Below are 54,736 nucleotides of genomic sequence, written 5' to 3'. Positions count from 1 at the left end.
AGCCTGGGCAGGCGCCAGACCAGATCGCCGTGGCGCTGGCGCAGCGTGTCGCTGATATAGTCGGTGGGCAGGGGTTCGAGCTTGCTCCAATCGAGCAGATCAAGCCACGGGGCATTGACGATGCCGTGAAACAGCCCGCGCACGATGGCCGGGTTGCTGAACAGCAGGCGGTAGCTGGCGTCGTGTTTGTTCACGTATGTGCCCAATAGGCAGTGACGAAGCATGAACTATAAGCACGCGCCATGCTGCCTGAGCTGGCGAGTGAACGAGTTGGTCCAGCCGGGGAAGTACTTGGCTTGAGCAGCCCGCGCCGTAGAGCGGCTGGGCGCGAATTATTCGCTCATGGCCAAGAATAGGTTGTAGTTGATAGCAAAAACTTTAGTACACTCAGCCACTTCGAGCCACTGAGCGACACCACTTGTCGTCGATTACTTCATGAGCCCTGGACTGAGCCTGTTGTTGCTGGCTGCGCTGGTTGTCGTGGCGGCATTCTTTTCTATTGCTGAAATCTCCCTCGCAGCTTCGCGTCGTCTGCGCCTTAAGCAGATGGTTGACGACGGCGACCCGCGCGCCGAGGCAGTCTTGCTTGTGCAGGAGCGGCCGGGCCATTATTTCACCGTGGTCCAGATCGCAGTCAATGCCCTGGCCATACTTGGCGGGATCGTGGGTGAGGGCATGCTGAGTGGCTATGCTGCCGAGGTCCTTGCCAGATGGATGCCTGCCGGCACTGCATCCACGCTGGGTTTCCTGGCGTCCTTCCTGCTGATTACTTCCATGTTCATCGTCTTGACCGACCTGGTGCCCAAACAGGTAGGCATGGCCGAACCCGAGCGGTTTGCGGTCCGCGTGATCGAGGTCATGCGCTTTTTGATGAAATTATTCAAGCCTCTGGTCTGGTTCTACTCGCGTCTGGCGGAGATTCTGATTCGCTTGCTGGGTTTGCCTTCTCAACGTGACGACCGGGTAACTTCGGACGATATCCTGGCGCTCGCCGAAGCGGGTGCCCGTTCGGGCGCCCTTGCGTGGGGTGAGCAGCAAGTGATTGAAAATGTATTCGAGCTGGACAGCCGCACCGTTCCGAGCGCCATGACCCAGCGCGACCGCATTGCCTGGTTCCATGTGGATGAGCAGGAAGATATCATACGCGCCAGAATTGCAGCTGAGCCCTATGCCACCTATCCGGTCTGTAAGGGCGATCTGGATCACGTGGTTGGCTATGTCGATGCCCGGATTCTGTTCCAGCGCCTGCTGAACGGGCAGTCCATTTCGCTGCAGAATGAATCGTTGATCCAGAAAGTGCTGGTCATTCCCGATCGCCTGACGCTGTCTGAAGTGCTGGCGCAGTTCCGGCAGGCGGGTGAGGACTTTGCGATTATCGTCAATGAATACAGCCTGGTCGTTGGTGTCGTGACGCTCAATGACGTGATGAGCACCGTCATGGGCGACCTGGTGTCGCCATGGGACGAGGAGCAGATTATTCGCCGGGATGAGAACTCCTGGCTGATCGATGGAGCGGCGCCCATCCAGGACGTCTGCCGTATGCTCGATATCGACGATATGCTGCTGGAAGATGACTATGACACACTGGCGGGCTTTCTGATGGTCAGCCTGCGGCGCATACCCCGGCGCACTGACACCGTTCTTTGGGGCGGCTATAAGTTTGAAGTGGTGGATGTGGATACTTACCGGGTCGACCAGGTACTGGCAAGCCGTATAGAGCCCGAGTCGACGGCGCCACCGCGAGCATAAGACAGGCGTGTGCCGGGATACGCGATTTCTTCGAGACGGTCTTTTTATCTGGGGTGGGTCAGGGTCAACTGAGCGATGTAGCCCGATCGAGTCTCTCCGGCTGACTTGGCCCTTTGGTCGAGTAGAGCCAATATACGACGGGGCAGGGTGATGTTCACGCGCTCGGTTGTGTCGTCTATTAGTGCTGGGTCAATTTCGGCGATCGCCCATATCCAGCCGTCGTAGTTACCGGTATTTTGTAGATCGGTGATGCTTGAAGGCTTAGGGATGGATTCGCCGTTGCTGATGGAGTCTTCAATCCACAGCGTGATGGCTTCCTTGGCGTTTTCAATAGCCTGGTCAATCCCTTCGTCGGCCGCCGAGAAACAGCCGGGCAGATCAGGGACAACAACGCCCCACGCGGTGGTGGGCTGAGTCAATAATCAGTCTTGCGCGCGATGCTGGACAAGCAAGTACTTACAGATTTCCGAAAAGCAAAACGCCAACCCTTGCGGATTGGCGTAAGTGCTTGATTTCATTGGTGCCGATGAGAGGAGTCGAACCCCCGACCTTCTCATTACGAATGAGCTGCTCTACCAACTGAGCTACATCGGCACGTTTTTCGCTAAGCCCGCTATTATACATATTTTGTTGTGCAGAGCTCTCTGGTATTACTACATTTGGCCATACGGCAAATTGCCCGATAATAACCTTGCTGCATTGTTGTTCCGGCTGGAGCATAACCAGGGCATTTCCGACGTGCAGGATATTAGCTTTTAGAGGTCAAAGACATGTTGGCTGAAAACACACGCTCCTGGATACATCAATGGCGAACCGAAGGCCGGCAGGAAGGTGAGGCCATGCTGTTGCAACGTCAGCTAATCAGAAAGTTTGGCCCGCTCTCGGAATCCGTTCAGCAGCGCCTGAAAGCGGCTACGCCCGCCGAGCTTGAGGCTTGGTCATTCAAGCAGGACGTGATGTTCACTATCATGGCCTGTCCGTAACCGAGGTTCGAGATCTCTGCGTTCTCCTCCTGCGAAACAATTTTCCAGAGCTGCGTGAAGAAGCGCCCCGGCAAGCCGAGTCGCGCCTCTTATGTCAAACGTTGAACGTTCGCTTTTACTCGCAGCCACCAGCAGCTCTTGGCCGAATACCGCCACGCTAATTGTCAACCATGCGTGGTCAGAGATTCTACCGTCAGCTTAAAACCCATGGCATGGATAACCTTGAACAGCGTATCGGAACTGGGCGCACGCTCTCCCGAGAGACTCTTGTAAAGACTTTCCCGAGACAGCCCCGTGTCCCGTGCCAACTGAGTCATACCCCGGGCTCGGGCAATGTCACCTAACGCTGCCGCCAATACTGCTGGATCGCCATCTTCCATTGCAACCTGGAGGTAGACGGCGATATCAGCTTCATCATTGAGGTAGTTGGATACATCAAACGGACGGGTCTTGATCTTGCTCATTTCGTAACTCCTGAGCCAAAGCCTTGGCTCGTTCAATATCTTTCTTCTGGCTGGATTTGTTGCCTCAGCCAAGCATCATAATTACTGTACTTCCGTGCAAGATGTAATACATTCGCCAACCTGGACCGAAGACTTCGCGCATTTCCCAAACGTTATCCACGACAGACTTATGGTCTCCAAGGTTGCCAAGCGACGCCTTTCTTAGACGAAGCTGTAGCCGCGCACGTGTTGTACGATCCTTTAAACCACCGAGCCACTGTATAAATTGCTCTGTTTCAATGATGCTGTACATAAACATATTGTAGCCTTGTGGCTACGATACGCAATAGCTATTTTGCACACAGACTAGGGGATGAGGCGATCTAGACCTATATTTTATTGACACAGACACTCTGGCCCGAACAGCAGCCAGAGACGGCTCCTGTCCGGCAACTGGCGAAAAATCACACCTCTGTCTGCTCCGCCATCTCCAGCGCATCATCAACTTCGTTCCCAAAGTATCGAACTGTATGAATACGGACTCATTAGTGATGACTAGTCTGATCGACGCCACTGTAAGCAAAGCCGGACAGGCCGAAATCGACCCATAGCGGAAATTCAGAGCTGATGAATGTGTTCTGCGGATACATTGCACTTGCCGTTCTTCCCGTCTACAATACAGGCATATGTCTAACATATGAAAGGAGTTCTCATGCGCACCGTATCCCTTTTCATGAATGGCAAGAACCAGGCCATACGCCTGCCGGTGGACATGGCTTACGAGGACGTATGCGAATTGGAAATATCCCGCGAGGGCGATGTAATCACTTTGCGTCCAGTCCGGCCAAGCTGGAAATCCCTGGCTTCCGGTAAGAAAGCCGATGCCGACTTCTTGCAGGAGCGTCAATCGGTAGTCGATGATGAAGGCAGGTGTGTATTTTGAGCACCTACATGCTCGACACAAACATTTGTTCGTTCATCATGCGTGAGATGCCCGCATCGGTCTTGCATCGACTGACACTTGTCAGCGGTCAGAAGCATCGCATCGTTATCTCTGCGATCACGTATGCGGAAATGCGCTACGGCCAAATCGGCAAAAAAGCCTCTGCCCACCATAAGACGTTGGTTGATGAGTTTGTGCTGCGGCTTGATGCAGTTTTACCGTGGGACAGACATGCCGTGGATGCGGCCACGGAAGTTAAGAAAGCACTCTCCGAAGCAGGCACACCGATTGGGCCGAACGATACTGCTATTGCAGGCCATGCAATTGCTGCATGCTGCATACTTGTGACGAACAACACACGCGAATTCTGCAGGGTTGCGAATCTCGTTTATGAAGATTGGGTCTGATACTGTTTTGCCGTGAGCGCCACGCAACCATTCGCTGACCTGGTTAACTCCATTCTGGCCGATTACAGCACACGGCACAACCGTTTATTCAAGCAAAGAACGCAGTTGATTGCCGAAGGCTATTTCGACTCCCACCGCCAGGCATCATCACACATATCCTGTATGGTTTTCCGCGCCCGCCATCCCAGTTTTTCGTAAGCCAGCTCAGTATCAGCCCAGCAGGCTGCTATATCGCCAGTGCGCCGGCCCACTATATCGTAGGCGATGGTTTTGCCGCTGGCCTGCTCAAAAGCCCTGATCATATCCAGTACCGAATAGCCCACGCCGGTGCCCAGGTTTACGGTCAGCAGGTCTTGCCGGGCCTGCAGGCAGTACTGCAAGGCGTGAACGTGGCCGTCGGCCAGGTCGGTGACGTGTATGTAGTCGCGCACGCCTGTGCCGTCGGGGGTGTTGTAATCGTTGCCGAAGACTTGTACGCGTTCGCGCTGGCCAGTGGCTACCTGGGCCACGTAGGGCATCAGGTTATTGGGTACGCCTTGCGGTGCTTCGCCGATCAGGCCGCTGGGGTGTGCGCCCACGGGATTGAAGTAGCGCAGGCGTGCGATGCGCCAGCCGGCTTCACTGGCATGCAGGTTTTCCAGTATGTCTTCCACCACCAGCTTGGTGTGACCGTAGGGGTTGGTGGCCGAGCGTGGGTGGTCTTCTGTCAGCGGCAGGGCTTGCGGGTCGCCATATACGGTGGCCGATGAGGAAAACACCAGGGTTCTGACCTGCGCGCGCTGCATGGCCTGCAAGAGCTGAACGCTGCCGTGCACGTTGTTGTCGTAGTAGGCCAGCGGCATGGCCACCGATTCGCCCACGGCCTTCAGGCCCGCAAAATGCAATACGGCGCTGACAGGCTGGGCGGCAAACAGGGAATCCAGCAGGGCGGCGTCGCGAATGTCGCCCTGAATGAATTCGGGCCGGGTGCCCGTAATGGTTGCAATGGCGTCCAGCACCTGTACGCTGCTGTTGCTCAGATTGTCCAGTATCAGAACGTGGTAGCCGGCCTGTTGAAGCGCAACGGTGGTATGGCTGCCTATAAAACCGGTGCCTCCGGTAACGAGTATGGTGGTCATTCCTCTTGATTCATTTTGATGGCCGATGGGAAGAGATCCCAGCAGGCGATGAACAGGGCGGCGAACAAGGGGCCGATTACAAAGCCATTCAGCCCGAACACGGCCAGGCCGCCCAGCGTTGAAACCAGGATCACGTAGTCAGGGATTTTGGTGTCTTTGCCCACCAGCAGGGGGCGCAGAACATTGTCGACCAGGCCTATGACCATTACGCCGAACAGCGTTAGCACCACGCCTTGCCAGATAGCGCCGGTGACCAGGAAATACACGGCCACAGGCATCCAGATAATGGCTGCGCCCACGGCGGGCAGCAAAGACAGGAAGGCCATCAGTACGCCCCAGAACAACGCGCCCTGTATGCCCAGAAACCAGAAGATCATGCCGCCCAGTGCGCCCTGGGTTGCAGCCACCACGATATTGCCCTTGACGGTGGCGCGCACCACGGTGGCGAATTTGCGAAACAGGTGCAGCTTGTGTTCTTCGCTTAGCGGAATAAGCGATCTGCTGTGGCGCGCCAGGTGGCCGCCGTCGCGCAGCAGGAAGAACAGCAAATACAGCATGACGCCCATGCCGATCAGGAACTGGAAGGTGTTCTGACCCACGTTCACGGCTTGCGAGGCCAGAAACTTGCTGCCTTCCAGCGCCATGCTTGAAAGCTTTTCACGCAGGCTCAGTACGTCGCCCACCCCGAAGCGCGTCAGTAGATCGTGCACGGAGCTGGGCATGGCGTTCATGATTTGCGCGAAATAGGCGCCTATGTTCAGCTCGCCCGAGCTGATGCGCTGGTAGACGGTAGCCCCTTCCTGCACCAGCGAGGCCGAAATCAGTATCAAGGGCAGAATCACGATCACCACAATGATCAGCAAGGTGATCAGCGCGGCCAGATTGCGCCGGCCCCCCAGTTTGCCCTGCAGACGGCGGTTTAGCGGCATGAAAATAATGGCCAGGATCGCGCCCCAGAAAATGGAGCCGAAATAGGGCAACAGTATCCAGATGAAGGCAATGCTGACCGCCGCCAGCAACAGCAGGAAGGAACGAAAATAAAGGTTGGAATTGTCCATCCGGTGCTCAATAGAGTGGCGCCAGGCGCAGATCGCCCATTCTATGCGAAAAAGATGCTTAGTCGCCAAGCAGTTCGGCCACGGGTTCCAGGTCTTCTATGTGCTGGGCAACAACTTTTACAACCATGACAATGGGTACGCACAACAACATGCCCCATACGCCCCACAGCCAGGCGCCAAACAGCAGCGCCACGAACACGGCGGTGGGGTTCATTTTGGCGATACGCCCGGTCATCCAGGTAGCCACCAGCATGCCCACAAAGCTGGCCATGCCCAGCGTAATGGCCGCCACCAGCAGCATCATGGAAAAAGAGTCGTACTGCATGAAGGCGGCAAAGCCCGTAACCGCAGCTGCCATCAGCGAGCCAAAATAGGGAATAACATGCAGCAAAGCGCCGGCCACCGCCCAGGCGCCGGCGTTTTCCAGCCCGATCAAATGCCAGACGGCCCAGCCGATCAGGCCCAGTAACACATTGGTGACCAGCAGCATCAACATATACTTTTGCACCGAACTGTTGATGTCGTCCAGAATCTGCACCGTAATCTTTTTGCGCGACAGCGACGGCCCGGTCAGCTTGACCAGCTTGCGCTTGAAGGTATTGCCCGACAGCAGCGCAAAAAATACCAGGAACAGCACCATGCTCATCTGGCCCAGGAAGGCGGCGGCGTTAAGCGAGCCCGTCCAAAGCCAGTCATTCAGATTGAACTCCGGCACGGCAGGGGCGGCAGGCGCGGGCAAATTCTGGCCGGCAATGGTGGCGTCGGGCGCGGCCGGGATGGCCGCTTCCTTCAGGGTATTAGCGGCGCTTCTTAGCTTATCCAGCGTGCTGAGCTCGCCATTATTCATGCGCTTGAACGCATTGGCCAGCTTGTACGTGGCAATGGGCAGCTCATCCACAATGTCGTCGGCCTGGTTATAGACCGAAATGACCACCATGGCGCTGGATCCCAGCAGCGCCAGCATGACCAGGCTGGTGGCCACAACGCGCGGCAGGCGCAGGCGCTCCAGCCAGCTGACCAAAGGGTTCAGCGTAAAGGCAATCAGCACACCCAGCACCAGCGGAATAAAGAAAGCCTTGGCCCATTGGAGCGCGAAGACCAGGGCAATGGTGGCCAGGATCGTCAAAGGCAAACCGCCCACTGGCGTACGATAGGCCAGTTCGGGCGCTATGGCGCTGAGCGGTACCGCATCGACCTGCTCAGCGCTTTGTTCTGCAGCACTGGTGGATGTTGTGGCCGGTGCCACTTTTGTAGGTTCCATCTGCGCCTTTACGAATGGCGGCTAGCGCCGCCAAAATTGTAAGAACAAGTTAGGAGTGTTCGCTATAGGGGTGAAATTGCTTCGTGTGCGGGTCGCGAGTGAACAGCACGCCTGTGCCCACCCCGAAATAGGCGCCGTGCAGTTCAAGCTTGCCCGCTTCCACCTCTTCGCGCACGGCCGGGAAAGTCATCAGGTTCTCCAGACTGTACTCCACCACAGCCCATTCCAGCTGCCGGATCCAGCCCTGACGGTCTTCACTGGGCGGGCCCACGCGCTCGGCAACCGGTGCGATCTGCGACATCCACTTGCCAATGAAATCCCGCTTGGACAAGGGCGCGGCATTGTTGGCGAAGGCGGCTACACCACCACAGCTGGCGTGGCCCAGCACCACGATATGCTTGACCTGCAAGGCATTTACGGCGAACTCGATGGCGGCACTGGTGCCGTGAAACGAGGTTTCGGTGTCGGGTTCGCAGGGCGGGACCAGGTTGGCGATGTTGCGAATCACAAAGATCTCGCCAGGGCCCGCATCAAAAATCGTTTCGGGGGCAACCCGGGAGTCGCCGCAGCCTATCACCATGATCTCGGGGTGCTGGCCGGAAGCGGACAGTTCCTCATAGCGCGCCCGCTCGCGGGCAAGCCGGCCGTTCAAGAATGATTGGTAACCAGAAGTCAGTCTGGATGGAAACACGTGCAGTCCTTTTTCTTTTTAATGGTGTCGTATTTTACTCCCAGCGGGGCTGGCTGGAGCCAAACAGCATCAGCATTGCAAAAGTGGAACAAGATGCAGTTACATTAGTTGCAATATGCAATAAAAAGAGAGAAGTAAAACAAATGACTGCGTTAGTATTCCCGTGCTGCGATAGGACGGAAATATGCGTTTGTTGTCATTAAGTGTACTTTTAGATCGGTTAATATTGCAGCGCAATAAGTGTGCGTCCGGCCAATCGTCTAGTGGCTGATGCGTTTCAAAGAATCTATTAAGGGCGTTTACCTTCAGCATGAATTCGGTCAGCTTGACACTAAAGAATGTAGAAGTCGCAGTAATTGGCTTGGGATATGTAGGCTTACCACTGGCAGTAGAGTTCGGTAAGAAGCGATCTGTATTGGGTTTTGACATAAATGCCAAGCGAATCGAGCAACTGGCCAATGGCATGGACAGTACGCTGGAGGTAGAGCCAGACGAACTGCAACAAGCCACCGGGCTACGCGTCAGCAGCCAAGTACAGGACTTGGCCGGCGCCAACGTCTACATTGTGACCGTACCCACACCTATAGATGCACACAAGCAGCCAGATCTGAGTTTCTTGCGCGATGTTAGTGCCATGATAGGCGACGTGCTTAAGCCGGGCGATATCGTAATTTACGAATCCACCGTATACCCGGGGGCAACAGAAGAAGAGTGCGTGCCCGAACTGGAAAAGGCATCGGGCCTGAAGTACAAGAAAGATTTCCACGTGGGTTATAGCCCAGAGCGCATCAACCCTGGCGATAAAGAGCACCGAGTCAGTACGATCAAAAAGGTGACGTCGGGTTCTTCGCCGGAGGTGGCTGATTTGGTTGATGCCTTGTACGGTGAAATTATTACCGCGGGTACCCACAAGGCACCCAGCATACGCGTAGCAGAAGCCGCCAAGGTTATTGAAAATACTCAGCGCGATGTAAATATTGCGCTAATCAATGAATTTGCCTTGATATTCAATAAGTTGGGGATAGATACGCAAAACGTGCTTGAAGCGGCAGGAACAAAATGGAACTTTCTGCCATTTCGGCCAGGCTTAGTAGGTGGCCATTGTATAGGCGTTGACCCTTACTACCTGACACATAAGGCCCAGTCTATAGGTTATCACCCGGAAATTATCCTGGCAGGTCGGCGTATCAATGATGGGATGGGGGCGTATGTAGTACAGCAACTAGTTAAAGCCATGGTCAAGCGCAGAATTCAAATTCAAGGTATGCGTGTTCTAGTTATGGGAATTACATTTAAAGAAAACTGCCCGGATATCCGTAATACGCGAATCATTGATATTTATGAAGAGTTGTTAGAGTATGGTGCGCAAGTGGATGTTTACGATCCGTGGGCTGACTCTCAAGAGGTAGCGCGTGAATATGGTGTGCAGTTGGTGCCTAGGCTCGGTACTGGTATCTATGATGGTGTGGTCGTAGCGGTAGGACATAAAGAGTTTAAAGAAATGAGTATTTCTCAGATTAGAAAATCAACTCGGCCAGAACATATACTTTACGACCTTAAAAGCGTATTTGATATTGATGATGTGGACTTACGATTATAGCTTGGAGCCCCAAGGAGCAAAAATAATTTGATTTTCTTTTTGCTTTTATTGGATGATTATATTTTGATTTAAGCTCAGAAAGATGTGGATCAATATGGCCTTTCCTAATTTTGATATGTTTTTCCAATGGGGAGGAGAATTTGCTTAAAAATATAAGAGCGAATGAGTTTGCTTCAGGATTTCTCATATATTTTTCATCAAATATCATAAATGCGATCATTCCATTTGCTCTTTTACCTATATTAACTCGCTATTTGATGCCTGAAGAGTATGGCCAGGTTGCGATGTTTCAAACATTGCTTGGAGCTTTAGGTGCATTTGTCGGATTGAGTGTGGTTGGCTCTGCTGGGCGTAAATATTATGACAGTAACATCACCAGACAGGAAATGGGCCAATATATTGGAGCCAGTATTCAGATACTTATGGTTAGTACCTGCTGTGCTTTAGCGATATTGTATGGCTTTCGTTCGACGTTCTCTAGGTGGTTAGGGCTTGAAGAACAATGGGTGCTATGGGCTGTGTTTGTCACGGCCGGTGTTGTCATCATGGGCTTAAGGCTAGGGCAGTGGCAAGTAAGGAAGCAACCTAAGCGCTATGGCGTGATGCAGGTATCGTACAGTCTTCTTAATATGGGGTTGTCGATAGCCTTAGTTGTTATAGTTCCCTATGGTGCTGACGGTCGTATTTCTGCTGAAATTATTGCTGCATCTACGTTTTGTTTCTTAGCTTTGATGCTCCTCAAACGGGAAGGGCTACTGACTTTGTGGGTCTGGAGACCTGATTTTTATAAGGAAATAATAAAGTTTGGTGTCCCATTAATTCCTCATGTTGGCGGGGTCTTTCTTTTAACGTCAGTTGATCGATTTGTAATTAATTCCAAATTGGGTATTTCTGATGCTGGTGTCTATATGGTTGCTGTTCAAATAGCTGCTGGAACTAATCTTATATTCAATGCTATAAATAAGGCGTATGTACCATGGTTGTTTGAGAGGCTAAAAAGAAATAATCTCGATGAATTAAAAAAAATCGTTCGCTATACATATATCTGGTTTGCTATTGTTTTTTTAGGGGCGATAGTTGGGTTTTTTGTTGGGCCATGGATTGTCGGATTTATCGCTGGGCCTAGATATAAAGAGGCAGAACAAGTTATTGGGTGGCTTTTATTGGGGCAAGCCTTCGGCGGTATGTATTTAATGGTAACAAACTATATCTTTTTTTCAAAGCAAACTGGTTTGCTATCTATTGCGACATTTATTTCTGGAATCATTAATCTGTTTTTGCTAATAGTATTGGTTAGTTATTTCGGATTGACTGGCGCTGCTGTAGCGTTTTGCGTTGCAATGGCAATTAGATTTTTATTTACATGGTGGGCTGCGCATAAACGTTACCCAATGCCTTGGTTTAATTTTGATTGATATAAATAAATATGTTAAATAATTCTACTATTCTTATTACTGGTGGAACCGGATCTTTTGGCAATACATTTGTTCCAATGACTTTAGCTAAATATAATCCTAAAAAGATTATTATTTTCTCGCGTGATGAGATGAAGCAATGGGAAATGGCTAAAAAGTTTCACAATGACTCTCGAATTCGTTTCTTTATTGGCGATGTGCGTGATAAGGAGCGACTTTATCGTGCATTAGATGACGTGGATTACGTAGTGCATGCAGCCGCGACTAAAATAGTTCCTATCGCAGAATATAATCCATTTGAGTGTATAAAAACTAACGTGTTAGGTGCAATGAATTTGATTGATGCTTGCATCGATAAAAAGGTTAAAGGTGTTGTTGCTCTATCTACTGATAAAGCAAGTAGCCCTATTAATTTATATGGAGCTACTAAGCTTACCTCTGATAAATTGTTTGTTGCAGGGAATGCTTATTCAGGAGAGCATGGCACCCGTTTTTCAGTGGTGCGTTACGGTAACGTTATGGGGTCTCGCGGCTCCGTTATTCCTTTTTTTATGTCTATTAAGGATAAAGGCGTACTTCCAATTACGGATGAACGAATGACTCGCTTCATGATTTCTCTTGAGGAAGGAGTGGAGTTAGTTTGGTTCGCCTTTGACGATATGGTTGGTGGCGAAATTTATGTGAAGCGTATTCCGTCTATGAAGATGACTGACTTGGCTAGAGTGGTTGCTCCCGAGGCTAAGCAGGAGGTGATCGGTATTCGTCCTGGTGAAAAATTGCATGAGCAGATGATTAGTTCAGAAGATGCCTATTATACCTATGAATATAAAGATTATTATAAAATTCTTCCGGTTATTAATGATTGGGCAAAATCTGCTGAACGTATTAAGGATGGAAGAAAAGTTCCCGAAGGTTTTGTCTATTCTAGTGATAACAACATGCAATGGATGACAGATCAGCAGTTACGAGTATGGATTGAATTAAATATGGAAAAAATTGGGAGAATTTGACATGATCCCATATGGCAAGCAGGATATTTCAGAAGCAGATATAGAAGCAGTAATCGCTGTTTTAAAATCTGATTTTTTAACTCAAGGGCCGATGGTGAGTCGGTTTGAGCAACGGGTGGCTACCCATGTTGGAAGCAAATATGCTGTAGCGGTAAATAGTGCGACTTCTGCTTTGCATGTTGCTTGCTTGGCTCTTGGCCTAGGAGAGGGGGATTGGCTTTGGACAACACCTATTACGTTTGTGGCCTCGGCAAATTGTGGAATCTATTGCGGTGCGCAGGTCGATTTTGTTGATATAGATCCAGATACTTATAATTTGTGTACAGAAGCATTGCAAAGAAAACTGGAAATAGCGGAACGGGAGGGACGTTTACCAAAAGTACTCGTCGCCGTTCATTTATGTGGCCAGTCTTGTGATATGGCGACAATTCATGCCCTGGGGCAACGTTATAATTTTAAGATTATAGAAGACGCTTCCCACGCGATTGGTGGTAAATATAAGGGTGATTTCATCGGCAATGGTTATTACAGTGATATCACGGTATTCAGTTTTCATCCAGTTAAAATTATAACAACTGCCGAAGGTGGTATGGCCTTGACGAATGATCACTACTTAGCAAGCCAGATGTCCCTATTGCGCAGCCATGGCGTTACTCGTGATCCACAGCTTATGACTCATCGATCAGATGGCCCTTGGTATTATCAGCAGATTGATCTTGGTTTCAATTATCGTATGACAGACCTACAGGCTGCACTGGGCGTCAGTCAGATGGATCGGTTGGATGAATTTATATCTACACGTCATAAATTAGCCGCACGTTACGATATATTACTGAAGAATTTACCGGTAATAACTCCATTGCAACACCCTGATAGCTATTCGGGATTACATCTGTATGTAATACGTTTACGTTTAGATGAGATACAGGCAAGTCATCGTCAAGTTTTTGAATCGTTACGTGAGTTGGGTATTGGGGTGAATTTGCATTATATACCAATTCATACTCAACCTTACTATCAGAAGATGGGATTTAGATCTGGCGATTTTCCTAATGCTGAACGATATTATGCCGATGCTATTAGTCTTCCATTGTTTCACACAATGACTGAAGAGCAGCAGAATCAAGTTGTCGCGGCGGTACGTAAGGTAACAGCAAGATGAGATTAGCAATTATTCCTGCTAGAGGAGGAAGTAAGCGCATTCCAAGGAAAAATATAAAAGAATTTTGCGGTAAGCCAATGATCGCCTGGACGATTCAAGCTGCATTCGAGAGTAATTGTTTTGATCAGATAATCGTATCAACTGACGATTGCGAAATTGCTATTGTGGCACGAGACTATGGAGCAGTAGTTCCTTTCATTCGACCATCAGAATTGTCGGATGACCAAACAGGAACATTGCCTGTGATACGCCACGCAATAGAATGGGTTAACGCGTGTAGCGGTGATCAAGTGGATCAGGCATGCTGTTTATACGCTACCGCCCCATTCGTTCGCGCTGAAGATATCAGGCGAGGCTTGACTGTATTAAATGATACGGGATGTAGTTATGTATTCTCAGTTACAAGCTACGGTTTTCCTATTCAGCGAGCACTTCGCCTGACGCCTGAAGGTCGAGTGATTATGTTTAGTCCAGACCATTTCAGTTCGCGATCTCAAGACTTGGAAGACGCCTATCATGATGCGGGCCAGTTTTACTGGGGAAAGGCTGAGTCATGGTTGCAGAGCCGAATGATTTTTGGGGAGGCCTCCGCTCCGGTGCTGTTGCCGCGCTACCGTGTGCAAGATATTGATACGCCGGAAGATTGGGAACGCGCGGAGTGGATGTTCAAGGCTATGAGAGGCAATTCAGATGAATAGCCGTACAGTTGCTTTTCGTGTAGATGCTTCGGTCGATATAGGAACTGGCCATTTAATGCGTTGCCTTACACTCGCTAATGCGTTGCGATTCAAAGGCTACCAAGCTCACTTTATATGCCGCGAGCACCCGGGACATCTGATTCATCTAGTTCAGCAGTCTAGCTATCAGATTCACGTATTGCCATATGCAAATGATAGCGAGGTTGATGACCTGCTTATACATTCTCATTGGCTTGGGACTACACAGTCCCAGGATGCTGCACTTTGTATTCAAATTTTATCGAATATTCGACCACAATGGCTAATTGTAGACCATTATGCTTTAGACATGCGTTGGGAGCAGGCATTAAAACAATATTGTAAAAAAATACTGGTTATTGATGATTTAGCTGATCGGATACATCAATGCAATATCCTTTTAGATCAAACATTGGGGCGTCGATCTGAGGATTATTGGCATTTGGTGCCGAAGGAGTGCAAGGTATTAAATGGTGCTAAATATGCTTTGCTACGTCCAGAGTTCAAATCCCTACGATCATATAGTCTTCAACGGCGGGATGGAACTTTATTGCAAAGTATATTAGTTAGTATGGGTGGAGTAGATAAAAATAATGCAACTGGACAGATTCTAGAGGCATTGAAAACCATAAAGTGGCCACTAGATAGCACTATTACTGTCATAATGGGGGGAACAGCCCCATGGCTTCAGTTCGTCCGAGAACAGGCGGAGAGTATGCCTATCGCAACGAAAGTTCTAGTTGATGTTAGTGATATGGCTAAACAGATGGCTAATAGTGATTTAGCTATTGGTGCGGCTGGTGCTACCTCATGGGAGCGATGCTGTCTCGGGTTGCCGACCATAATGATTGTACTCGCAGATAATCAGCTGAAAATCGCCGAAGGCTTACTATCTGTTAATGCAGTTAGCTTGGTGGAGAACACCCAAAATATATCATATGTATTACCGATTTTGATACGTGAGATACAGCGGAACCCAGCTCAATTGGCTCGCATGTCGCTAGCGTCAGCAAATGTGATAGATGGTGCTGGGGTTTCTCGGGTTATCAGGTATCTAGTGGAGTAAGTGGTGGAGCAATTGACGACTCATTTTATTCGAAAGGTTACGCGTGACGACCTAGAACTAATATTATGCTGGAGAAATCATTTTGATGTTCGAAAATATATGTATACACAGCACGAAATTTCGCTGGAGGAGCATATTAATTGGTTCGATCGAGCTTCAAAGGATACTGCTCGTCATTTACTGATTTTTGAAGAGAATAATATGCCATTGGGCTTTATTAATCTTCATTTGCTAGGTGAGGGTGGCATTGCTAATTGGGGATTTTATGTTGCGCCCAATGCACCTAAAGGCACAGGGTGGAAGCTAGGGCAAGATTTATTGCATTACGCTTTTGTGATTCTTGGGCTGCATAAAGTTTGTGGTCAGGTGTTATCTTATAACGAACGCTCTATTCGATTCCATCTGCGCCTAGGATTTCAGCAAGAGGGCGTTTTACGTGAGCAGCACTTTGATGGAAATTCTTATCATGCTGTTATATGTTTGGGCTTATTAGCGACAGATTGGCTAATAACTTTAGAGAGATAGATCATGTCTTCCATACCTTTTATTAATATAGCTGGCCGACGCATTGCTAGTGATACAACTCCCTTTATTATTGCAGAGCTTTCGGCTAACCATAATGGTAAGTTAGAAACGGCATTTAATATTATTGGGGAAGCTAAGAAGGCTGGTGCGGATGCTGTAAAACTACAAACTTATACTCCAGATACTATTACCTTAGATTGTGATTCGAAAGAATTTCAAATTCATGGAGGTCTTTGGGATGGTAAAACACTATATCAACTTTATCAAGAAGCACATATGCCTTGGGACTGGCATAAGCCTCTATTCGCATATGCACGTAAATTAGGTATAACGATTTTTAGTTCGCCATTTGATAGTAGTGCAGTAGACTTGCTAGAAGATTTAAATGTACCAGCATATAAAATTGCCTCCTTTGAGGCGGTAGATCTTCCATTAATTAAATATGTAGCTAGTACCGGTAAGCCAATGATCATCTCCACGGGTATGGCTGATATTGAGGAAATTGAGGAGGCAGTCGCATCCGCACGAGAGGGTGGTTGTCGCCAGCTTGCAATATTACATTGTGTTAGTGGCTATCCAGCGCCAGCGGACGACTATAACCTACGTACTGTCTCAGATATGATAGATCGGTTTGGTTTGGTTACTGGACTGTCGGATCATACATTAGACAATACAACAGCAATTGCTAGCGTAGCGCTAGGTGCATCCATTATTGAAAAGCATTTTACGCTAGATCGTAGAAATGATGGGCCAGACGATAGTTTCTCGTTGGAGCCAGCAGAACTAGCTGCTCTATGTCGTGATAGTAAAACGGCTTGGTCTGCATTAGGTGCGATTAATTATGGAAGAAAGTCAAGTGAGCAAGGAAATATACAGTTCCGCCGTTCGCTGTACTTTGTCCAAGATCTTGCTCCAGGCGAAGTGATTACAAGAAAAATGATTAGAAGCGTTAGGCCGGGGTATGGATTACCTCCAAAATTTATCGACGAAGTGATAGGAAAAAAGGTACGTTATGCTGTGAGTATGAATACGCCTGTTACGGAAGAAGTGCTGAAGTGATGCATTTGTATAAATCAATAGATAATATTCTGAAGCATCAGCCGGAAACTTGGCTTGCTTATCTGCATGGACAACAGTTGAGGAATATGCCTCATCTGACTCGAACTCCACCGCTCTTCAGAGGTCTATGGCTGCAGCTAGTAAAGTTCTTTTTAATCATGCTGCGCTTGTTTAGTTTTCGACGTGGATTAGATTGTTCAACAGCTAAGTTTTTATTTTTTTGCGGTTCACTGAATCAACAAAACTCACTAAATACGACAATTGAAAGCTTGAAAAATAGGGGAGAGAGTATTGTTATTGTTTCGACATCTAATTTAGCTCGAAATGAAGAGGCTGATCATTACTTATCTATACGTTTCAGTTTCTTGGATATATGCAATTCCTTAATATTGCTTGTAAAAAAAGGGCCGGCACTCTATCGAGAATTAAATAATATTCATCCAGTCGCAGTTAGCTGGTATTTTTCCAATTTTTGCTCTGTATATTTATATCTTTGTTATTTCTATAGAGTACTTGAAAGCCTTAGACCGGAGTTTGTAGTTACTGCTAACGATCATAGTGCGCCGAATCGCTGCATGCTGGCGGTAGCATGTGAGTTGAAAATAAAAACAGTATATATGCAACATGCCTCGGTAAGTAACTTATTCCCGGCATTGCAAGTACACTACGCCTTTTTAGACGGCCAATACGCTATGGATATCTATCAGAACTGTGTAAAAAACCGTGTACCTTCTGACAAGAAACCACCAAACACAAAGATTTTACTTACAGGACAGAAGAAAACTTTAACTCGTTCTTTCGCCTTAAAAAAAAATATTGTTGGAGTTGCGTTGAATGCTTTGGACCATGCTGACGATGCGATTAAGCTTGTAAAGAAATTATTAAGCCTAGATTTAACTGTTCGTCTGCGTTGGCATCCTGGGCAGTCTGATAGTGATATAAAAAAATATCTTACTGCTTTTCGGGGAGAGGCACGGGTTTCGTTGAGTAATCCGGTAAATGAGCCAGTAGCCGAATTTATGGGAAAAATTGGATGGTTAGTCGCGGGAAATAGTAGTATTCATCTGGAGGCGGCATTATCGGGTGTAATTCCAATATATTATACGATAGCAGGTTCAGATCTTCATGACTATTACGGGTATGTAAGACATGGTTTGGCAAGCTTGGCGAGAACACCAGAAGAGATCATTAAAATTGTAAATGAAACTAACGATACATATAACGATAATATCGAACCCATCCGTTACTACAGTAGTACGTATCTCACAGAGTGGGATGGAAAAGAAGGACAATTAGTTGCAGAGTGTTTAGTACGTATTTCTCGTAATCAAAGCCTACCAATTGAAATGGTTAGTTTAGACAATCCCACAAGTAAAGTTTCTATTTAGTATTGTATTGCGGATATATAGGAATAATCTGGATTGATTATTTAATTTATGGATAAAGTGCTAAATGAAATATACGCGATAAATTATAGCTCTGAAGGAGTGAGATTTAGTTCGGGTATAAGAATAATTTTTATTGTCCCTATTTTTGTTGCGCTTAATTTGATGCTGTTTATTGAAGCGGGACTACTTTATTATTTGAATAGTGCTGTAGTCGTATTTGCAACTATAGGAAGTTTGTATTTGTATAGGATCCACTATCAAGAGCTTATTTCTATAGTTCTATTGGTTGGGTCTTTATTCCTTTTTGGTGTGTTATGTGTTTATTTTGGTGGTAATGTTCCTGCGTATAGTTTATATATACCAATTATATCTAGTGGATTGCTTGGTTATTTATCGTTAAAGTATGACAAAGATAATATAATATTAAAAAGCTTGTATTATATTATTTTTGTTTATGCTTTCTTTATTATGTTGATGCTTCTTTTGGGAAGAGATCCCGATACTATTTGGCGGGGAAGCAGAAACTTGGGTAGTCAAGTATTTGTTGTTGTTGGTGCATTATTTGTTATTTATCTACCAATAAAAATCAGCTTAAAATTCTGGCGGCTTTTCTTTTTCATGATTTTCTTTATCTGCGTCTTGTTGATGGGGCGCTCTGGAATTATTGCTTCATTTTTATTGTTGATGGCAGCGTTATTAAGAAATTTCACGATGAGGTTAAATCTTCGAACCGGAATGATGCTGGCTTTTCTATTAGTCCTGACTTCTCTTCTTCTTTTTTATTTCGATGTGCTGTTAAGTTATCTAAATAGTTATTCCAATCTTGATTATTTAAGAGCCAAAGGGTTAGAAGACTCTTATCGTAGCGCTATGATAGCTGAATTTTTCCAAAATTATAGTTTGAAAGTATTTTTATTTGGAATTGATTTGTCTAAGCTTCCTTATATTTCTTCGTTTAATAATAATCCTCATAACGGATTTATTGCGCTGCACGCGAGGCTTGGTGTTTTGGCTCTTGTTCCGTATATGTTGCTGGCTTTGCTTGGAATAAAGTTATTTTCTAGAAAGCATTACGCAGCAGTATTGGCTTTAGTCGCGATGTTAATTAGATTCGGCACAGATAGCGTAGCGGGGATTGTACTCTTTCCCGTTATATTCTTGGCACTTTATTTTTGTGTTTTTGATAAACTGAAAAAAGAATAATGTTGGGAAACTTCGATTTGGAAAGATATGCGACATAGAAAAATACTGCTACATATCTGCAGTTATTATATAGGAAATAAGCTATATAGCAGCTTATTTCAACAATTAGAACAGAGTTTCGATCAGTTTGTATATATACCTGTCAAAAATTCGAGATTCGAAGGCGTAAATCAATTTGATTCGAATCGAACGAGGTTGTATTATGATGCTTGCTTGAAGTCTCATCATAGATATCTGTATGGCATCAAAATAAAGATGCAGGCTAAAAGAATTGAAGAAGTATTTCATCGGGAGTTAATGAAGATAGATTTAATTCATGCTCATACACTTTTTAGTGATGGAGGAAGTGCTTATCTTCTTTCGATTAAATACAATATTCCCTATGTGCTTAGCGTTAGAGCTACAGACATAAATTTATTTTATAAGTATGCTCTTCATTACAGAAAATTAGCACACAGAATTCTAATAAAAGCAGAGAAAATAATTTTTATTTCACATGCGTATTGCAATTATTTTCTACGTATTCTTCCTTTGAATATTCGAACGATTATTTGTGATAAATGTATCATAATTCCCAATGGAATTTCTGATATATTTTTTGATCGTGTTCATACTCATCGAAATTTGAAGTGTATCGAATTGATTACTGTAGCTAGTTTAAATAAGAACAAGAATGTTTCGATGCTGATAGATGTTGTTGCTATGCTTAAAAATAGAAACGCAAGTGTTAGTTTAAAAATTGTCGGGCATGGGCCTCAACTCCAGCAGTTGCAGCGTCGGGTCGAGAACAAAGGCCTGAATAATAATATTACTTTTTTAGGCTATGCCAGCCCTCATGTTCTTAAGACGTATCTAGATGCTAGTAATTTGTTTGTGCTTGTTTCATTAAAGGAAACTTTCGGTATAGCATATATTGAAGCGATAGCGCGAGGGCTACCTATTATTTATACGGAAAATCAAGGTGTGGATGGATATTTCGAGCAAGGTTATGTTGGATTTTCTGTGCGGCCAGACCGGCCTAATGAGATATGCCAAGCTATAGAAAAGGTGATAGATAATTATGAACGGATTAGCGATCAGTGCTTTGCGGTAGCATCACTTTTTTCTTGGGCGAGAATCGGAGCTGTTTATACCAATCTTTATTCTAACAGTATGGAGTCGGTAGCGGATGACTAGCTTAGTAAGACTTGGGGTTCGTTGATTTTTGAGTATCTGTTCGTCGTGACGGTGAAGGTGTAAGTCTGAGAGTAATGATGATTGGCTTATATTAGCTTTTCGGATCTATACTTAGGCAGGCTTTTAGGCGTTTTTATGTTATGGGGTTTTATGATTCAAAGTAGTATTGGTTGGTTTTTGACCTGATTTTCCCAATTGTCGATAATTCCTAGGCTAGATTTTTTCTACTGACAGAATTTTCCCATTCTATGTTGAATGCGTAGATCAAAATGAAGTATTCTTTGAGGCCACTACCCAGTTCGACCATTAGGGAACCTTAATGGATGTAGTCTATGGCCAGTCTCGCCTTTCAGTTTTCGGAATGATAATACTAGCTGGCCCTCGGGTGAAGGGCGACGTGAGGAGATTCTAGCTACAATGAAGGCCGCTGGCGAACATAGTTGCACCATATGCAAGAGCAGTTTAACGACTGCAATTGTTATGTTCGGACTCGTCGCGTATCGGGATGATTCCGAACCGATTGAACGTGATCAGCAGCGTCTGCCTAACGTGACGGGCCAATGTGGGTTGAGGTTTAGTGAGAGCGTCAATTGTTCCGTGCGAAGGCTTTCGCTTCGAGTTGGTCACGATGCCTATATCTACTTGGTCAGTGTATGCAGAAAAGAGTATTTGCACTCCGCTTTTGGATGGATGCTGTCTAGCGCGCTATTTATTTACGGAATAGTCAAGCCGCAGGAGTTGCACCCTTTAATCTGGATGACGTAATGGCGCATAAATCATATTCTTGAGTAACGGAGAAATCCAGAATTTGATTAGGGGAAATGCCGATTTGGCACTTACATTTGAATTTAAAATACTTATCTTTAGAGCAGTTAAATGATGGCTTTATGGTAATTTCTGGAAATCCATACGACAGGTATACCCTGTACGAAGCTGAAGCATTGGAACAGGTGTCAATTTTTAATTACTGCGTTGCAACTGTCATCGCGGATCTTAGCTATTCTCGTATTGAAGTATCTCACACAAGAGTGCTGCCTGGCCATAAATGTCCGATTTTGTTAATAGTGACTAACTAATATTTATATACCTAAAGTGATATATGAAAATAGTTTACCTGCATCAATATTTTAAAACACCTGATATGGCGGGAGGAACTCGCTCATATGAAATGGCACGGCGATTAGTTTCGTGGGGGCATGAGGTGCATATCGTAACGTCCAGAGCAGAACTTCGTGCTGAGGCTCTGGATTGGCATACGGAGCTAATCGATGGAATTAATGTGCACTGGTTTAATAATTCCTATAATAATACCATGGGATTCTATGCTCGTATCAGATCTTTTTTTAGGTTTGCTTATGCTGCAGCAAAGAAATCTGCACTGCTGCGAGGGGATCTTGTCTTTGCAACTAGCACACCGCTAACTATTGCATTGCCAGGAGTATATGCTGCCAAGAAAAGTAAATGTCCTATGGTTTTTGAGGTTAGAGACTTGTGGCCAGAGGTACCGATTGCGTTGGAAGTAATTAAGAATCCATTATTAATCTACGCTTCTCGAGCTCTTGAGCTATTTGCGTATAAGAACTCGGCGCATATAGTAGCTTTATCTGAGGATATGGCTAACGGAATAGTTAAGCGTGGGATAGAGCGTAATAAGGTTTCGGTTATTCCTAATAGCGCTGATTTGGATTTATTTGATCCAAATCACATACGGCCAGGATTATTTAAAATGTTGAAGCCGGAATTATTGCGAAGGCCTATGGTTTTATATCCTGGAACCCTAGGAAGGGTGAATGGAGTTTCTTATCTAGTTCAACTAGCGGAGGCTGTTCGTCCATTAAATAGTGATATTTCTTTTGTGGTAATTGGAGAAGGTGCCGAGCTAGATAAAGTAAAAAAATTGGCTGTACAGAATGGGACACTTGGGTGCAATTTTTTTCACTTTCCTCCTATGCCTAAAGTGGAGCTTGTTAATGCTTTTCGAGATAGTGTGGCGATAATTTCACTTGTGATAGATGTGGAAGCATTAGAAGCGAACTCTGCTAATAAGTTTTTTGATGGCTTGGCTGCTGGCAAACCAATCATAATTAATCATGGTGGATGGCAAAAAGAACTTATCGAAGTCGAGTCTTTGGGGGTGGTGTTACCGCGGGATGTGACTGAGGCAGCATTGGTGCTTTCGAGATTTCTAAAGAATAAGGACTTGGTGCATCAATCAGGGGAGAATGCGAGGAGAATAGCGAAGGACAGATTTTCTAGAGAAGATTTGGCGAAGAGGCTTGAAAAAATATTTATTCAAGTTTGTTCGGGTTAAGAGTGTTAGTTTATTTTATATTTTAGATGTTGATAAGTGTGTAACTCTGATTTTGATTGTTAGATATATTATTTTATGTTTAAACGCTCGATAGATATTTTAGTTTCGACGCTTGCGCTGCTGTGTTTATTACCTATTTTAATGGTGTTAGGCTGGTTGATTTATCGTAATTTAGGTTTTCCTGTTTTGTTTCGTCAGGTCCGTCCTGGCCTTGGCGGCAAACCCTTTCAAATGGTGAAGTTTCGCACCATGAAGGATGCTGTTGATTCCGAGGGAAACCCATTGCCCGATTCTGAGCGACTTACATCTTTTGGGAAGTTCTTGCGCTCTTCCAGTCTGGATGAGTTGCCCGAACTTTGGAACGTGCTCAAGGGCGACATGAGTCTTGTTGGCCCGCGTCCTTTGCTTATGGAATACCTGTCTTTATATTCGCCTGAACAATATCGTCGCCACGAGGTAAGACCTGGTGTAACGGGCTGGGCGCAAGTCAATGGGCGTAATACTTTGTCGTGGGAACAGAAATTCGAGCTTGACGTCTGGTATGTGGATAATCGATCGTTGGCACTGGATTTGAAGATACTTTTTCTGACAGTTAAAAAAGTAATCGTGCGCGATGGCATCAGTGCTGATGGTGAAGCAACAATGTCTCGTTTTACTGGATCGCAACACAATAAATGAGGTGAGAGATGTTAGACAATTTGATTGGTGTATATGGAGCTAGCGGGTTTGGCCGTGAAGTAATGCCGGTGCTGCGCACGCAAGTGGCTGGTTTGTTTGCTGATAAGTCTAATAAATTTGTTTTTGTTGATGATGGCGGCCAACAAAACGAGGCTAACTCGTACCCAGTTATGTCTTATGACGACTTTGTGAATATTTCCGCCAAGCAAAAGCACATTGCCATTGCGATTGCAGATGCGAATGTTAGAGCAAAGCTGGCTCTGCGCTGCGAAGAGGGCAACATTCATCCTGTTCAAGTGCAGGCAGACAATGTAATGGTGCTAGACAATGTGCAGATTGAACGCGGCGCCATATTGTGCCCATTCGTTTGCATTACATCTAATGTTGTAATTGGAAAGTACTTTCATGCGAATATTTATAGTTATGTAGCCCATGACTGCGTAATTGGTGATTATGTAACATTTGCGCCGGGTGTCAAATGCAATGGGAATGTTCATATTCATGATCATGCATATATAGGTACAGGTGCAGTATTGAAACAAGGTGTGCCTGGCAAGCCCTTGGTAATTGGTGAAGGGGCGGTAGTGGGTATGGGGGCTGTCGTTACTAAAGATGTCCCTGCGGGCGCCGTAGTGGTAGGGAACCCCGCCAAGCCGTTTGTCAAGAATTGAGCGGATATCCACGGCTGGGCTAGCTTTATTATTGCATAATTAACAATTGCTAATGTTTGTTGACATTGTTATGACATCAACGCGTGATCTAATTGGTAAAGTAACGGGTGGGTGTTAAATACTTTGGGCAGTTATTTTTATCAATAGTTGGAGGTTTTATGACAACTTTTATTGCTAAATCGCTAGGCGCCGCAGCATTGGCGCTGTTTTCGGTTGCTGCCGTAGCGCAGGGCAATGCTCCTGCGGGTTCGGCTGCTGGCGGCGTTAGCGTAGCCGGTACAACAGTTCCGGCTGCAGCGGTTGCGGCTGGCGTTATTGCAGCGGCTGCCGCGGTTGCCGCCGTAGCGCAATCTACTGATAGTGGCGGTACTTCTTCCCACAGCCATCACTGATCATCTTGGCTAAACGCATCCGGCCCGGGTCAGGGCCGGATGCTTCATAAGGCGTTATAAATGGGTTCAAAAGTGCGCGGCGCAGCTGCGCCGCGCATGTGTTGCGGCTGCGTGTTCAAGGCTTTAGTGGGAATGGTTGCCGGGGCGGTCATGCTGCCGGCATGGGCGCAGCCCAGCAGCATGGGGCTGACAGGGCTTATGCATATGCCCAACGCCCGTATGGAGGCCGATGGCACGCTTACCGCAGGCTTCAGCTATGCCCGGCCTTATAGTGCGCCTTATGTGGCGGCTCAGGTCTTGCCTTTTTTGCAGGTGGCGGGGCGCTACACACGCATACACGGCTACAACCTTGACGATAGGCCGGGCTGGGAAGGCTATGGCGATAATAAAGACAAGGCCGCTTCCTTCAAGCTGCGTCTGCTGCCCGAAAATGCCTTTGGCACCACTTGGCTGCCCGAAATTTCCATAGGTGCCGACGACTTCACCGGCACCCGTTTGTTCAGCAGCGAATTCATTGCCGCCAACAAGCGCTTTGATTTCAACTGGGGCTATGTGGACGGCACCGTGGGTTATGGCCGCAAGCGCATCGATGGCCTGTTCGGTGGCGCGCGCTTGGGGCTCAAGGCCTTGCCGTCGTGGTCGTTCGTGGCCGAATACGACCGCACCGATTACAACTACGGCGGCCATTATGCCGAAACGGGCGAATCCGCGCGCAGCACGGGTGCCTGGGGCGGGGCGTTGGAATACCGCTATGGCCCGCTGGCCTTCCAGGTGGGCCGCATGCACGGGCAAAATGTGTATAACGTTTCGCTTAGCCTGCCGCTGCAGCAGCGCGAGTTCATTCCCAAGATAGACGAAACCGGCCCGCTGCCCGGTGGTGCCTGGGCCAGTACTGCGCCGCGCCCTACGGCCGCCCAATGGCACGAGCGCGAACACTGGCGCCTGGGCTTGCTGCAAGCCCTGCATGCTGAAGGCCTGCGCAATGTGCAGATGGCATGGCGCGATGGCACCATGGCCTTGTCGTTTTCCAGCGCACGCTATCGCTACGCTTCGCGCGGCATAGGCCGTGCCGCGCTGCTGGCGCTGCAATATGCGCCAGTTGAAACAGAAAGAATGGAACTTACCTGGAAGACCCAGGGCATGGCGGGCATGACTTGGGAATTCTATGATGTGTCGGTGTTGCAGCGTTACTTTGCCGGTACGGCATCGCGCGCACAACTGGCCCATGCGGTGACCATACGCTATGCCGACCCGGAAGGGCGCAGCGCCGCCGCCCGTGCCAACGATATTGATGAAACCCTGGAAGACCTTGCGCGGCAAAATGCGGGTGGCGGCTTCTTCGGGCGCAACGTGCTGGCCTTGTCGGGCAGCACCATGGGGCAATCCAGCATTTCGCTTAACCCCTACCTAAGTACCTATTTGAACGACCCCAGCGGCGCCTTTAAATACGATATAGGGCTGCGCCTGGGCGCGGAACTGAACCTGAGCGGCGGCTGGTGGCTCAAGGGCAGTGTTATGGGCAGCATCAAGGAAAACATCAGTGATGTATCCAATCCATCCAATTCGCTGTTGCCGCATGTGCGGTCCGATTTGGCTGAATATCGCAAGGCGGCGCGCGTCAAGCTGAACGACCTGACGGTAAGCCGCTACTGGCAGCCGGCCACGCGCACCTATGTGCGGGCTTCTGCCGGCCTGTACGAGGAAATGTACGGCGGTGCCGGTGCGCAGATTCTTTACCTTAGCCCGGGTGGGCGCTTTGCCTGGGATATGGCGGTAGATGTACTGCGCCAGCGCGACTACAAGGGCACCGGTTTTCTGGACTACAGCACGGTAACTGCGATTGCTTCCATGCATTACCGCGTACCCTATTTTGAAGGCGTAACCGCCACCGTGCGGGCAGGGCGCTTTTTGGCCAAGGATGAAGGCGTACGTTTCGAGCTTGCCCGCAAATTCCGTTCCGGCGTTGAACTGGGTTTGTGGTACACCCGCACCAACGGCAACGATATTACTTCGCCCGGTTCGCCCAGCAGCCCCTATTACGACAAGGGCGTGTTCATGCGTATTCCGCTGTCTACCATGACTACGCGCGATACGGCTTCACGAGTATCCTTCGATTTGTCGCCCTGGAATCGCGACGTTGGCCAGATGGTAACCTCGCCCGGCGACTTGTACGAAATCATGCGTAATAGCTGGGAAGACAATGCACTGGAAGGTGATGGCCTGCGCTCCTTTGGCGACGTCATAGGAGAAGACTCCCCATGACGAAACCAATCAGCCGAAAAAACCTGTGCGTCTGGGGCATGGTGGGTCTGATGTTTGCCGGCCTGGCCTATGCCGCACCGGACTGCAAGGTGCTCGATCCAGAGCTGCAAACGTCTTACGAAGGCGATTGCCTAAACGGCTTGGCCCAGGGCCAGGGTGTGGCACGCGGCGCCAACGGCGCTTTCTACCAGGGTGGTTTTGATGCCGGTGCGGCATCTGGCTATGGCGTAAAGCTGTATGCCAACGGCGACGCGTATGCGGGCGAGTGGCTGCAAGGCTACCGCCATGGCCAGGGCGTGTATGAATACGGCGAACATTCCCCCTGGCGTGGCGATAAATACGTGGGTCAGTGGGATCACGACCAGCGCCATGGTCGTGGATCATATTTGGTGTATCCCACGGGCGAGGCCTTTACGGGCGACTGGAATATGGGTCAAACCGATACCCTGGCGTCACCCATGATGGTGCGGCGCAAGCGCACTTTCGAGGCCCTGGCCCCTGTACTGGGGCAGGTGGGGGCCGAGCTATGTTCCACACTGACCGATGGCGCCTCGCCCAGGAACATCGCCAGGGGCCGGGTGGTGGCCGTGCAAGACGAGCGCATACAGGTGCTGGTGGAAACGCCTGAAGTCTTGCGGCGCAGCGCGCTAACGGTGAACCCGCGTTGGGACGTTATGACTGAATGGATGGTGTGTGCGCAATGAACACGCGGAATACTCAAGGCCCTTTGCTGATGGTGGCGTGTACGGGCAATATATGCCGCAGCCCCATGGCCGAGGCGGTATTGCGATATCAGCTGGCCCTACGTGGTGTGCAGGCCCAGGTGGCTTCCTGCGGGCTGGATGCGCCCGTAGGCCGTACTCCCCATAAATTTGCCCTGCAGGTGAATCACGATCGCGGCATTCCCATCGCAGCCGATAAACGATCGGAGGCTTGTGTGTCTGCGGCATTGAAGCACGCAACCGTGCTGCTGGTCATGGAAAACCACCATCGCCATACCGTGCTGCGGCGCTACCCGTTTGCGAGCGGCAAAACGTTTTTGCTGGGCCATTGGCAGGGGCGGGAAATTGCCGACCCCTTGCATGAGCCCTTGCCCGCTTTCGAGCAGGTATTCGATCAAATCGACCAGGGCTGTTCGGCCTGGATAGACCATATGTTGCAGGCCGGACTGCTGCCTGCTCCATCCCATTCCTGATGCTTAAAAAATTAAAGACTATGGCGACTATCATGAACACAAACTTGGGGCGCTTTGCGCTGGTGGCGGCAGCAAGCCTTGTGCTGTCTGGCTGCACGGGCATGTATTTGGGGGTAACGCCCAACAACAACGAGCGCCAGCCTGAAATGAGCGAGGCCGATGTGCGGGCCCGGGCCGACATTCACAGCATTACGCCGGAAACCGTGCATCGCCTGCTTAGCGAACAGCGTGCCGAAGCCGATATTGCTCTGGCGCGGCGCGATGCGGCTGAGCTGCGCCCCAGGAACACGGCTTATAGCTACCGGATTGCGCCCAACGATGTGCTGATGGTGACGGTTTGGAATCACCCGGAATTGAATAACCCCGCCGGGCAGCTTAGCAGCGATCTGGCAGGCCTGACGGTTAAAAGCGACGGCTACTTCTTTTACCCGTACGCGGGCCGGGTCAAGGCTGCGGGCCGTACTACATCAGATATTCGCCGCGAGCTGACCAACCGCCTTACCGAGTATTTGACCGAACCCCAGGTGGATGTATCGGTGCTGCAGTATCGCAGCCAGAAGGCCTTTGTGGTGGGCCAGGTCGATAAGCCCGGCCCCGTGCCCCTGACCGACGAACCCCTGTACGTTACCAGCCTGCTGACCCAGGTGGGCGGCCTGACCGAAGAGGCTGATCTTTCCAACGTGGTGTTGAACCGCGACGGCGTGGTGCGCAATCTTGACTTGTACGCCCTGTATTACAAGGGCGATTTAAGCCAGAACGTGCTGCTGCAGGACGGCGATATTCTGAATGTGCCCGAGCGCAACCAGGGCAAGATATTCGTGCTGGGCGAGGTCATGAAACCCGAGGCGCGCATGCTGCCCTGGGGCCGCTACACCCTGGCCGATGCACTGGGTGATTCGGGTGGCTTGAACCCCGTCACGTCGCGCGCCAGCCAGGTTTACGTTATGCGCTCGGTCGATTCCGGCCGGCCGGAAATCTGGCACTTGAATGCCAGCAACCCCGCGGCGCTGATGCTGGCCGACAGCTTCGTGATGCAGCCGCGCGATGTGGTGTTCGTTGACCCGGCTGCGGTTACGCGCTGGTCTCGCGTGATCAACCAGATTCTGCCCACGGCCAGTTCGCTGTTCCAGGGCGTAAACGCCACTAACTAATACCTTGATAAATCGGGAATAAAAAACGCTATGACGGTTGCGGATAAAGCGCTGCAGAATAACGACGAACAGGAAATCAGCCTGGCTGAGCTGTTCAATGTGTTGCTGCAAAATGTATGGTTAATTGTTATTACCTTTGCGGTGGTATTGGCTCTGGGGCTGGCCTATGCCATTTTGGCCACGCCGATCTACAAGGCCGATGCGCTGATTCAGGTAGAAGACCAGAAAGGCGGCGCCGGGCTGGCTGGCCTGTCGCAGTTGTCGGAAGCCTTTGGCGTGCAGCAAAGCAGTATTTCTGGCGAAATAGAAATCTTGCGCTCGCGCGAGGTGCTGCTGAAAGCCATAGAAACCACCGGCGCTGCCGTAACGGTGCAGGTGGATAATCACTTTCCACTGATTGGTTCCTGGATGGCACGCCGCCACGAGGCCGGTTCGGCCGAGCTGGCCGAACCCTTATGGGGCCTGGGCAGCTATGCCTGGGGCGGCGAGCGCCTGGAGCTGGCCGAGCTGGCTTTGCCGCGCCGGGCCTGGGGCCAGGATTTCTTCCTGGAAATCACGGCCGACGGCTTCAACCTGATGGATGATGACGACCAGGTGCTGCTGCAAGGTGCCCGCCTGGGCCAGCGCCTGCACTTCAAGATAGGCGGCGAAGATGCCTATCTGGCGGTCAAGTCCTTAACGGGCCGGGCCGGCACGCGCTTCCTGGTGCGGCAGGCTTCGCCCGTGCTGCTGTATGAGTCCCTGCGTGCCGGGCTGCAGGTGTCCGAAGCCGGCAAGCAAAGCCAGGTGATACGGCTGGGTTTCGAAAGCGACGACCGGCAATTTGCCACCGACTTTGTCAATGCCGTGGCGCGCGCCTACCTGGAACAGAACGTGGAGCGGCGCAGCGCCGAAGCCCGCAGCAGCCTGGCCTTTCTGGAAAAGCAACTGCCGGAACTCAAGCAAAATGTAGAGGGCAAAGAAGAAGAACTTAGCCAGTTCCGCACGACTAGCGGAACCATCAGTATTCCGGAAGAGACTCAGGGTTTGCTGGAGCAGGCCATAGAGCTGGAAAACCGCAGGCTGGAGCTGGAGCTTAAGCGCGACGAACTGCGTGAGCGCTACAAGCCCGAACACCCCATGCTCAAGGCCATTGCCCAGCAATTGGCGGCGGTGCAAGATGCCAGCGCCAAGCTGGGCCTGAACATAGACAAGCTGCCCGAAGCCCAGCGCGACCTGCTGCGCCTGCAGCGCGATGCAGAGGTTAATACCCAGTTGTATATTTCCTTGCTGAACAATGCCCAGGAACTGCGCGTGGCCGAAGCCGGCACCATAGGCAATGTGCGCATTATTGACTTTGCCGTGGTGGCGGAAAGGCCGATCAAACCCAAGCGGGCACTGATAGTAGTTGTGGCTGCGATGCTGGGCCTGATGCTGGGTGTGATCGCTGCGTTCTTGCGCCGCTTCTTGCGGCCTTCGGTTCAGCGCGCCGAGCAGATAGAGCAGCGCCTGGGCTTGAGCACTTACGTGAGCGTGCCCGAATCGCAAGTTCAGAAGGGCTTTCGCATTGCCTTGCCGGGGCGGGGCAATGGCAAGAACAACAAGCATGTGCTGGCCATAGCCAACCCCGAAGACCCGGCCGTGGAAAGCCTGCGTTCGCTGCGCACCGGCTTGTCGTTTGCCATGATGGGCACCAAGGGCAAGGCCATCGCCATTACCGGCGCCACCGCCGGGGTGGGCAAAAGCTTTGTGTCGGCCAATCTGGCGGCGGTGCTGGCATCAGCCGGGCAGCGGGTGGTGTTGCTGGACGTGGACCTGCGTCGTGGCCGCCTGCATGAATACTTTGGCTATGAGCGCAAGCGCAAGGGCTTGTCCGACGTGTTGTCTGGCAGTGTGCCGCTGGCCGATGCGCTGGTCAAGGTGAATGACGGCCTGACGGTTTTGCCGGCCGGCACGGTACCGCCCAATCCGGGCGAGCTGTTGCTGACGCCTGCGCTGGAGCAGTTGCTGAAGCAGCTGGAAGGCGACTACGACCTGGTTATTGCCGATACCGCGCCGTTGCTGCCGGTGGCAGACACACTGGCCCTGATGCGGCATGTAGACGCCGCCTTTATGGTGGTACGCGCCGAGCACAGCACCATGGCCGAAATTCGCGACTCCATGACCAAGCTGCGCAACGCGGGCGTGGATGGCCCCTTGAAGGGAGTGATTTTCAACGGTGTGAGGCGCTATCGCCTGGGCTACGGCGCATCCTATCAATACTACTACTCGTATAAATAAGAAGAAGCCTTGCAATGCTGAATACTCCTTTTTCACCTTGGCCCTCGTTCACATCGGAAGAAGCCGATGCGGCGCGTGATGTCATTCTTTCCAATAAAGTGAATTACTGGACGGGACAGGAATGCCGCCAGTTCGAAAAAGAATTTGCGGCCTGGTCGGGTACGGAATACGCCGTGGCCCTGGCCAACGGCACCCTGGCCCTGGATGCCGCCTTGCAGGCCCTGGGCCTGGGCGCCGGCGACGAGGTAGTGGTTACGCCGCGCACCTTCCTGGCTTCGGTATCCAGCATTATCAATGCCGGTGCCGTGCCTGTTTTTGCCGAGGTGGACCGCGATACGCAGAACATTACGGCGCAGACCATAGCCGACGTGGTCACACCGCGCACGCGGGCCGTGATTTGCGTGCACCTGGCGGGCTGGCCTTGCGATATGGACCCCATTATGGCGCTGGCCGCCGAACGCAATCTGTTCGTCATAGAGGATTGCGCCCAGGCCCATGGCGCGCGCTATAAGGGCCGGCCGGTGGGTTCTATCGGCCATGTGGGCGCCTGGTCTTTCTGCCAGGACAAAATCATGACCACCGGCGGCGAAGGCGGCATGGTCACCACCAACGACCGCGAGCTCTGGTCGAAGATGTGGTCGTATAAAGACCATGGCAAAAGCTGGGAAGCCGTTTACGAACGCGACCATGCCCCCGGTTTTCGCTGGTTGCACGAAAGCTTTGGCACCAACTGGCGCATGCTGGAAGTGCAGGGCGCAATCGGGCGCATTCAACTGCGCCGCATGCCGCAGTGGCAGGCCAAACGCCAGGACTACGCCCGGCGCATCTGGGCGGCGGCATCGGCTTTTGCAGGTTTGCGCGTGCCCGTGGTGCCCGACGATATCCAGCATGCGGCCTATAAATGCTATGTATTTGTAGAGCCCGATCAGCTTAAGCCCGACTGGAACCGCGACCGCATTCTGGGCGAAATCAGTGCCCAAGGCGTACCGTGCTTTTCGGGATCGTGCTCTGAAGTGTATCTGGAAAAGGCCTTTGACGGTACCGGCTGGCGCCCTGAACAGCGTTTGCCCGTTGCGCGTGAATTGGGTGAAACGTCGTTGATGTTCCTGGTGCACCCCACGCTGACCGAAGCGGAAATTGAAAAGACCTGCACCGTGCTGGCCGATGTGATGACACGTGCCGCCGCGCAGTAATTGAACTCTTGAACGTAAAGATATCTGGGGAAAGAAGAATGTCTGCTGATATCCAGCCTCAAGCGATAACCATACGCGAGCGCCTGCTGGCGCTGCCGCGCGAGCAAAAGCGCGTGCTGCAGATGGTGGTTGACCTGGTCCTGATATGGCTGGCGTTGTGGCTGTCTTTTTACATCAGGCTGGATGATGCATCAAAGGTCGAGCCTTTCAGTGGCCATGCCTGGCTGTTCATGCTGGCACCTGCCATCAGCCTGCCCATATTTACGCGCTATGGCCTGTACCGGGCCGTGATGCGCTACATCGGCAATCAGGCCCTGGTGGCCATAGGCCGGGCCGTTACGCTATCGACCATGCTGCTGGGCGTGGCTGTTTTTCTGTACGGTGATCCCCCAGCCGTTGTGCCGCGCTCCACACTGATTATTTATTGGCTGCTTGGTCTGTTCCTGGTGGGTGGACTGCGCATTTTTATGCGCAAGTTTTTCAACCTGGAAAGCATCAGTCTGCTGACGTTGCCTTCCAGTCAACGCAAGCAGGCCGAGGCCGATTGCAGGCCGAAGGTACTGATCTATGGTGCGGGTGCGGCAGGTAACCAGCTGCTAAGCGCCTTGCGTCTGGGCCGTGAAATGTACCCGGTGGGCTTTATTGACGACAGCCCTGCGCTGGCCGGGCGCGTGATGGCGGGCCTGACGATTTATTCGCCGGATCGCATCGAGTACGCCATCAAGGACACCGGTGCAGAAGAAGTCTTGCTGGCTGTTCCCTCGGCCTCGCGCGCGCGCCGCAATGAAATCATTGAAATGCTGGCCGACTATTCCATACAGGTTCGTACCGTGCCGGGCTTCATGGACCTGGCCAGCGGCCGCGTTCAGGTTGAAGACCTGCGTCATGTAGATATTGACGACCTGCTGGGGCGCGACGCCGTCAAGCCCGATATGGGCCTGTTCGAACGCTGCATACGCGATCAAGTCGTTATGGTGACCGGCGCGGGCGGCTCGATAGGTTCGGAACTGTGCCGCCAGATTGTGCGCACCTCGCCGCGCATACTGATACTGTTCGAGCATTCGGAATATAGCCTGTACAGCATTCACCAGGAACTGGCCAATTTTGTGCGCAACGAAGGCCTGGACCTGCGCGTGATTCCCGTTATGGGTTCCATACGCAACCAGGGGCGGCTGTACGATGTCATGTCCAACTGGAAAGTCGACACCGTTTATCACGCCGCCGCCTACAAGCACGTGCCCATGGTCGAGCGCAATATTGCCGAAGGCATATTGAACAACACCTTCGGCACCCTGTATTCGGCCCAGTCCGCGCTGCGTGCCGGCGTGAAGAATTTCGTGCTGATTTCCACCGACAAGGCGGTACGCCCCACCAACATTATGGGCGGCACCAAGCGCCTGGCCGAGCTGGTGCTGCAGGCCCTGGCCGTTGAAGTGGCGCCGCGCTTGTACGGCAATGTCGATGACGAACCGGTGACCAACCGTACGCGTTTTACCATGGTGCGCTTTGGCAACGTGCTGGGTTCGTCGGGGTCGGTCATTCCGCTGTTTCGCGAGCAAATCCGCCGTGGCGGCCCGGTAACCGTGACTCACAGGAAGATTACCCGCTACTTCATGACCATCCCTGAAGCCGCTCAACTGGTCATACAGGCCGGCTCCATGGGCGAGGGTGGCGACGTCTTCGTACTGGACATGGGCGAGCCCGTGAAAATTGCCGAACTGGCCGAGAAAATGATCTTGCTGTCGGGCCTGAGCGTACGCGACGAGGACAATACCGACGGTGATATCGCCATCGAATACACCGGCCTGCGCCCCGGCGAAAAACTATACGAAGAACTGCTGATCGGCGACAACGTTACCCGCACCGAGCACCCCATGATCATGCGCGCCAATGAAAAGCGCCTGGCTTGGGACGCCCTGAAGCAGGCACTGGACGACCTGCACCAGGCCGTTAAGGACGACGACTACCCCAAGGTGCGCGATCTGTTCCTGCAACTGGTCGATGGCTTCAAACCCGACGAAGACATCGTAGACTGGATACATCTGCAAAGGACGGAGCACGGTGGCGTGCGCCAGGAGCAGACCGGGCCGGCGGTGCTGAGTTAATGCCGGGCAAGCCTTCGGGCTTGCCCTTTCGGTGTTCCATGTGGGCTAGTGACCAAAACGCAATAATGTTTTAAAATATTACGTTATGAATCGTTTCGTATACACAACACAAGATTCAACTGGTCACACCGTAATCGATATTTAATATAAAAACCCTAATAATATGGGTATTATCGGTGTTTTTCGCTGCATTTTCGATTGGTTTCCTTTTAAGCTTTGGATGCAAAAATGAGTGCAAAAACCGGAATTTCCCATATGGCAAAACTGATTTCAGCCCTCAGCTGGGTTGTCGTCTCGGGAGCCTCCCTTTTTGGCATAGCCATTTTAGGCATGAGCCTCATTGGCATCGTAAGCTCCGTTAGGCAGATAAGTTCCGCAGAATGGCTGACCTTGTTTCTTGGAATAGGCTTGGCCTTGGTCGTTTGGGCGGTGCTGCAGGGCATCGTATGGGTACTCGACAGCGTCACCGGAAGCCGAGGCGATAAAGCCGCACTGCTCTGGCCAGTCAGGCAATGGTATTGGCGCTACCTTTACCGGTAAATCCAATACAAGACGTCAAACTAAAACGTATTTGATTAAGCGGCGCGGCCGCCAATAGCCCCCAGCAACCGTCCTGTCTCATAAACCGGTAATCCCATTACGCCGGTATAGCTGCCGGCGATATGTTCTACGAACATGCCGGCCTTGCCCTGTATGCCGTAGGCGCCGGCCTTGCCCATGGGTTCGCCGGTAGCGCAGTAGGCTGCGATCTCGGATTCGGTCAGGGCTTTGAAGTGTACTTCGGTAATCGAGACTGCCTCGTGCAGCTCGCCGGCGTGCGCCAGAACCACCGCGGTGCGTACTTCGTGGCGGCGACCAGACAGCCTGCGCAGCATGCTGTACGCGTCTTCAGCATTCAGCGGTTTGCCCAGGATGTCATCGTCCAGGATGACGGTGGTGTCGGCCGATAGTATCGGCCGGCTGCCGTCCAGTGCGTCGCCGTCTGCCGGCAGCGCCGTGGCGCCCACAGCCTCTACCCACTGAACGGCTCGCACTGCCTTTTCGCGGGCGGTGCGCAGCACGTAGATATGCGGCGGCTCGTTGGGCAGGCGCGGCTCATCTTCGCCGGGAGGCATCGGTACGCGCAGTATGTCGTGCGGAACGCCCATTTGCAGCAAAATCTCGTGGCGGCGTGGGCTGGCCGAGGCCAGGTACACAAGCGGCAGATTCACGTGCGCGTTCCTATTTGACCTTCAGGATCTTCATGCCGTTGGTGCCGCCGCTGTTGCTGTAGAAGTCACCCTTGGTCAGTATGACCCAGTCGCCTTTCTTGACCAGTTCGCGTTGCTTGAGCTGATCTATGGCCTGATCGCTGACCACGGCCGGGTCGATGCGGGCGGCGTCGAAGGGCACGGTGTATACGCCGCGAAACATGGCGGCGCGTCGCTGGGTGCCTGGATGGCGTGTGTAGCAGTAGATGGGCACGCCCGAGCGTATGCGCGACATGATCAACGGCGTGTGGCCGCTTTCGGTCAGGCAGATGATGGCCTTGACGCCGGGGAAGTGGTTGGCGGCATACATGGCGGCCAGGGCTATGGTTTCGTCGCAGCGGCTGAAGGTTTCGCCCAGGCGGTGTTGCGAGCGTGTGCTGGTGGGTTCTTTTTCGGCACCCAGGCATACGCGGGCCATGGCCTGCACGGCTTCCACGGGGTATTGCCCCGATGCGCTTTCGGCCGAAAGCATGACGGCGTCGGTGTAGTCCAGCACTGCGTTGGCCACGTCCGAAACCTCGGCGCGCGAGGGTATCGGGCTGCTGATCATGGACTCCATCATTTGCGTGGCGGTAATCACCAGCTTGTTGTGGGTGCGTGCGTGCTGGATGATGCGTTTCTGTATGCCGACCAGGCGGGCGTCGCCAACTTCCACGCCAAGGTCGCCGCGCGCCACCATCACGCCGTCGCTGACCTTGATGATGGCATCCAGTGCGCGATCATCGGCCACGGCTTCGGCGCGTTCTATCTTGGCAATGATCCAGGCTTTGCTGCCGGCGGCCTGCACCAGCTTGCGGGCTTCCTGTATATCGCTGCCGTAGCGGGGAAATGATACGGCTACGTAGTCCATTTCCAGTTCTGCGGCCAGCTTGATGTCTTCGCGATCTTTGTCGGTCAGGCTGGGCGCGGATATGCCGCCGCCGCGTCGGTTGATGCCCTTGTTGTTCGACAAGGGGCCGCCCACGGTCACAATGGTGTGTACTTCGTGCTCTTCCACATGGTCGACCTGCAGCACAACGCGGCCATCGTCCAGCAGCAGTTCGTCGCCAGGGTGGCAGTCTTGCACCAGGCTGGGGTAGTCGATGCCCACGATGGTTTCATCACCGGCATCGCCGGGATGGGTTCTGGACAGGGTGAAGGGCTGGCCGACTTGCAGTACGACTTTGTCGTTCTTGAAGCGTGCGATACGGATCTTCGGACCTTGCAGGTCGCCCATGATGGCGACGTACTTGCCGTGTTTTTCCGAGAGCGACCGGACCAGTTGGGCGCGCCGGCGATGGTCATCAGCCTCGCCATGCGAGAAGTTCAGCCGCGCAACGTCCATGCCGGCCAGTATCAGTTGTTCGATTTTTTCAGGGCTGGAGCTGGCAGGCCCCAGGGTGGCTACGATCTTGGTGCGGCGCGTGCTGGTGTATTGTTCTTTCATTATGTTGGGCCTTGCAGGTGCGGGGTATCAGGCTCTGTGATAAGGGTGGCCCGTCATGATAGCCCAGGCTCTGTACAGCTGTTCGGCCAGTACGACGCGGACCATAGGGTGGGGCAGTGTAAGTGAAGACAGTCGCAACTTGCCGTTGCAGGCTTGCTTGAGCTGGGGATCCAGTCCGTCGGGCCCGCCTATCAGCAAGGCTACGTCCTGACCGGCGCCGCGCCACTTCTCGAGCTCGGCCGCCAGGCCCATGGTGGTCAGATCCTTGCCGTGTTCGTCCAGCGCAATGCGCAGGGCATTGGCAGGAATGGCGGCCTCGATACGCCGCGCTTCGGCCTGCATCATTTGTGCGGGTGTTTTGCCCGATGTACGCGGTTCGGGCTTGATCTCTTTGAGTTCCAGCGAACAGTCGGCGGGCAGCCGCTTGGCGTAATCGCGCCAGGCAGTCTCTACCCAGTCCGGCATGCGCAGTCCGACGGCCACGACGATCAGTTTCATCGGCTTTACCCGTTGTCAGTCGTCGTCGATGTCATCGAAGTCGTACGATTCGGGCACGCTGGGCTGCGTGGACTGCGGCAATAGTTTCACGCGCACCGGCTTGCCACCCCAGATTTCTTCCAGGTTGTAGTACTGGCGCACCATGGGCTGCATGCAATGCACGACGATGTCGCCCAGGTCGACCAGCACCCATTCGCCAGTGTCGTCGCCTTCGTAGGCAATGATGGGCAGCTTGTGCTTGCGCGCGGCATCGGCCACGTTGGCCGCGATGGCGCGGGTTTGCCGGTTCGAGCTGCCGCTGGCGATAACGACGCGATCGAACAATCCCGTAATGTGGGTGGTATTGAAGATCTTGATGTCTTGTGCCTTGACGTCTTCAAGGGCGTCTATGACCAAGCGTTGTAATTTTTGAATATCCATGGTGTGACTATACCGTGAGACTTTAGGTGGAAGGGGGCTGATACAGCCCATTTTCATTAATGTATTGCTCGACCGCAACATCAAGCAGCCCGGCAGTTGATTCGCCGCTGGCCAGGCGCTCCCGGATCAGGGTGGCCGATATGGCGGTGGGCTCGAAAGGCAGGTGGATCAGGCTGCGCCCGATCCGGGCCAGCTGTTCGGTCAAGGCAGCGGGCGCTTGCAGGGTTGAGCCCGGCCGCTGTGCCACGACCAGGTGCACCAGTTGCGTGATTTCTTGCCAGGAATCCCAGGTACAGAAGTTCACAAGCTGGTCGGCGCCCAATATCCAGTAATAGTCGGGCCCCCTGGGCAACTGACGCAGCGTAGCTATGGTGTAGCTGGCGCCGCCCCGTGTAATTTCAATGGGGTTGATGCGCAAGTAGGCGTCGTGCCGGCTGGCGATTTCCAGCATGGCCAGGCGATGTTCGCTGCTGGCGGCCAGGGGTTCGCGTTGCCAGGGGTTGGCCGCTGGTATCAGCTGAACCTCTTCCAGGCCCAGAAACTGCCAGGCCGCGCGGGCCAGGCTGATGTGTGCCAGGTGTATGGGGTCAAAGCTGCCGCCCAGCAAGCCGGTTTTTACAGCCATGCGCGTGGTGTCAGGAAGTCGGACAGCCTGGCTTCGGCCGAGCCGGCCTCAGGCGTCCAGTTATAGCGCCATGTGGCGGTTGGCGGCATGGAAAGCAGAATGGACTCGGTGCGTCCGCCAGACTGCAGGCCAAACAAGGTGCCACGGTCGAAGACCAGGTTGAATTCCACATAGCGGCCACGGCGGTAAGCCTGGAAGTCGCGTTCTTTTTCGGTATAAGCCGTGTCGCGGCGTTTTTCGACGATGGGCAGGTAGGCCTTCAGGAAGCTGTCGCCCACCGAGCGCGTGAGTGCGAAGCTGTGCTCGAAGCTGGTTTCGTTCAGGTCGTCGAAAAACAGCCCGCCCACGCCGCGTGTTTCATTGCGGTGCTTCAGGTAGAAGTACTCGTCGCACCACTTCTTGTAGGCCGGGTATTTGTCGGCCCCAAAAGGGGCGACGGCATCGTGACATACCTGGTGGAAGTGCCGGGCGTCTTCTTCAAAAGGGTAGTACGGCGTCAAGTCCAGACCGCCGCCAAACCAGAATACATCGTCGTCGTTGCTGCCCGCTGCCGGGTGGGCGACGAACAGGCGCACGTTCATGTGCACGGTTGGAATATAGGGGTTGCGCGGATGCAGCACCAGCGATACGCCCATGGCTTCCCAGGGGCGGCCGGCCAGTTCCTTGCGATGGGCGCTGGCCGAAGGGGGCAGTGTCTTGCCCTGAACGTGGCTGAACAGTACGCCGGCCCGTTCCAGCAGCGCGCCGCCTTCCAGGTAGCGCGAAATGCCGCCGCCGCCTTCATTGCGATCCCACTGGTCGGTTTCAAAAGGCGTGCCATCGGCGGCTTCCAGAGCCGACACTATGCGTGACTGGAGATCCAGGAAATAGTCGCGGGCCGTTGGAATGGCAACGGTCATGCCGACCCTCCGGGCAGCGCGCGCCAGCCGATGTCGCTGCGGTACTGACGGCCGTCGAACCGGGTTTGCGCTACGGCCGCATAGGCCGTGGCCTGGGCGCGTTTGACCGAGTCGCCAAGGGCGGTGACGCACAATACGCGTCCCCCCGAGGTTTTCAGCTCGTCGCCATCCAGGCGGGTGCCGGCATGAAAGATCACGCAGTCGGGCGTGTCGTCGGGCAGGCCGTGGATCACGTCGCCGGTACGCGGTGTGCCGGGATAGTTGTGGGCGGCAATTACCACGCCCAGCGCCGTGCGGCGATCCCAGTCGATGTTGGCCTGATCCAGGTTGCCGTTGAGCGCCAGCTCGAACACTTCGGTCAGGTCGTTCTTTATGCGCATCATGATGGGCTGCGTTTCCGGATCACCCATGCGGCAGTTGAATTCCAGCACTTTCAGGGAGCGGGTGGCATCGGGGCCGTCGCCTATCATCAGGCCGGCATACAGGAAGCCGGTGTAGGGGTTGCCGTCTTTGGCCATGCCCGCCAGCGTGGGGTTGATGACCTCGCGCATGATGCGGTTGTGCAGGGCGGGGGTAATGACCGGTGCGGGCGAATAGGCGCCCATGCCGCCGGTATTCGGGCCCTGGTCGTTGTCTTGCAGGCGTTTGTGATCCTGGCTGGTGGCCAGCGTCAGCACGTGCTGGCCGTCGCACATGACGATGAAGCTGGCTTCTTCGCCGGACAGGAATTCTTCCACGACCACGCGTGCGCCGGCTTCGCCGAATGAGCCATCGCCCAGCATCATGTCTATGGCTTCATGCGCCTGGGCCAGGTCCATGGCTACGACCACGCCTTTGCCCGCTGCCAGACCGTCGGCCTTCACCACGATGGGCGCACCTTGCCCGGTGATGTAGGCCTTGGCCAGCGCCGGATCGGTAAAGGTCTGGTAGGCGGCCGTAGGGATCTGATGACGCACCATGAAAGCCTTGGCGTAATCCTTGGAGCTTTCCAGCTGGGCTGCCGCACGGGTGGGGCCGAAGATTTTCAGCCCGGCATTGCGAAAGGCATCGACCACGCCCGCCGCAAGCGGCGCTTCCGGGCCGACCACGGTAAAGGCGATCTTTTCCTGCCTGGCGAAAGCAATCAGCTCGTCGGTGGCGCTGATCTCAAGGTTCTGCATATTGTCGGCCAGGGCCGTGCCGCCATTGCCGGGTGCAACGTAAACGGTTTGTACGCGCGGCGACTGGGCCAGTCGCCAGGCCAGTGCATGTTCCCGGCCACCGCCGCCAATTACGAGTAGTTTCATGGATGTCTGAACGCTCAGGTAAATTTAAAAGAGAGTGGCTACTCGTCGATATCGCCGGATTCGTCGAAGGTGGCGGTGGAATAGACTTCCTGCACGTCGTCCAGGCCTTCGAGCATGTCCAGCATTTTCTGCATCTTGATGGCGTCGTCGCCCGCGAGTTCGGTTTCGTTCAGGGCTTTCATGACGATGTCCTGCACTTCGGGCGTGAGTTCGGCCTGCTCGAAGGCGGCCTTGACGGCGGCGTAGTCGGCAGGGGCGGTAATGACCTCTATCATGCCTTCTTCGTCAGTCTGGATGTCTTCGGCGCCGGCTTCCAGGGCGGCTTCCATCACGGCTTCTTCTGAAGTACCCGGAGCAAACAGGAACTGACCGCAGTGCTTGAACATGAAGGCCACCGAGCCTTCCTGGCCCAGATTGCCGCCGTTTTTGCTGAATGCGTGGCGCACTTCTGCGACCGTGCGCATGCGATTGTCGGTCATGCAGTCGACAATAACGGCTGCACCGCCTACGCCGTAGCCTTCATAGCGGATTTCTTCATAGTTCGCGCCGTCGGCCGCACCCGCGCCGCGCTGGATGGCGCGCTGGATGTTGTCTTTCGGCATATTGGCGGCGGTGGCCTTGTCCCAGGCGAGCCGCAAGCGTGGATTGGAGTCGGGATCAGGGCCGGCGGCACGCGCCGCAACGGTGATCTCACGAATGATTTTTGTCCAGAGTTTGCCGCGCTTGGCATCTTGGCGACCCTTTCGGTGCTGGATATTCGCCCATTTACTGTGTCCGGCCATAAAAGTCTTATTAATCTAAATGCGAGTTACGGTGACCCTATTTTAGCGCGTGCAGTAACCAGGGCATCGAATTACACTTGAGGTCCTTTTATTTGCCTTTTTGCGGATGAGAAATATGGCCGATCCCGTCGTTATTGCAAAGAATGATCAGGTGCAAACCACATTGCTGCCCAAGCTGGCTAATCGCCACGGCTGTATTACCGGCGCCACCGGCACCGGCAAGACCGTGACCCTGCAGGTGCTGGCGGAGTCGTTTTCGCGTATGGGTACGCCGGTCTTCATGGCCGACGTCAAGGGCGACCTTAGCGGTATTTCGCAGGCTGCCGTACCCAATCCCAAGCTGCAGGAACGCCTGACCAACCTGGGTCTGCCTGAACCGGTATGGGGCGGCAGCCCGGTTGTGTTCTGGGATATTTTCGGTGAGCAGGGGCATCCGGTGCGGGCCACGGTCTCCGACATGGGGCCGCTGTTGCTGGCTCGCATGCTGGAACTGAACGACACACAGGAAGGTGTGCTGAACATCGTGTTCCGGGTGGCCGACGACGAAGGGCAGCTGCTGCTCGATCTGAAAGACTTGCGCGCCATGCTGCAGAATGTGGCTGATCGTTCCGCGGAATTGCGTACGCGTTACGGCAATGTCTCGTCGGCATCGGTGGGCGCCATACAGCGCAGCTTGCTGCGTCTGGAATCGCAAGGGGCCAATCAGTTCTTTGGCGAACCCATGCTCGATATTTTCGACTGGATGCGAACCGATGCCAAAGGCAAGGGCATCGTCAATATTCTGGCGGCCAACAAGCTCATGCAGGCGCCGCGCCTGTACGCCGTCTTCCTGCTCTGGATGCTGGCCGACCTGTACGAGGGGCTGCCTGAAGTCGGTGATCCCGACCAGCCCAAGTTCGTGTTCTTTTTCGATGAAGCCCATTTGCTGTTCAACGACGCGCCCAAGGCCCTGCTCGAAAAAATCGAGCAGGTGGTGCGGCTGGTGCGTTCCAAAGGCGTGGGGGTTTACTTCGTTACGCAGAACCCCCTGGACATTCCCGATACGGTATTGGGGCAGCTCGGTAACCGTGTCCAGCATGCCTTGCGCGCGTTTACGCCGCGCGATCAGAAGGCGGTCAGGACGGCGGCCGAGACCATGCGCCCGAATCCCGACCTGGATATCGAAGCCGCCATCACCGAGCTGGGCGTGGGCGAGGCCCTGGTTTCCATGCTCGATGTCAAAGGCCGGCCTACGATAACCCAGCGGGTCTGGATGGTCGCGCCGGGCAGCCGTATCGGCCCGGCCACCGATGCCGAACGCCAGGCCTTGCGCTCGGCGTCGTTGCTTGGTGGCAAGTACGACAAGGCGGTCGACCGCGAATCGGCCTACGAAGTTTTGAAAAAGCGTGCGGCGGCTGCGGAACAGGAAGCGGCCCGCGTTGAGCAAGAGCAAGCCGCACAAGAGGCCGCCCAGGCCGCTGCCAAAACCACGAGCGGCGGCAAGCAGGAAACAGACTCGGGCCTGATGGGCGACGTCAGCGATTTTCTGTTCGGCTCGACCGGGCCTCGCGGTGGCCGGCGCGACGGAGTGGTGCAGTCTGCCGTGAAAAGCGCCGTGCGCAGTACGGCAACCCGCCTTTTGCGTGGCGTACTGGGTTCGCTGATAGGCGGCAAAAGCCGCTGAAACCGTTATGATGCTGCCATTGGCGATCAACAGATTTCGAATAATTTAACGACAGGACACAGGAGTAAAAATGGCTAAGTCTCACAAAATCGCAGTTATTGCGGGTGATGGTATCGGGAAAGAAGTTATGCCCGAAGGCCTGCGGGTGCTGGATGCCGTATCGAAGCGCTACGGCATCGGGCTGGACTACGATGTGCTGGACTGGAGCACCGACTACTACGCCAGGCACGGCCGCATGATGCCTGAAGACTGGAAGGAACGCATAGGCGGGCACGAGGCCATTTTCTTTGGCGCCATCGGCTGGCCCGACATTGCGCCTGACCACATCGTGTTGTGGGAATCGCTGTTCAAGTTCCGCCGTGAATTCGACCAATACATCAACTTGCGTCCGGTGCGACTGATGCCCGGCATCAAGACGCCATTGGCCGATCGCAAGCCCGGCGATATTGATTTCTTCATTGTCCGTGAGAACACCGAAGGCGAATACTCCAACAGCGGCGGCATTCTGTTCCAGGGCACCGAGCGTGAAGTGGTCATTCAGGAAAGCGTTTACACCCGCGTCGGAGCCGACCGCGTGTTGAAGTTCGCCTTCGATCTGGCGCAAAAACGTGGCAAGCACCTGACCGCCGCAACAAAATCGAACGGTATCTCCATTTCCATGCCCTGGTGGGACAGCCGGGTCGCCGAGATCAGCAAGCAGTACCCCGACGTGAAATGGGACAAATTCCACATCGATATCCTGTGCGCACACTTTGTGCAGCGCCCCGACTTTTTCGACGTGGTGGTGGCGTCCAACCTGTTTGGCGACATTCTGTCCGACCTGGGCCCGGCCTGCACCGGCACCATCGGTATTGCGCCTTCGGCCAACCTGAACCCCGAGCGCAAGTTCCCGTCGCTGTTCGAACCCGTACACGGCTCGGCCCCCGATATCGCCGGCAAAGGCCTGGCCAACCCCATAGGGCAAATCTGGAGCGGCGCCCTGATGCTGGATTTCCTGGGCTACCCGGAAGCGTCTGCCCAGGTCGTCAAGGCCATAGAAACCGTGCTTGAACACGGGCCACGCACCCCCGACATGGGTGGCAAGGCCAACACGCAGGACGTTGGCAAGGCCGTGGCCGAAGCCATCGCCAAGGGGTAGTTTTTCGTATACCGACATCCATGTGGATATGCACATGGGCAAGAAAGCTGCATAGGAACGGTAGCGCGATCAGGCCGACTTTTTGTCGGCCTTGCGCAACCCCGACCAGACAATAGCGCTGATCATCAGAATCCCCCCCAGCACGGCACGCATGCTTGGGTACTGGGCGAACAGCACGGCCGCGAACACAATGGCATAAACAGGTTCCAGCGCAATCACGATGCCTGCGCTGCGGGCTTGCAGCACCATCAGGCTGGACACCAGCAAGAAGTGCGACAGCGCCGTGCACATGACCCCCAGCACCGCCAGCCAGACCCAGTCCATGGCACCCAGCTGCCCGATGGCAGACACGGAGAACGGCAAGGTCAGCAGGGCAACAAACAGGTTTTCCCAGCAGGCCACTTTGTGTGCCGGAATATGCGTGGCCGCACGCCGGTTGATCAGCGTAAACGCAGCAAAGGAAAGACCCGACAGTAACGCCCAGAGCAATCCGACGGTGGCGTCGTCCTGGAAATCAAACGAGGGCGTTACCAGGATCAGGCCCAGCGTGACCAGCAGCAGGATCAGCCATTCGCTGGCACTGACTTTTTCTTTCAGAAGGAAGTATTCGCCGAGTGTGATAAACGCGGGGAAGCTGGCGAAACCCAGGGTGGCAATGGCCACGCCGCTGATCTTGACGGCAATAAAGAAGGTAACCCAGTGCACGGCCAGCATGGCGCCCGCGATGGCCAATATGCCCAGATCACGAGCCGTGATGTTCCGGATGGGCGATACGCCCTGGTAGCGCATGAACGCCAGCAATGCGATCACGGCAAAGCACGCACGACCGGCCGTGATGGCCATGGCGTCGGCCTGAATCAGTTCGCCGAAGATGCCCGTAAGCCCAAACAAAACGGCGGCGATATGAATCGAAAAAAGAGCACGTTGACGATTCATATTACGGTACGGGAAGGCAATTAAGATTTAAACTAGGTGTTGTCGAGCAAGCATCACAAATTACGCAAGGAGTCTGTCTTGGAAACCCAGGTCAAAGCAATACGCATCGAAAAAAATGGTGGTCCCGAGGTACTGCAGCTTGTATCAGTGCAGGTTCCGGCGCCACAGGAAAACGAAGTCACTATACGCCAAAAAGCGGTAGGCCTTAATTTTATCGATATTTACTGCCGTAGTGGCTTGTATGCCCATCCCTTGCCGCACGGCCTGGGCTTTGAAGCCTCGGGCGTGGTCGAAGCGGTCGGCGCCGGCGTCAAGCATCTTAAAGTGGGCGATCGCGTTGCTTATGGCCAAAGCCCGCTTGGTGCCTACGCAGAAGCCCGTACCCTGCCGGCTGACCGCGTGGTCAAGATTCCCAAGGGCGTCAGCTTCGAACAGGCGGCTGCCATCATGCTCAAAGGCCTGACCGTACAGTACCTGTTCCGGCAAACCTATCGCCTGCAGGGCGGTGAAACCATTCTGTTCCATGCCGCTGCGGGTGGCGTGGGCCTGATCGCCTGCCAGTGGGCCAAGGCACTGGGCGTCAAGCTGATCGGCACAGCCTCCACACCTGAAAAAGCCGCTTTGGCCAAGGCCAACGGCGCCTGGGAAGTCATCGACTACTCGCGTGAAAACGTGGTCGAGCGCGTCAAGGAACTGACCAACGGCAAGAAAGTGCCGGTCGTGTACGACGGCGTGGGTAAAGATACCTGGACAACCTCGCTCGACTGCCTCGAGCCGCGCGGCCTGATGGTCAGCTTCGGCAACGCTTCGGGTCCGGTCAACGGCGTCAATCTGGGCGTGCTTGCCAGCAAGGGCTCGCTGTTCGTAACCCGGCCTACGCTGGGCACGCACGTTGCCACTCTGGAGAAAATGAAAGCGGCTTCCAAAGAAATGTTCGATCTGGTTGCCAAGAAAAAGATCGACATCACCATCGGTCAGCGCTTTCCGCTGGAAGCGGCTGCCGATGCCCAGGAAGCCCTGGCCGCGCGCAAGACGGTGGGAGCCACCATTCTTACGCTCGATTAATTTGCTGTCGTAATCAGTCGTCGATATCGAAATCCAGCGTACGGCCATCGGCAGAGAATTCGGCATCGAATTCCTGCCCGTCGGCCAGCCTGCCCTCAATCTCGATACGACCATCACGCTCGAACTCGATTTTTTCGAGCCGGGCGTCGGCAGGCCATTGCTTGTTTTCAAGAATTGGCGCGGGTACCAGGCTGCGGATATCAGCAATCGGGAAAAGATCATTACCCCGCGATTCGATATCCTCGATGGCGTCCTTGCCATCGAGTTCGATTTCCACTTTGGCGTTGCTTGGCAGCGTGGCCCTGATGCGGCGTCCGTACTCGGCGCGGGGCTTTTCACGAATTTCGATATTGCTGAGTCCCAGGTCGCTGACGGCCTTGGGCAGGTCTTGAGCCAGCGTGATGCCGGGAATGGCGAGGCCGGCAGCGATGACAATGGCAGACAGTGTGAGCTTCATGTAACAGTTCCTTAGAGTGAATGCTCGAGGGTGCTTGAACCCAGTCTAGCAGACATCCATGTTTCTATTCTTGCAAGGCCATTGGATTGAAACTCAGCGTTGCCCAACGATAGAGTTTTTTCTTGTCAGTCCATACGGTAGCGCTGCAGTTTCTCTTCGTCAATTTCCAGCCCCAGTCCAGCGCTATTCGGTAAATCAAGACTCCCAGTGGATAGGTTCATCTGGGTAGTGGTTATGTCATCACGCATTTTCAGGGGGCCAACGCTTTCCAACCCTTCAAGCACATCTGCACTAGTGGCCGCTAACATGATTTCCGCTGCGGTATTTATGTTTAGGCCAAAGCCATGTCCAATCACGATTTTCAGGCCAGCAGCGCTAGCAGTTTCCATCATATGGCGACATTTGATTAAGCCTCCTTGTTTCATGACTTTGAATTTGACGATATCTGCGCAATCCGCCCGGATGGCATCAATGAGGCTTTGATGGTCTGTGATCGCTTCGTCGGCCATGACAGGGATACCTATCGCCTGACGAACTTTGGCTAAACCTGGTAAGTCGTTGGCCGCAACAGGTTGCTCAAGCAACTGGAGATGATAAGGTTCTAAAAGATGTCCAAGGGTAATACCGTCAGCCACGCTGTATCCCGCATTAGCGTCGCCCCGTAGCTGCATTTCCGGGCCTACAGCTTCTCTGACTGCATGTATACGGTCACGGTCTGCATATACGTCTCCACCAAGCTTTATTTTTGCTGACCGGAAACCAGCGGCTTGCCATTGTTGGGCCTCGCGCGCTGCCTGGTCAGGCGGCACAATGCCTATCCAGGCATTGAAGTGTAGGCACTGGTTTACCGCACCCCCGAGCAATTGATGTACTGGTATGGCTAATGCACGACCCAAAAGGTCGCAGCAGGCCATCTCTATAGCCGCTTTGGCTTCCATATAACCAAGCAGAACGGTATCCATCAAATCAGAAATCCGCTGAAGGTTACTGACGTCAAAGCCTATTAGTGCTGGTGCCAATGTGCTTCGCAGGCTGTTGATGGATTGTTCTATGGCTTCTGTTGAGTAGCCGGGTAGAGGGTCGACATTACCCAAGCCGATGTGGGTGCCGGACCTGAGTCGCACGATAATACTGTGCTGGGTGGTGTTGGTGGCGTAAGCGTTGCGAAAGCCATCGCCGAGCAAAGGGACGGCGATGCGGAATATCTCAACGGTGGTGATGGGTAATGTCATCAATAGAATATCCAAATTATGCCCATGGCATCCTAGTCGACCTTGGCGCCTGACTCCTTGATGATTTGGGCGTACTTGTCCATTTCCCTGTGCCAAAACTCTTTGAAATCAACCCGCGAGCTGCCAATCGGGTCGGCGCCGGCATCTGTGATGCGTTTCTCAATGTCAGGTATTTTCAGCACGGCTACTACATCTTTATTAATCTTATCGAGTATCTCTTCAGAAGTTCCCTTGGGTGCATACAGCCCGTACCAGTTCAGAATCTCGAAATCATCGATGGAAAGCGCCTCATTGACGGTGGGTACATCGGGAAGTGAAGCCATACGCTTACTGGAAGTAACGGCCAGAGCTGTAAGCTTTTTATCGTTGATATGGGGCACAACGAGCGGAGCGGAGGATATGGAAGTTTGGACATGGCCGGCAAGTACGTCAGCGACGGCGGGAGAGCCTCCGCGATAGGGAATATGTGATAAACCCAGTCTCGTCTTGGTTTCCAGCAATGCGCCGGCCATATGTTGGACACCGCCACTTCCAGCTGAGGCATAAGTGACCGGGGCCTGTTTCGATACAGTCTTTGCGCTTTCAATATCTTTTATGCCTGTTGATGGGTGAGCCACCCATATCAATGGTGTGGTGGCGGTCAAAGTGATGGGCAGTAGATCTTTGGCAGGATCGTAAGCCATAGACTTGTAAAGATTTTGATTGATGGCGACTTCCGCTGTAGATGAAAGCAATAAAGTGTGGCCGTCCGGCTCTGATTTGGCTACCGCATCGGCACCTATCATGCCGCTGGCGCCAGCTCGGTTGTCTACGATAACGGTCTGACCCCATATCGGGCTGAGCTTGTCGCTTATCAGTCGCGCAATCAAGTCGGTCACGCCGCCCGCAGGAAACGGCACAATGATTTTGACCGTTTTCGTTGGATAGCTCTGCGCTGTTGCCAATAAAGGTAAGCAGGTGCTGGTGGCAAAAAGGGTGGCTGCGATGGTAAGGCGCAGGCGAGTGCTATGTGTTTTTTTCATGTCATCCTCCAATTATTTATATGTCTTCCGGACTGGTTTGCCGTGATGCGCTGTGTGAGTATTGGGTTCAGCTTGAGCCTATTTCTCCGTCTCGAGCCTTTGCAGATACCCATCCTCCGTCAACCGTTAGCGTGGTTCCATTAACGTAGGATGCGTCGTCCGAGGCTAAGTACGCGGCAGCCTTGGCGATATCATTCCCTTGTCCCCAACGGCCAACCAGCGTTTCTCCACCCCAATCGACGTTGTTATCGTTTTTTGCTTGAGCATTTAGTGGAGTAGCGATAGACCCCGGTGCTATGGCGTTTACGGTGATGCCGCTGTGGCGTAGATCTATTGCTGCTGCTCGCGTGAGGCCTAATGTGCCAGCTTTTGCGGCGCAGTACGCAACTCGATCCGGTCTTCCGACAAAGCTTGCGATGGAAGCAATGTTAATTATTCGACCCCAGCCGCGTTCGATCATGGCAGGTGCGAAAGCACGGGTGCAATAGAAATGTCCGGTGAGATTGATGTTGATCATCTTCTCCCAGTCGTCGTCAGTATGGTCAAGTAATGATTTGACTATGCGGACCCCCGCGTTGTTGATAAGTATGTCTGCGGACCTTCCGCATTGTTGCGTTACTTGTGCTGCCAAGGCCGACACGCTGGAAGAGTCTGTAATATCAACGGCGATGGCATGGACGTGGTTTGTGCCCAGTTCTTTTGCCAGTGCCGTAGCAGCACTGATATTCAGATCGGCGACTACAACAGTAGCTCCCTGTGCAGCAAACTCGCGGCATATCGATGAGCCAGCACCGCTGGCTCCACCCGTGACTACGGCCACGCGTTCTGTAAATCTTCCTGTGCCTGCTGTGCTGCTCATTTCTTCTCCTGGGTTGATCGAATATGGGGACAGTCTAGCAACTCAGAGTGTTTTGTTTTTCTGTATTATTAGTTCTTTTAGTTAATAAAAACAAAAATTAAGCAGAGCGAATGTGATGCCTGAAAGAGGAGGCGCTTGTGTCTATACGAGAGCTTAAAACTTTGGTTGCGGTAGCGGAATATGGCAGCATTTCAGCGGCTGCAGAGCGTGTATTCCTAAGTGTGCCAGCCGCTGCGGCGCAGGTCGCCAAGCTGGAAAGTGAGTTCAAGACCTCTTTATTGAATCGAGCGCGCAAACCCGCACAATTGACGCCCCAGGGCCTGGCGTTGGTGGTTCAGGCCAAAGAGGTAATAGCTCGTTATTCGCAGCTGTACGAGGCTGTTTCTTCCTCTGAAGACCTAACAGGCGTGTTGAATATTGCAGCGATACCGACAGCACTTACCGGTGTGATACCCAGGGCACTAATCGCCTTTCGAAAGGCTCATCCCCGAGCTCAAATTAGGTTGGAGCACGGGCTGTCGCCGTCTTTAGCCGAGCGTCTCAGGCACAGGGAATTGGACGCCGCAATTATCAGTGAACCCCAGGGACCCATACCAGATCTACAGTGGACAGCGTTTACCGAAGAACCTATTGTGGTGATCGCTCGAGCTACAGGAACGAGCGAGCAGAGTGATCAAGCATTGTTGCGCGCCCACCCATATATTCGTTTTAATCGTCATTTCTGGGTGAACCGTATCATTGAGGAAGATTTGCAGCGAAGAAAGCTCTTGACTAACCCGATCATGGAATTGGATTCATTGGAAGCCATTGGCCAGATGGTTCGCTATGGACTTGGTGTATCCATCATTCCCTTGAGCTCACGTAGTTTTCTGCGCCTGCACAAGCTTAAAGCGGTCCCATTCGGTGAGCCGGGGTTGACCCGGTCTGTAGTGCTGGCTGAGCCTAAAGACAGCGCTAAGCTGAGGCTTACATCGGCGTTCAGGGATTGTTTGCTCCGTGCGGGAAGGCAGCGACTAGTCTTGTAGAGGGATGCTTTAAGCATACGCTTGCAAGCTCGCAACAGTAAGTGCCTGTGCTTTGCAGGCACTTACCAGTTGCGGATCGTGGCTGGCGAACAGCACGACCTTGCTTTTTGCCCAGGCCTTGAACTGTTCGGCCAGCACCGCGATGGCTTGCTTGTCCAGTCCGCTGCTGGGGCCGTCGGCAATGATGACGGCCGGATCACCCAGGGCAGCAGCGGCCAGGTAAACCTTGCGGCGTGTGCCTGTGGACATCTGCTCGAAGCGCTTGTCCAGGTGTGACTCCAGCCCCAGCCGGTAGGCCAGTTCTAGTACGGCATCATCCACCTGTGTGTGCTTTTCAGTGGCAACGTGTTCCAGCAGGCCGCGCCCCGTTTGCTCTGGAAACACCATGCAATTGTCGGGCACATAGGCCAGGCGGGCCCTGGCCTGCTGTGGCGCCCGAGCGATGGAGTGCCCATCGACCCAGACGTCTCCGGTATCGGGTGCCAGGGTGCCCGCGATGAGCGCGAGCAGGGTGGACTTGCCGGTGTTGTCTTCTTCGCACAAAGCCGTGCATCCGGGCCTGAAGCTGTGCGTCAGGCCCTGGAACACCAGATGGTCGCCGTAGCGCTTGCTGATATTGTCGATACGTAGCATGCGCCGAACCTTACGCCTGCTCGTGATATTTCAGTACGCGTTCGACTTCTTGTTTGGAGCCCAGCACCACGCCTATGCGCTGGTGCAGGGCGGTGGGCTGTACGTCCAGGATGCGCTGGTTGCCGTCTATGGCCATGCCGCCGGCCTGTTCCACAATAAAGCTCATGGGATTGGCTTCATACATCAGTCGCAGCTTGCCGGCCTTGCCTGAAGGCCGCTGATCGCGCGGGTACATGAAGATACCGCCACGGGTCAGGATGCGATGCACGTCGGCCACCATCGAGGCAATCCAGCGCATGTTGTAGTCTTTTTCCAGGGGGCCGGTTTTGCCCGCCAGGCAGTCGTCGATATAGCGTTTCACCGGTGCTTCCCAGTGTCGCATGTTCGACATGTTGATGGCGAATTCAGCCGTTTGTTCGGGAATCCGGATGGATTCATTGGTGAGTACCCACGAACCCATTTCGCGATCCAGTGTGAAGCTGACCACACCGGTGCCCACGGTAAGAACCAGCATGGCCTGCGGCCCGTAAACGGCGTAGCCTGCGGCCACCTGCTGCGAACCGGGCTGCAGGAAGTCTTGCTCTTCCACGTCGCGGCCCGAGGCGTCGTGCGGCGCATGCAGCACCGAGAATATGGTGCCTATGGATACGTTCACGTCGATGTTCGATGATCCGTCCAGGGGATCGAACAGCAGCAGGTATTCGCCCTTGGGATAGCGGTTGGGAATGCGGTGTATGGTTTCCATTTCCTCGGAAGCCATGGCGGCCAGGTGTCCGCCCCATTCATTGGCTTCAAGCAGCACTTCGTTCGACATTACATCGAGTTTTTTCTGCACTTCACCCTGAACGTTCTCGGTTTCCAGGCTGCCCAGCACGCCGCCCAGGGCGCCTTTGCTGACGGCATGATTGATGGTTTTGCAGGCCCGCGCAACGGTTTCTATCAGCAGGCGTACTTCAGCCGAAACGGCTTTCTCTTGTCTTTGTTGTTCAACCAGATACTGGGTCAGTGTCTTGCGTGTCATGAATGAATGCTCCGGAGGCTAGATATTCAAGGCTTTGGAAATGATTTCGGCGACGTTGGGCGAGAGTTTTGGCTGCTGGCGGATATGTTCCAGGGCCTTGCGCAGCGCCGTACGGTGGGGTTCGCCAAAGCGGGCCCAGTTATCGAACGCACGGGCCAGCCTGGCGGCAATCTCGGGATTGATCTGGTCCAGGGCCAGCACTTGTTCGGCCCAGAAGGCATAGCCTTCTGGGCTATGCACGCCTTGCAGGTTGTTCAGGCAAAACTGGAAGATCAGTGCGCGCGCACGATTGGGATTGCGCATGGAAAACGCCGGATGCACCATCAGTGCCCGTGCTTTGTCCAACGTGGTAGAGGGTGCAACGGCCTGCAGTGTGAACCACTTGTCTATGACCAGGGGATCGTGCTGCCATTGCTCGTAGAAGTGGTCCAGGGCCTGGGCGCACTCGGTAGAGCTGGAATAATGGCTTAGCGCCGACAGCGCGCCCATGCGATCGGTCATGTTGCGCGCGTCGTAGTACTGTGCTAGGGCCAGGGTTTCGCCTTCGGGGTGTCCGGCGGCCAGCAGATGGCTTAGCGCCAGGTTCTTCAGGGCGCGCCGGCCGGAAGACAGCGGGTCGGGCTGATAGGCGGTATCGGTATCGACGTTGTCGTGGTAGGTCTCCAGCCATTGTGTCTGCAAGGCCTGGCCCAGTTGGGTGCGCAGGTAGCGGCTGGCCCGGATCACGCCCAGCGGATCCATAGGTGCGGTTTTCTCCAGTAGCTCGCGCTGGCTGGGCAGGCTCAAGACCCTGGCCTTGTACGCCGTGGTTAGCGAGGCATCGTTCAGCAGGCTGCGCCAGGTGTCCAGGAAAGCGGGGTCGATCGCGGGGGTGTCGTTGTCTGAAAATGCCCGGATCAATGCCAGCAGCTGGCGGGTGGCCAGGGTCTGGCAGGCTTCCCAGCGGGCAAAGGGGTCGGTGTCGTGCCTGGCCAAAAGCGCCAGGTCGGCATCGCTGCGTTCGAAATCAACCATGACTGGCGCGGAAAAATTGCGCAGCAACGACGGCACGGGCTGCTCGGGAACGCCGGTGAAGGTCCAGCTTTGTTCTTCCTGGCTCAGTTCAAGCACAATGGTGTCTTGCGACTGCCCCTGATGGTTGATGCTTAATGCGCGGCCGTCTTGTCCGAGCAAGCCCATGGCAAACGGAATATGCAGGGGCAGCTTGGGCTGGGGCGGGTTGACGAGTTTTTCGATGCCCACCGGTGCGTTGTGCTGCCTTAGGGTGACCGTGCAGGTCTGGTCTTGAGCCTGGTAGCTCAGGCTGACG

General features: G+C 53.1%; 55 protein-coding genes and 1 tRNA gene (1 of these 56 running past the window's edge). 31 read left to right on the top strand and 25 right to left on the bottom strand.

Going from position 1 to position 54,736, the window contains the following annotated elements:
* Positions 1–194, bottom strand: a 194-nt coding sequence (locus LKR43_RS14600; RefSeq protein WP_227684940.1) for an Rpn family recombination-promoting nuclease/putative transposase, incomplete at its 3' end; no start/stop codon positions are given.
* Positions 195–435: 241 nt separating this feature from the next.
* Between LKR43_RS14600 and LKR43_RS14595 the strand changes: the two genes are divergently transcribed.
* Positions 436–1,749 (top strand): hemolysin family protein, encoded by a 1,314-nt coding sequence (locus tag LKR43_RS14595; RefSeq protein ID WP_227684939.1) that lies wholly within the window; start codon positions 436–438, stop codon positions 1,747–1,749.
* A 44-nt stretch (positions 1,750–1,793) separates the two neighbouring features.
* Here the strand turns inward: LKR43_RS14595 and LKR43_RS14590 are convergent, their stop codons facing one another.
* Together LKR43_RS14590 and LKR43_RS14585 are read right to left on the bottom strand one after the other, a co-directional pair.
* Positions 1,794–2,168 (bottom strand): type II toxin-antitoxin system HicB family antitoxin, encoded by a 375-nt coding sequence (locus tag LKR43_RS14590; RefSeq protein WP_227684938.1) that lies wholly within the window; start codon positions 2,166–2,168, stop codon positions 1,794–1,796.
* A 99-nt stretch (positions 2,169–2,267) separates the two neighbouring features.
* Positions 2,268–2,343 (bottom strand) — tRNA-Thr (locus LKR43_RS14585).
* Positions 2,344–2,519: 176 nt separating this feature from the next.
* Here LKR43_RS14585 and LKR43_RS14580 point away from each other — a divergent pair.
* Positions 2,520–2,732 carry a DUF4351 domain-containing protein gene (locus tag LKR43_RS14580; RefSeq protein ID WP_227684937.1) on the top strand — a complete coding sequence of 71 codons (213 nt, stop codon included), beginning with the start codon at positions 2,520–2,522 and terminating at the stop codon, positions 2,730–2,732.
* 164 nt (positions 2,733–2,896) lie between these two features.
* On the opposite strand, the gene LKR43_RS14575 is transcribed toward LKR43_RS14580, so the two are convergent.
* Positions 2,897–3,196, bottom strand: a complete 300-nt coding sequence (locus LKR43_RS14575; protein WP_227684936.1) for an addiction module antidote protein — start codon at positions 3,194–3,196, stop codon at positions 2,897–2,899.
* 64 nt (positions 3,197–3,260) lie between these two features.
* On the bottom strand, positions 3,261–3,488 hold the full coding sequence (locus LKR43_RS14570; RefSeq protein WP_370632127.1) for a type II toxin-antitoxin system RelE/ParE family toxin: 228 nt from the start codon (positions 3,486–3,488) through the stop codon (positions 3,261–3,263).
* A gap of 399 nt (positions 3,489–3,887) precedes the next feature.
* Between LKR43_RS14570 and vapB the strand changes: the two genes are divergently transcribed.
* A complete protein-coding gene (gene vapB, locus LKR43_RS14565; RefSeq protein ID WP_227684935.1) occupies positions 3,888–4,118 on the top strand; it encodes a type II toxin-antitoxin system VapB family antitoxin in 231 nt (76 codons plus the stop codon).
* Positions 4,112–4,525, top strand: a complete 414-nt coding sequence (locus LKR43_RS14560) for a type II toxin-antitoxin system VapC family toxin (protein ID WP_227684947.1) — start codon at positions 4,112–4,114, stop codon at positions 4,523–4,525. Before vapB ends, LKR43_RS14560 begins: the two co-directional genes overlap by 7 nt.
* 119 nt (positions 4,526–4,644) lie before the next feature.
* On the opposite strand, the gene galE is transcribed toward LKR43_RS14560, so the two are convergent.
* The 4 genes from galE to LKR43_RS14540 are packed head-to-tail and all read right to left on the bottom strand — an operon-like array spanning position 4,645 to position 8,653.
* Positions 4,645–5,643 (bottom strand): UDP-glucose 4-epimerase GalE, encoded by a 999-nt coding sequence (gene galE / locus LKR43_RS14555; protein ID WP_227684934.1) that lies wholly within the window; start codon positions 5,641–5,643, stop codon positions 4,645–4,647.
* On the bottom strand, positions 5,640–6,701 hold the full coding sequence (locus LKR43_RS14550; protein ID WP_227684933.1) for an AI-2E family transporter: 1,062 nt from the start codon (positions 6,699–6,701) through the stop codon (positions 5,640–5,642). Before LKR43_RS14550 ends, galE begins: the two co-directional genes overlap by 4 nt.
* Positions 6,702–6,759: 58 nt before the next feature.
* Positions 6,760–7,962, bottom strand: coding sequence for an AI-2E family transporter (locus LKR43_RS14545; protein ID WP_227684932.1), 1,203 nt, complete (start codon positions 7,960–7,962; stop codon positions 6,760–6,762).
* A 49-nt stretch (positions 7,963–8,011) separates the two neighbouring features.
* Positions 8,012–8,653 (bottom strand): carbonic anhydrase, encoded by a 642-nt coding sequence (locus tag LKR43_RS14540; RefSeq protein WP_227684931.1) that lies wholly within the window; start codon positions 8,651–8,653, stop codon positions 8,012–8,014.
* A 310-nt stretch (positions 8,654–8,963) separates the two neighbouring features.
* Here LKR43_RS14540 and tviB point away from each other — a divergent pair, with 310 nt between their 5' ends.
* The 23 genes from tviB (at position 8,964) to LKR43_RS14425 (ending at position 35,730) form a co-directional block, all read left to right on the top strand.
* Positions 8,964–10,253, top strand: a complete 1,290-nt coding sequence (gene tviB / locus LKR43_RS14535) for a Vi polysaccharide biosynthesis UDP-N-acetylglucosamine C-6 dehydrogenase TviB (RefSeq protein ID WP_227684930.1) — start codon at positions 8,964–8,966, stop codon at positions 10,251–10,253.
* Between the two features lie 140 nt (positions 10,254–10,393).
* Complete coding sequence (locus LKR43_RS14530) at positions 10,394–11,668, top strand: lipopolysaccharide biosynthesis protein (RefSeq protein WP_227684929.1); 1,275 nt, start codon at positions 10,394–10,396, stop codon at positions 11,666–11,668.
* An 11-nt stretch (positions 11,669–11,679) separates the two neighbouring features.
* On the top strand, positions 11,680–12,678 hold the full coding sequence (pseB, locus tag LKR43_RS14525) for a UDP-N-acetylglucosamine 4,6-dehydratase (inverting) (protein WP_227684928.1): 999 nt from the start codon (positions 11,680–11,682) through the stop codon (positions 12,676–12,678).
* A gap of 1 nt (position 12,679) precedes the next feature.
* Positions 12,680–13,840, top strand: coding sequence for a UDP-4-amino-4,6-dideoxy-N-acetyl-beta-L-altrosamine transaminase (gene pseC, locus LKR43_RS14520; RefSeq protein ID WP_227684946.1), 1,161 nt, complete (start codon positions 12,680–12,682; stop codon positions 13,838–13,840).
* On the top strand, positions 13,837–14,538 hold the full coding sequence (gene pseF / locus LKR43_RS14515) for a pseudaminic acid cytidylyltransferase (protein ID WP_227684927.1): 702 nt from the start codon (positions 13,837–13,839) through the stop codon (positions 14,536–14,538). The genes pseC and pseF overlap by 4 nt, the downstream gene beginning before the upstream one ends.
* Positions 14,531–15,622 (top strand): UDP-2,4-diacetamido-2,4,6-trideoxy-beta-L-altropyranose hydrolase, encoded by a 1,092-nt coding sequence (pseG, locus tag LKR43_RS14510; RefSeq protein WP_227684926.1) that lies wholly within the window; start codon positions 14,531–14,533, stop codon positions 15,620–15,622. The genes pseF and pseG overlap by 8 nt, the downstream gene beginning before the upstream one ends.
* Positions 15,623–15,625: 3 nt before the next feature.
* Positions 15,626–16,147: a UDP-4-amino-4,6-dideoxy-N-acetyl-beta-L-altrosamine N-acetyltransferase gene (pseH, locus tag LKR43_RS14505; RefSeq protein ID WP_227684925.1), complete on the top strand. Its 522-nt coding sequence runs from the start codon at positions 15,626–15,628 to the stop codon at positions 16,145–16,147.
* A gap of 3 nt (positions 16,148–16,150) precedes the next feature.
* On the top strand, positions 16,151–17,206 hold the full coding sequence (pseI, locus tag LKR43_RS14500; RefSeq protein WP_227684924.1) for a pseudaminic acid synthase: 1,056 nt from the start codon (positions 16,151–16,153) through the stop codon (positions 17,204–17,206).
* Positions 17,203–18,594 carry a hypothetical protein gene (locus LKR43_RS14495; protein WP_227684923.1) on the top strand — a complete coding sequence of 464 codons (1,392 nt, stop codon included), beginning with the start codon at positions 17,203–17,205 and terminating at the stop codon, positions 18,592–18,594. Before pseI ends, LKR43_RS14495 begins: the two co-directional genes overlap by 4 nt.
* A gap of 48 nt (positions 18,595–18,642) precedes the next feature.
* Positions 18,643–19,797, top strand: a complete 1,155-nt coding sequence (locus LKR43_RS14490; protein WP_227684922.1) for a hypothetical protein — start codon at positions 18,643–18,645, stop codon at positions 19,795–19,797.
* A gap of 213 nt (positions 19,798–20,010) precedes the next feature.
* The gene (locus LKR43_RS14485) at positions 20,011–20,973 is read left to right on the top strand and encodes a glycosyltransferase (protein WP_227684921.1); all 963 of its coding nucleotides are present in this window, start codon (positions 20,011–20,013) and stop codon (positions 20,971–20,973) included.
* 1,099 nt (positions 20,974–22,072) lie between these two features.
* On the top strand, positions 22,073–23,284 hold the full coding sequence (locus LKR43_RS14480; RefSeq protein ID WP_227684920.1) for a glycosyltransferase family 4 protein: 1,212 nt from the start codon (positions 22,073–22,075) through the stop codon (positions 23,282–23,284).
* A 75-nt stretch (positions 23,285–23,359) separates the two neighbouring features.
* Positions 23,360–23,962 (top strand): sugar transferase, encoded by a 603-nt coding sequence (locus tag LKR43_RS14475; protein ID WP_227684919.1) that lies wholly within the window; start codon positions 23,360–23,362, stop codon positions 23,960–23,962.
* A gap of 8 nt (positions 23,963–23,970) precedes the next feature.
* Positions 23,971–24,633 carry a NeuD/PglB/VioB family sugar acetyltransferase gene (locus LKR43_RS14470; RefSeq protein ID WP_227684918.1) on the top strand — a complete coding sequence of 221 codons (663 nt, stop codon included), beginning with the start codon at positions 23,971–23,973 and terminating at the stop codon, positions 24,631–24,633.
* 158 nt (positions 24,634–24,791) lie between these two features.
* Positions 24,792–25,025 (top strand): hypothetical protein, encoded by a 234-nt coding sequence (locus LKR43_RS14465; protein WP_227684917.1) that lies wholly within the window; start codon positions 24,792–24,794, stop codon positions 25,023–25,025.
* Positions 25,026–25,085: 60 nt separating this feature from the next.
* The gene (locus LKR43_RS14460) at positions 25,086–27,287 is read left to right on the top strand and encodes a YjbH domain-containing protein (RefSeq protein WP_227684916.1); all 2,202 of its coding nucleotides are present in this window, start codon (positions 25,086–25,088) and stop codon (positions 27,285–27,287) included.
* Positions 27,284–27,991 carry a hypothetical protein gene (locus LKR43_RS14455; RefSeq protein WP_227684915.1) on the top strand — a complete coding sequence of 236 codons (708 nt, stop codon included), beginning with the start codon at positions 27,284–27,286 and terminating at the stop codon, positions 27,989–27,991. The genes LKR43_RS14460 and LKR43_RS14455 overlap by 4 nt, the downstream gene beginning before the upstream one ends.
* On the top strand, positions 27,988–28,482 hold the full coding sequence (locus LKR43_RS14450; protein ID WP_227684914.1) for a low molecular weight protein-tyrosine-phosphatase: 495 nt from the start codon (positions 27,988–27,990) through the stop codon (positions 28,480–28,482). Before LKR43_RS14455 ends, LKR43_RS14450 begins: the two co-directional genes overlap by 4 nt.
* Before the next feature lie 32 nt (positions 28,483–28,514).
* Positions 28,515–29,633 (top strand): polysaccharide biosynthesis/export family protein, encoded by a 1,119-nt coding sequence (locus LKR43_RS14445; RefSeq protein WP_227684913.1) that lies wholly within the window; start codon positions 28,515–28,517, stop codon positions 29,631–29,633.
* A gap of 30 nt (positions 29,634–29,663) precedes the next feature.
* Positions 29,664–31,892, top strand: a complete 2,229-nt coding sequence (locus LKR43_RS14440; RefSeq protein ID WP_227684912.1) for a polysaccharide biosynthesis tyrosine autokinase — start codon at positions 29,664–29,666, stop codon at positions 31,890–31,892.
* A gap of 14 nt (positions 31,893–31,906) precedes the next feature.
* Positions 31,907–33,085, top strand: a complete 1,179-nt coding sequence (locus tag LKR43_RS14435) for a DegT/DnrJ/EryC1/StrS aminotransferase family protein (RefSeq protein ID WP_227684911.1) — start codon at positions 31,907–31,909, stop codon at positions 33,083–33,085.
* A 38-nt stretch (positions 33,086–33,123) separates the two neighbouring features.
* The gene (locus LKR43_RS14430; RefSeq protein ID WP_227684910.1) at positions 33,124–35,190 is read left to right on the top strand and encodes a nucleoside-diphosphate sugar epimerase/dehydratase; all 2,067 of its coding nucleotides are present in this window, start codon (positions 33,124–33,126) and stop codon (positions 35,188–35,190) included.
* 228 nt (positions 35,191–35,418) lie between these two features.
* On the top strand, positions 35,419–35,730 hold the full coding sequence (locus LKR43_RS14425; protein ID WP_227684909.1) for a hypothetical protein: 312 nt from the start codon (positions 35,419–35,421) through the stop codon (positions 35,728–35,730).
* Between the two features lie 35 nt (positions 35,731–35,765).
* Here LKR43_RS14425 and LKR43_RS14420 read toward each other — a convergent pair whose 3' ends face one another.
* From LKR43_RS14420 to LKR43_RS14385, 8 genes are all read right to left on the bottom strand, one after another.
* The gene (locus tag LKR43_RS14420; protein WP_370632128.1) at positions 35,766–36,338 is read right to left on the bottom strand and encodes a nucleoside triphosphate pyrophosphatase; all 573 of its coding nucleotides are present in this window, start codon (positions 36,336–36,338) and stop codon (positions 35,766–35,768) included.
* 73 nt (positions 36,339–36,411) lie between these two features.
* Positions 36,412–37,866: a pyruvate kinase gene (gene pyk / locus LKR43_RS14415; protein WP_227684908.1), complete on the bottom strand. Its 1,455-nt coding sequence runs from the start codon at positions 37,864–37,866 to the stop codon at positions 36,412–36,414.
* Between the two features lie 27 nt (positions 37,867–37,893).
* Positions 37,894–38,364 carry a 23S rRNA (pseudouridine(1915)-N(3))-methyltransferase RlmH gene (gene rlmH / locus LKR43_RS14410; protein WP_227684907.1) on the bottom strand — a complete coding sequence of 157 codons (471 nt, stop codon included), beginning with the start codon at positions 38,362–38,364 and terminating at the stop codon, positions 37,894–37,896.
* A 15-nt stretch (positions 38,365–38,379) separates the two neighbouring features.
* The gene (gene rsfS, locus LKR43_RS14405) at positions 38,380–38,784 is read right to left on the bottom strand and encodes a ribosome silencing factor (protein ID WP_227684906.1); all 405 of its coding nucleotides are present in this window, start codon (positions 38,782–38,784) and stop codon (positions 38,380–38,382) included.
* Positions 38,785–38,806: 22 nt separating this feature from the next.
* Complete coding sequence (nadD, locus tag LKR43_RS14400) at positions 38,807–39,409, bottom strand: nicotinate (nicotinamide) nucleotide adenylyltransferase (RefSeq protein ID WP_227684905.1); 603 nt, start codon at positions 39,407–39,409, stop codon at positions 38,807–38,809.
* Positions 39,400–40,308 carry an oxygen-dependent coproporphyrinogen oxidase gene (gene hemF, locus LKR43_RS14395; RefSeq protein ID WP_227684904.1) on the bottom strand — a complete coding sequence of 303 codons (909 nt, stop codon included), beginning with the start codon at positions 40,306–40,308 and terminating at the stop codon, positions 39,400–39,402. Before hemF ends, nadD begins: the two co-directional genes overlap by 10 nt.
* Positions 40,305–41,594, bottom strand: a complete 1,290-nt coding sequence (gene purD / locus LKR43_RS14390) for a phosphoribosylamine--glycine ligase (protein WP_227684903.1) — start codon at positions 41,592–41,594, stop codon at positions 40,305–40,307. Before purD ends, hemF begins: the two co-directional genes overlap by 4 nt.
* A gap of 38 nt (positions 41,595–41,632) precedes the next feature.
* Positions 41,633–42,376: a YebC/PmpR family DNA-binding transcriptional regulator gene (locus LKR43_RS14385; protein WP_227684902.1), complete on the bottom strand. Its 744-nt coding sequence runs from the start codon at positions 42,374–42,376 to the stop codon at positions 41,633–41,635.
* A 115-nt stretch (positions 42,377–42,491) separates the two neighbouring features.
* Here LKR43_RS14385 and LKR43_RS14380 point away from each other — a divergent pair, with 115 nt between their 5' ends.
* Both LKR43_RS14380 and LKR43_RS14375 read left to right on the top strand, forming a co-directional pair.
* Positions 42,492–44,039, top strand: a complete 1,548-nt coding sequence (locus tag LKR43_RS14380; protein ID WP_227684901.1) for a helicase HerA-like C-terminal domain-containing protein — start codon at positions 42,492–42,494, stop codon at positions 44,037–44,039.
* Between the two features lie 70 nt (positions 44,040–44,109).
* Complete coding sequence (locus LKR43_RS14375) at positions 44,110–45,177, top strand: tartrate dehydrogenase (protein WP_227684900.1); 1,068 nt, start codon at positions 44,110–44,112, stop codon at positions 45,175–45,177.
* 69 nt (positions 45,178–45,246) lie between these two features.
* On the opposite strand, the gene LKR43_RS14370 is transcribed toward LKR43_RS14375, so the two are convergent.
* Positions 45,247–46,113 carry a DMT family transporter gene (locus LKR43_RS14370; protein WP_227684899.1) on the bottom strand — a complete coding sequence of 289 codons (867 nt, stop codon included), beginning with the start codon at positions 46,111–46,113 and terminating at the stop codon, positions 45,247–45,249.
* Positions 46,114–46,191: 78 nt separating this feature from the next.
* On the opposite strand from LKR43_RS14370, the gene LKR43_RS14365 reads away from it, so the two are divergent.
* Positions 46,192–47,178 (top strand): quinone oxidoreductase, encoded by a 987-nt coding sequence (locus tag LKR43_RS14365; RefSeq protein WP_227684898.1) that lies wholly within the window; start codon positions 46,192–46,194, stop codon positions 47,176–47,178.
* A gap of 13 nt (positions 47,179–47,191) precedes the next feature.
* Here the strand turns inward: LKR43_RS14365 and LKR43_RS14360 are convergent, their stop codons facing one another.
* From LKR43_RS14360 to LKR43_RS14345, 4 genes are all read right to left on the bottom strand, one after another.
* Positions 47,192–47,635: a PepSY domain-containing protein gene (locus LKR43_RS14360; RefSeq protein WP_227684897.1), complete on the bottom strand. Its 444-nt coding sequence runs from the start codon at positions 47,633–47,635 to the stop codon at positions 47,192–47,194.
* Between the two features lie 125 nt (positions 47,636–47,760).
* Positions 47,761–48,882: a mandelate racemase/muconate lactonizing enzyme family protein gene (locus LKR43_RS14355; protein WP_227684896.1), complete on the bottom strand. Its 1,122-nt coding sequence runs from the start codon at positions 48,880–48,882 to the stop codon at positions 47,761–47,763.
* A 17-nt stretch (positions 48,883–48,899) separates the two neighbouring features.
* Positions 48,900–49,889: a tripartite tricarboxylate transporter substrate binding protein gene (locus tag LKR43_RS14350; RefSeq protein ID WP_227684895.1), complete on the bottom strand. Its 990-nt coding sequence runs from the start codon at positions 49,887–49,889 to the stop codon at positions 48,900–48,902.
* A 67-nt stretch (positions 49,890–49,956) separates the two neighbouring features.
* Positions 49,957–50,748: an SDR family NAD(P)-dependent oxidoreductase gene (locus tag LKR43_RS14345; RefSeq protein ID WP_227684894.1), complete on the bottom strand. Its 792-nt coding sequence runs from the start codon at positions 50,746–50,748 to the stop codon at positions 49,957–49,959.
* Between the two features lie 137 nt (positions 50,749–50,885).
* Between LKR43_RS14345 and LKR43_RS14340 the strand changes: the two genes are divergently transcribed.
* Entirely contained in the window at positions 50,886–51,773 is an 888-nt protein-coding gene (locus tag LKR43_RS14340) for a LysR family transcriptional regulator (protein WP_227684893.1), read from the top strand.
* Between the two features lie 9 nt (positions 51,774–51,782).
* Here the strand turns inward: LKR43_RS14340 and LKR43_RS14335 are convergent, their stop codons facing one another.
* The 3 genes in view from LKR43_RS14335 to pepN are tightly spaced (at most 18 nt apart) and all read right to left on the bottom strand, a layout consistent with a single transcriptional unit that may run on beyond the window.
* A complete protein-coding gene (locus LKR43_RS14335; RefSeq protein WP_227684892.1) occupies positions 51,783–52,406 on the bottom strand; it encodes an ATP-binding cassette domain-containing protein in 624 nt (207 codons plus the stop codon).
* A gap of 10 nt (positions 52,407–52,416) precedes the next feature.
* Positions 52,417–53,427: a class 1 fructose-bisphosphatase gene (locus tag LKR43_RS14330; RefSeq protein ID WP_227684891.1), complete on the bottom strand. Its 1,011-nt coding sequence runs from the start codon at positions 53,425–53,427 to the stop codon at positions 52,417–52,419.
* A gap of 18 nt (positions 53,428–53,445) precedes the next feature.
* Positions 53,446–54,736, bottom strand: the 3' end of a protein-coding gene (gene pepN / locus LKR43_RS14325) for an aminopeptidase N (protein ID WP_227684890.1). The gene runs 1,403 nt beyond the window's last position; 1,291 of the gene's 2,694 nt are visible here — the last part of the coding sequence; its start codon lies off the right edge, out of view; the stop codon is at positions 53,446–53,448.

Source organism: Pusillimonas sp. MFBS29, from assembly GCF_020687695.1.
GTDB lineage: Bacteria > Pseudomonadota > Gammaproteobacteria > Burkholderiales > Burkholderiaceae_B > Pusillimonas_C.
Note: the sequence above shows the minus strand (reverse complement) of the source record. Positions and strands in the feature narration are given on the sequence as shown.

Coding starts and splice junctions, on each gene's coding strand:
- LKR43_RS14435 (WP_227684911.1), top strand. CDS start 31,907: ATGCTGAATACTCCTTTTTCACCTTGGCCCTCGTTCACATCGGAAGAA.
- nadD (WP_227684905.1), bottom strand. CDS start 39,409: ATGGCTGTAAAAACCGGCTTGCTGGGCGGCAGCTTTGACCCCATACAC.
- LKR43_RS14570 (WP_370632127.1), bottom strand. CDS start 3,488: ATGTACAGCATCATTGAAACAGAGCAATTTATACAGTGGCTCGGTGGT.
- pseI (WP_227684924.1), top strand. CDS start 16,151: ATGTCTTCCATACCTTTTATTAATATAGCTGGCCGACGCATTGCTAGT.
- LKR43_RS14330 (WP_227684891.1), bottom strand. CDS start 53,427: ATGACACGCAAGACACTGACCCAGTATCTGGTTGAACAACAAAGACAA.
- LKR43_RS14425 (WP_227684909.1), top strand. CDS start 35,419: ATGAGTGCAAAAACCGGAATTTCCCATATGGCAAAACTGATTTCAGCC.
- rsfS (WP_227684906.1), bottom strand. CDS start 38,784: ATGGATATTCAAAAATTACAACGCTTGGTCATAGACGCCCTTGAAGAC.
- LKR43_RS14440 (WP_227684912.1), top strand. CDS start 29,664: ATGACGGTTGCGGATAAAGCGCTGCAGAATAACGACGAACAGGAAATC.
- tviB (WP_227684930.1), top strand. CDS start 8,964: ATGAATTCGGTCAGCTTGACACTAAAGAATGTAGAAGTCGCAGTAATT.
- LKR43_RS14335 (WP_227684892.1), bottom strand. CDS start 52,406: ATGCTACGTATCGACAATATCAGCAAGCGCTACGGCGACCATCTGGTG.
- pseG (WP_227684926.1), top strand. CDS start 14,531: ATGAATAGCCGTACAGTTGCTTTTCGTGTAGATGCTTCGGTCGATATA.
- pyk (WP_227684908.1), bottom strand. CDS start 37,866: ATGAAAGAACAATACACCAGCACGCGCCGCACCAAGATCGTAGCCACC.
- LKR43_RS14460 (WP_227684916.1), top strand. CDS start 25,086: ATGGGTTCAAAAGTGCGCGGCGCAGCTGCGCCGCGCATGTGTTGCGGC.
- LKR43_RS14445 (WP_227684913.1), top strand. CDS start 28,515: ATGAACACAAACTTGGGGCGCTTTGCGCTGGTGGCGGCAGCAAGCCTT.
- LKR43_RS14545 (WP_227684932.1), bottom strand. CDS start 7,962: ATGGAACCTACAAAAGTGGCACCGGCCACAACATCCACCAGTGCTGCA.
- pseC (WP_227684946.1), top strand. CDS start 12,680: ATGATCCCATATGGCAAGCAGGATATTTCAGAAGCAGATATAGAAGCA.
- LKR43_RS14450 (WP_227684914.1), top strand. CDS start 27,988: ATGAACACGCGGAATACTCAAGGCCCTTTGCTGATGGTGGCGTGTACG.
- LKR43_RS14475 (WP_227684919.1), top strand. CDS start 23,360: ATGTTTAAACGCTCGATAGATATTTTAGTTTCGACGCTTGCGCTGCTG.
- LKR43_RS14575 (WP_227684936.1), bottom strand. CDS start 3,196: ATGAGCAAGATCAAGACCCGTCCGTTTGATGTATCCAACTACCTCAAT.
- LKR43_RS14385 (WP_227684902.1), bottom strand. CDS start 42,376: ATGGCCGGACACAGTAAATGGGCGAATATCCAGCACCGAAAGGGTCGC.
- LKR43_RS14360 (WP_227684897.1), bottom strand. CDS start 47,635: ATGAAGCTCACACTGTCTGCCATTGTCATCGCTGCCGGCCTCGCCATT.
- pseF (WP_227684927.1), top strand. CDS start 13,837: ATGAGATTAGCAATTATTCCTGCTAGAGGAGGAAGTAAGCGCATTCCA.
- hemF (WP_227684904.1), bottom strand. CDS start 40,308: ATGACCGTTGCCATTCCAACGGCCCGCGACTATTTCCTGGATCTCCAG.
- rlmH (WP_227684907.1), bottom strand. CDS start 38,364: ATGAAACTGATCGTCGTGGCCGTCGGACTGCGCATGCCGGACTGGGTA.
- LKR43_RS14345 (WP_227684894.1), bottom strand. CDS start 50,748: ATGAGCAGCACAGCAGGCACAGGAAGATTTACAGAACGCGTGGCCGTA.
- LKR43_RS14375 (WP_227684900.1), top strand. CDS start 44,110: ATGGCTAAGTCTCACAAAATCGCAGTTATTGCGGGTGATGGTATCGGG.
- pseB (WP_227684928.1), top strand. CDS start 11,680: ATGTTAAATAATTCTACTATTCTTATTACTGGTGGAACCGGATCTTTT.
- LKR43_RS14370 (WP_227684899.1), bottom strand. CDS start 46,113: ATGAATCGTCAACGTGCTCTTTTTTCGATTCATATCGCCGCCGTTTTG.
- vapB (WP_227684935.1), top strand. CDS start 3,888: ATGCGCACCGTATCCCTTTTCATGAATGGCAAGAACCAGGCCATACGC.
- LKR43_RS14595 (WP_227684939.1), top strand. CDS start 436: ATGAGCCCTGGACTGAGCCTGTTGTTGCTGGCTGCGCTGGTTGTCGTG.
- LKR43_RS14420 (WP_370632128.1), bottom strand. CDS start 36,338: ATGGGCGTTCCGCACGACATACTGCGCGTACCGATGCCTCCCGGCGAA.
- LKR43_RS14470 (WP_227684918.1), top strand. CDS start 23,971: ATGTTAGACAATTTGATTGGTGTATATGGAGCTAGCGGGTTTGGCCGT.
- LKR43_RS14430 (WP_227684910.1), top strand. CDS start 33,124: ATGTCTGCTGATATCCAGCCTCAAGCGATAACCATACGCGAGCGCCTG.
- LKR43_RS14380 (WP_227684901.1), top strand. CDS start 42,492: ATGGCCGATCCCGTCGTTATTGCAAAGAATGATCAGGTGCAAACCACA.
- galE (WP_227684934.1), bottom strand. CDS start 5,643: ATGACCACCATACTCGTTACCGGAGGCACCGGTTTTATAGGCAGCCAT.
- LKR43_RS14465 (WP_227684917.1), top strand. CDS start 24,792: ATGACAACTTTTATTGCTAAATCGCTAGGCGCCGCAGCATTGGCGCTG.
- purD (WP_227684903.1), bottom strand. CDS start 41,594: ATGAAACTACTCGTAATTGGCGGCGGTGGCCGGGAACATGCACTGGCC.
- LKR43_RS14350 (WP_227684895.1), bottom strand. CDS start 49,889: ATGAAAAAAACACATAGCACTCGCCTGCGCCTTACCATCGCAGCCACC.
- LKR43_RS14490 (WP_227684922.1), top strand. CDS start 18,643: ATGGATAAAGTGCTAAATGAAATATACGCGATAAATTATAGCTCTGAA.
- LKR43_RS14455 (WP_227684915.1), top strand. CDS start 27,284: ATGACGAAACCAATCAGCCGAAAAAACCTGTGCGTCTGGGGCATGGTG.
- LKR43_RS14480 (WP_227684920.1), top strand. CDS start 22,073: ATGAAAATAGTTTACCTGCATCAATATTTTAAAACACCTGATATGGCG.
- LKR43_RS14580 (WP_227684937.1), top strand. CDS start 2,520: ATGTTGGCTGAAAACACACGCTCCTGGATACATCAATGGCGAACCGAA.
- LKR43_RS14550 (WP_227684933.1), bottom strand. CDS start 6,701: ATGGACAATTCCAACCTTTATTTTCGTTCCTTCCTGCTGTTGCTGGCG.